Origin of the sequence: Pseudoalteromonas sp. ND6B (genome assembly GCF_000764215.1) — a bacterium.
GTDB lineage: Bacteria > Pseudomonadota > Gammaproteobacteria > Enterobacterales > Alteromonadaceae > Pseudoalteromonas > Pseudoalteromonas tetraodonis.
Genome location: NZ_JQFL01000028.1, coordinates 172,416 through 217,208, shown reverse-complemented (window position 1 = coordinate 217,208; position 44,793 = coordinate 172,416). Strand labels below are relative to the sequence as shown.

36 protein-coding genes (1 of these 36 cut by a window edge) are annotated in these 44,793 nt (G+C 41.1%); 12 read left to right on the top strand and 24 right to left on the bottom strand.

The window, feature by feature from the left end:
* Window positions 1-734: 734 nt before the first annotated feature.
* Window positions 735-2,915: a catalase/peroxidase HPI gene (gene katG, locus ND6B_RS11395; protein ID WP_033103238.1), complete on the bottom strand. Its 2,181-nt coding sequence runs from the start codon at window positions 2,913-2,915 to the stop codon at window positions 735-737.
* Window positions 2,916-3,835: 920 nt separating this feature from the next.
* Between katG and ND6B_RS11400 the strand changes: the two genes are divergently transcribed.
* Complete coding sequence (locus ND6B_RS11400) at window positions 3,836-4,720, top strand: tetratricopeptide repeat protein (RefSeq protein ID WP_033103237.1); 885 nt, start codon at window positions 3,836-3,838, stop codon at window positions 4,718-4,720.
* A gap of 199 nt (window positions 4,721-4,919) precedes the next feature.
* Here ND6B_RS11400 and ND6B_RS11405 read toward each other — a convergent pair whose 3' ends face one another.
* The 3 genes from ND6B_RS11405 to ND6B_RS11415 form a co-directional block, all read right to left on the bottom strand.
* Window positions 4,920-5,240: a hypothetical protein gene (locus ND6B_RS11405; RefSeq protein WP_008467890.1), complete on the bottom strand. Its 321-nt coding sequence runs from the start codon at window positions 5,238-5,240 to the stop codon at window positions 4,920-4,922.
* A 9-nt stretch (window positions 5,241-5,249) separates the two neighbouring features.
* Window positions 5,250-5,951: a nuclear transport factor 2 family protein gene (locus tag ND6B_RS11410; protein WP_024602390.1), complete on the bottom strand. Its 702-nt coding sequence runs from the start codon at window positions 5,949-5,951 to the stop codon at window positions 5,250-5,252.
* 90 nt (window positions 5,952-6,041) lie between these two features.
* Complete coding sequence (locus ND6B_RS11415) at window positions 6,042-6,785, bottom strand: ferredoxin--NADP reductase (RefSeq protein WP_024602391.1); 744 nt, start codon at window positions 6,783-6,785, stop codon at window positions 6,042-6,044.
* Here ND6B_RS11415 and ND6B_RS19590 point away from each other — a divergent pair.
* Window positions 6,763-7,065: a hypothetical protein gene (locus ND6B_RS19590; RefSeq protein ID WP_160173136.1), complete on the top strand. Its 303-nt coding sequence runs from the start codon at window positions 6,763-6,765 to the stop codon at window positions 7,063-7,065. The genes ND6B_RS11415 and ND6B_RS19590 overlap by 23 nt on opposite strands.
* 821 nt (window positions 7,066-7,886) lie before the next feature.
* Here ND6B_RS19590 and deoD read toward each other — a convergent pair.
* Together deoD and ND6B_RS11425 are read right to left on the bottom strand one after the other, a co-directional pair.
* Window positions 7,887-8,588: a purine-nucleoside phosphorylase gene (deoD, locus tag ND6B_RS11420; protein ID WP_008110728.1), complete on the bottom strand. Its 702-nt coding sequence runs from the start codon at window positions 8,586-8,588 to the stop codon at window positions 7,887-7,889.
* A 65-nt stretch (window positions 8,589-8,653) separates the two neighbouring features.
* On the bottom strand, window positions 8,654-9,871 hold the full coding sequence (locus ND6B_RS11425; RefSeq protein ID WP_033103236.1) for a phosphopentomutase: 1,218 nt from the start codon (window positions 9,869-9,871) through the stop codon (window positions 8,654-8,656).
* Between the two features lie 192 nt (window positions 9,872-10,063).
* Between ND6B_RS11425 and udk the strand changes: the two genes are divergently transcribed.
* The gene (gene udk / locus ND6B_RS11430; protein ID WP_013462847.1) at window positions 10,064-10,693 is read left to right on the top strand and encodes a uridine kinase; all 630 of its coding nucleotides are present in this window, start codon (window positions 10,064-10,066) and stop codon (window positions 10,691-10,693) included.
* Between the two features lie 17 nt (window positions 10,694-10,710).
* The gene (locus ND6B_RS11435) at window positions 10,711-11,934 is read left to right on the top strand and encodes a NupC/NupG family nucleoside CNT transporter (RefSeq protein WP_033103235.1); all 1,224 of its coding nucleotides are present in this window, start codon (window positions 10,711-10,713) and stop codon (window positions 11,932-11,934) included.
* 576 nt (window positions 11,935-12,510) lie between these two features.
* Here the strand turns inward: ND6B_RS11435 and ND6B_RS11440 are convergent.
* The 13 genes from ND6B_RS11440 to ND6B_RS11500 all read right to left on the bottom strand — a co-directional run bounded on the left by ND6B_RS11440 (window position 12,511) and on the right by ND6B_RS11500 (window position 23,896).
* Complete coding sequence (locus ND6B_RS11440) at window positions 12,511-13,269, bottom strand: substrate-binding periplasmic protein (RefSeq protein WP_033103234.1); 759 nt, start codon at window positions 13,267-13,269, stop codon at window positions 12,511-12,513.
* A gap of 212 nt (window positions 13,270-13,481) precedes the next feature.
* On the bottom strand, window positions 13,482-13,691 hold the full coding sequence (locus ND6B_RS11445; RefSeq protein ID WP_008467029.1) for a cold-shock protein: 210 nt from the start codon (window positions 13,689-13,691) through the stop codon (window positions 13,482-13,484).
* A 260-nt stretch (window positions 13,692-13,951) separates the two neighbouring features.
* Window positions 13,952-14,665, bottom strand: a complete 714-nt coding sequence (locus tag ND6B_RS11450) for a hypothetical protein (protein ID WP_028834668.1) — start codon at window positions 14,663-14,665, stop codon at window positions 13,952-13,954.
* Window positions 14,662-15,402 carry a hypothetical protein gene (locus ND6B_RS11455; protein WP_013462842.1) on the bottom strand — a complete coding sequence of 247 codons (741 nt, stop codon included), beginning with the start codon at window positions 15,400-15,402 and terminating at the stop codon, window positions 14,662-14,664. The genes ND6B_RS11450 and ND6B_RS11455 overlap by 4 nt, the downstream gene beginning before the upstream one ends.
* The gene (locus ND6B_RS11460; protein WP_033103233.1) at window positions 15,389-15,742 is read right to left on the bottom strand and encodes a cupredoxin domain-containing protein; all 354 of its coding nucleotides are present in this window, start codon (window positions 15,740-15,742) and stop codon (window positions 15,389-15,391) included. The genes ND6B_RS11455 and ND6B_RS11460 overlap by 14 nt, the downstream gene beginning before the upstream one ends.
* Window positions 15,735-17,036, bottom strand: a complete 1,302-nt coding sequence (locus tag ND6B_RS11465) for an ATP-binding protein (protein ID WP_029609982.1) — start codon at window positions 17,034-17,036, stop codon at window positions 15,735-15,737. The genes ND6B_RS11460 and ND6B_RS11465 overlap by 8 nt, the downstream gene beginning before the upstream one ends.
* Window positions 17,037-17,098: 62 nt before the next feature.
* Window positions 17,099-17,758, bottom strand: a complete 660-nt coding sequence (locus tag ND6B_RS11470; protein WP_013462838.1) for a response regulator — start codon at window positions 17,756-17,758, stop codon at window positions 17,099-17,101.
* An 11-nt stretch (window positions 17,759-17,769) separates the two neighbouring features.
* Window positions 17,770-18,417 carry a hypothetical protein gene (locus tag ND6B_RS11475; protein ID WP_013462837.1) on the bottom strand — a complete coding sequence of 216 codons (648 nt, stop codon included), beginning with the start codon at window positions 18,415-18,417 and terminating at the stop codon, window positions 17,770-17,772.
* A 294-nt stretch (window positions 18,418-18,711) separates the two neighbouring features.
* The gene (locus ND6B_RS11480) at window positions 18,712-19,482 is read right to left on the bottom strand and encodes an SDR family oxidoreductase (protein ID WP_033103232.1); all 771 of its coding nucleotides are present in this window, start codon (window positions 19,480-19,482) and stop codon (window positions 18,712-18,714) included.
* Entirely contained in the window at window positions 19,479-20,168 is a 690-nt protein-coding gene (locus ND6B_RS11485) for a TenA family transcriptional regulator (protein ID WP_016900001.1), read from the bottom strand. The genes ND6B_RS11480 and ND6B_RS11485 overlap by 4 nt, the downstream gene beginning before the upstream one ends.
* Entirely contained in the window at window positions 20,161-21,639 is a 1,479-nt protein-coding gene (locus ND6B_RS11490) for an AMP-binding protein (protein WP_033103231.1), read from the bottom strand. The genes ND6B_RS11485 and ND6B_RS11490 overlap by 8 nt, the downstream gene beginning before the upstream one ends.
* Window positions 21,636-22,289, bottom strand: coding sequence for a thermostable hemolysin (locus tag ND6B_RS11495; protein WP_016899999.1), 654 nt, complete (start codon window positions 22,287-22,289; stop codon window positions 21,636-21,638). The genes ND6B_RS11490 and ND6B_RS11495 overlap by 4 nt, the downstream gene beginning before the upstream one ends.
* Before the next feature lie 86 nt (window positions 22,290-22,375).
* Window positions 22,376-23,896 carry a sensor domain-containing diguanylate cyclase gene (locus tag ND6B_RS11500; RefSeq protein WP_033103230.1) on the bottom strand — a complete coding sequence of 507 codons (1,521 nt, stop codon included), beginning with the start codon at window positions 23,894-23,896 and terminating at the stop codon, window positions 22,376-22,378.
* A gap of 303 nt (window positions 23,897-24,199) precedes the next feature.
* On the opposite strand from ND6B_RS11500, the gene ND6B_RS11505 reads away from it, so the two are divergent.
* The 3 genes from ND6B_RS11505 to ND6B_RS11515 all read left to right on the top strand — a co-directional run bounded on the left by ND6B_RS11505 (window position 24,200) and on the right by ND6B_RS11515 (window position 28,920).
* Window positions 24,200-26,011 (top strand): glycoside hydrolase family 3 protein, encoded by a 1,812-nt coding sequence (locus tag ND6B_RS11505; RefSeq protein ID WP_033103229.1) that lies wholly within the window; start codon window positions 24,200-24,202, stop codon window positions 26,009-26,011.
* Window position 26,012: 1 nt separating this feature from the next.
* Window positions 26,013-26,747 (top strand): 5-oxoprolinase subunit PxpA, encoded by a 735-nt coding sequence (locus tag ND6B_RS11510; RefSeq protein ID WP_024602421.1) that lies wholly within the window; start codon window positions 26,013-26,015, stop codon window positions 26,745-26,747.
* 154 nt (window positions 26,748-26,901) lie between these two features.
* The gene (locus ND6B_RS11515) at window positions 26,902-28,920 is read left to right on the top strand and encodes a S9 family peptidase (RefSeq protein WP_033103228.1); all 2,019 of its coding nucleotides are present in this window, start codon (window positions 26,902-26,904) and stop codon (window positions 28,918-28,920) included.
* Window positions 28,921-29,641: 721 nt separating this feature from the next.
* On the opposite strand, the gene ND6B_RS11520 is transcribed toward ND6B_RS11515, so the two are convergent.
* Complete coding sequence (locus ND6B_RS11520) at window positions 29,642-31,243, bottom strand: isocitrate lyase (protein ID WP_033103227.1); 1,602 nt, start codon at window positions 31,241-31,243, stop codon at window positions 29,642-29,644.
* Between the two features lie 239 nt (window positions 31,244-31,482).
* Between ND6B_RS11520 and ND6B_RS11525 the strand changes: the two genes are divergently transcribed.
* Window positions 31,483-33,675: a malate synthase G gene (locus tag ND6B_RS11525; RefSeq protein WP_033103226.1), complete on the top strand. Its 2,193-nt coding sequence runs from the start codon at window positions 31,483-31,485 to the stop codon at window positions 33,673-33,675.
* 122 nt (window positions 33,676-33,797) lie between these two features.
* Here the strand turns inward: ND6B_RS11525 and ND6B_RS11530 are convergent, their stop codons facing one another.
* The 4 genes from ND6B_RS11530 to ND6B_RS11545 all read right to left on the bottom strand — a co-directional run bounded on the left by ND6B_RS11530 (window position 33,798) and on the right by ND6B_RS11545 (window position 38,488).
* The gene (locus tag ND6B_RS11530; RefSeq protein ID WP_013462824.1) at window positions 33,798-34,523 is read right to left on the bottom strand and encodes a YebC/PmpR family DNA-binding transcriptional regulator; all 726 of its coding nucleotides are present in this window, start codon (window positions 34,521-34,523) and stop codon (window positions 33,798-33,800) included.
* A 154-nt stretch (window positions 34,524-34,677) separates the two neighbouring features.
* Complete coding sequence (locus tag ND6B_RS11535) at window positions 34,678-35,295, bottom strand: HAD family hydrolase (RefSeq protein WP_033103225.1); 618 nt, start codon at window positions 35,293-35,295, stop codon at window positions 34,678-34,680.
* 251 nt (window positions 35,296-35,546) lie between these two features.
* Window positions 35,547-36,041, bottom strand: a complete 495-nt coding sequence (locus ND6B_RS11540) for a DUF6702 family protein (RefSeq protein WP_033103224.1) — start codon at window positions 36,039-36,041, stop codon at window positions 35,547-35,549.
* Window positions 36,042-36,043: 2 nt separating this feature from the next.
* Window positions 36,044-38,488 carry a M1 family metallopeptidase gene (locus tag ND6B_RS11545; protein WP_033103223.1) on the bottom strand — a complete coding sequence of 815 codons (2,445 nt, stop codon included), beginning with the start codon at window positions 38,486-38,488 and terminating at the stop codon, window positions 36,044-36,046.
* Between the two features lie 694 nt (window positions 38,489-39,182).
* On the opposite strand from ND6B_RS11545, the gene ND6B_RS11550 reads away from it, so the two are divergent.
* From ND6B_RS11550 to ND6B_RS11565, 4 genes are all read left to right on the top strand, one after another.
* Window positions 39,183-39,419: a hypothetical protein gene (locus tag ND6B_RS11550; RefSeq protein ID WP_013462818.1), complete on the top strand. Its 237-nt coding sequence runs from the start codon at window positions 39,183-39,185 to the stop codon at window positions 39,417-39,419.
* A 66-nt stretch (window positions 39,420-39,485) separates the two neighbouring features.
* Window positions 39,486-40,733 (top strand): exonuclease SbcCD subunit D, encoded by a 1,248-nt coding sequence (locus tag ND6B_RS11555; RefSeq protein ID WP_033103222.1) that lies wholly within the window; start codon window positions 39,486-39,488, stop codon window positions 40,731-40,733.
* On the top strand, window positions 40,730-44,380 hold the full coding sequence (locus ND6B_RS11560; protein WP_033103221.1) for an AAA family ATPase: 3,651 nt from the start codon (window positions 40,730-40,732) through the stop codon (window positions 44,378-44,380). The genes ND6B_RS11555 and ND6B_RS11560 overlap by 4 nt, the downstream gene beginning before the upstream one ends.
* A gap of 9 nt (window positions 44,381-44,389) precedes the next feature.
* Window positions 44,390-44,793, top strand: the 5' portion of a protein-coding gene (locus ND6B_RS11565) for a class I SAM-dependent methyltransferase (protein ID WP_033103220.1). 253 nt of this gene lie beyond the right edge of the window; the window shows 404 of its 657 coding nt (coding positions 1-404); the start codon lies at window positions 44,390-44,392; its stop codon lies off the right edge, out of view.

Below are 44,793 nucleotides of genomic sequence, written 5' to 3'. Positions count from 1 at the left end.
GTTCGGGGTTCGGCAGAATTTTGCTTGGTATCAATTCAAACGCAATTGGTAATTTATTTATAAAAAAGGCAAAGAAAAGCTGTATTTTTTATTTGCTCATTTGCTCTCATTCTTTGCTCTTTGTGCAAATAGGTTTTAAGTGATTTATTGACCACAGAGATTAAGAGACGCTGCGCTGAAAGAGTAGGTTAAAGGTTCATTGCTGATACAACTAGGTGTACAAACTATTTGTACAAGCTCGCTGCTCGCCACGCGAAGCCCGTTATCTTCTTACTCGCTTCTCTGTGCTCAAACAAGAAATTAGATTTAAACGTTAGATAAATGCGCGAGGTAAACTCCCGCCTACGGATATGATTAACATCTGGATTTAACGTAGGTGGGGCTTTATGCCGCGCAAGACCATTATTCACAAAGAGGGCGAAGAGACGCTGCGCTTTTAGAGGAAAAAAGCATCTATCAGGGTGTAGCAGCGATTTTATATCGCGTCAGACCTAGGTTATTAAACACAAAAACGCGGGGTAAACCCGCTTACGTGGTGATAATTCTTGGTAGCAGCGATTTTATAAGCATTGCATTTACCCGCACCTCGCAGCCCGCAGCTCGTGACCTTTAACCTTTAACCTTTAACCTTTAACCTTTAACCTTTAACCTTTAACCTTTAACCTTTAACCTTTAACCTTTAAGTAATTATAAAAAAAGGAGCATTGCTGCTCCTTTTTAAATTTTACTTAGGTTTATTTAATATCAAACCGGTCGGCGTTCATCACTTTTACCCATGCGGCGACAAAGTCGTGTACAAAACGAGTTTTGTTATCGTCTTGAGCATAAAACTCTGCCAGTGCACGGAGTATTGAGTTTGAACCAAATACTAAATCAACCCGCGTAGCCGTGTACTTAGTTTTACCACTAGCGCGGTCAACTATGTTGTACTCGCCTTTAGCTGCAGGCTCCCAGCGGTTGTTCATGTCGGTTAAATTAACAAAAAAGTCGTTACTCAGTACGCCTACCTTGTCGGTAAATACACCATGTTCACTATTGCCATAGTTAGTGCCTAGTACGCGCATACCGCCTAGTAATACGCTCATTTCTGGTGCGGTTAGCCCCATCAATTGGCTGCGCTCTAGTAATAGCTCCTCGGCGGATACGGCATAGTCTTTTTTCAGCCAATTTCTAAAACCGTCATGAATTGGCTCTAATGGCTCGAATGACTCTGCGTCGGTCATGTCATCACTAGCATCGCCACGCCCTGGGGCAAACGGTACGGTTACATCAACTCCTGCCTTTTTAGCCGCTTGCTCAACCGCAGCGGTGCCGCCAAGTACAATTAAATCGGCCATACTAACAGGCTTAGTTAAACTCGCTTGCAGTGTTTCAAGTGCGCTAAGTACTTTAGCTAAACGCGCAGGCTCGTTACCTTGCCAGTTATTTTGCGGAGCAAGGCGAATACGGGCGCCATTTGCACCACCACGGTGATCGGAGCCTCTATAAGTACGTGCGCTATCCCATGCGGTATTAATTAAGTCGGTTTCACTTAATCCACAATTAAGTAGCTTCGCTTTTAACTCGGTTATTTCAGCGTCGCTTAGGGTGTAATCAACTGCAGGAATAGGATCTTGCCAAATTAAATCTTCACTGGGTACATCGGCGCCCAAATAACGTGATTTTGGCCCTAAATCACGGTGGGTTAACTTAAACCATGCGCGGGCAAATACGTCAGTAAAGTACTCAAAATCGTCATTAAAACGCTCAATAATTTTACGGTAAGCTGGGTCGAGCTTCATTGCCATGTCGGCATCGGTCATTATTGGGTTTAAACGAATCGATGGGTCTTCCACATCAACGGGTTTGTCTTCTTCTTTAATATTAACCGGCTCCCACTGATGAGCCCCTGCAGGGCTTTTGGTTAGCTCCCACTCGTAATTAAGCAGCAGTTTACAGTAGCCGTTGTCCCATTTAGTTGGGTGGGTTGTCCATGCGCCTTCAATACCTGAGGTCATGGTATCGCGGCCAATGCCACGGGTTTTATGGTTATTCCAGCCAAGGCCTTGCTCGTGCACATCGGCGGCTTCTGGCTCTGGGCCTAAGTTTTCTTCTTTGCCGTTACCATGCGTTTTACCTACTGTATGGCCACCGACCGTTAGCGCTGCGGTTTCTTCGTCGTTCATTGCCATACGCGCAAAGGTTTCGCGCACTTGTTCTGCGGTTTTAAGCGGATCGGGTTTACCATTTACCCCTTCTGGGTTTACGTAAATTAAACCCATTTGCACTGCCGCTAATGGGTTTTCCATGGTATCGGGTTTATCAACTTGGGTATATCGCTCATCACTTGGCGCAAGCCATTCTTTTTCTGCGCCCCAATAAACGTCTTTTTCTGGATGCCAAATATCTTCACGGCCACCGGCAAAACCAAAGGTTTTTAATCCCATTGATTCGTACGCCATATTACCGGCTAAAATAATTAAATCGGCCCATGAAAGCTTGTTGCCATATTTCTTTTTAATTGGCCATAATAAACGGCGCGCTTTATCTAGGTTGGCATTATCTGGCCACGAATTAAGTGGTGCAAAACGTTGATTACCGGTACCACCACCGCCTCGACCATCAGCTAAACGGTACGAGCCCGCAGAGTGCCATGCCATACGGATCATCAGGCCTCCATAGTGCCCCCAATCAGCTGGCCACCAAGGTTGGCTTTGAGTCATTAAATCTTTTAAATCGGTTTTAAGTGCTTCTAGGTCGAGTGAATTAAAAGCGTCGGCGTAATTAAAGTCGCTGTCGTAGGGGCTGGTTTTGCTATCGTGCTGATGAAGAATGTCTAAATTAAGTGAGTTTGGCCACCAATCTGTATTGGTGTTTTCGGTTGTAGTATTACTGCCGTGCATAACTGGGCATTTACCCGCTTTATGATTATCCATATTGAGCTCCTTTTTAAGTATAAATAAAAACGCCCATGCTTACTGCTTTTGGTATTCACCAATTGGGAGCGCTGTTATTTTTTTGCCATTATATTAGGGTCTGTTGACCTTTGTGGATTAAAATTCGTTCAAACTAGGGGCGGTTTAATCGCGGCGCGAGGTTTGTAACCTAGTGGGCTAAGTCAAAACCGAGCAACAAAGAGTAAATCGCCCCTGGGCAGAACCCTTCGGGCAGCGCCTGTTTGGAATTGATGCTGCGTTATCGCCTATTTATGGGGAATAACCACACCACATAGGCTCTGCCTTGCCTAAATACCAAACAGACTACTGCAAATTTAACCTTAAAAGGTCAACAGACCCTAATGACGTGTATGGTCTCTACTTATTCAATATACGTGTAGCTGCTTTGATACGCTAGGGCAAAGTAATGCTTTAAAACGATTACTCTCATTTATAAATATGATGATGCTGCCAATGTTTGTGCTTAGCGTAAATAAATATTAAAACTTTTTATAAAATAGATGATCGTTATTAAAAATAGCCACGTAATGTACGGTGAAGGGTTTGAAAGTGACTTAGGTTTTCTTAAGTGCACAGTGGAATACCCCCCTTCGCCATGAAATTATAGTTATAAAAGGTGTATAAGTTACTTATGCACCTTTACTTCTTTTTTATTTTTATCTATTTGAATTTAGTTAAGTAAAAATTCAGGTAGGCAAACTTACAATAGCACCTATCTCCTATTGTTCCCTTGATATGTTGATGTAGTTTTTTCCAGCCCAACTTGGGCTGGATTTTTTTTGCCTGTAATAAAAGATTTTTGAGTTAATTCCAGCTTCCCTATCCTCACCCTAGTACCAATGATGTGCGCATGTTAAAGTTAACAAAGCGATTAACTAATTTTTTAACTAGGCATATCAATGCGTTTTTATTTTTTACTATTTATTGTATTTTTTGGTGTTTTTTCATCTGCAGTCCAAGCTGCTGATAAAAACACCGCAGCACTCAACGAGCAACAACAGCGTGAATTAGCACAGCTAGAAGCCCCTTTGTACAAACCATTACTTGAACGTTATATTCTCGACGAATTAAAGTCGGTTCGCCAAGATCAACAAAAACTGCGTGAAGACGTGACCAAACAAGTTACGCATGCACAGTTAGACACCGCCGATCGGGCGCTTACCTACACCACAGATACCATTAATAATGTATTTTTTATAATTACCGCCACCGCGTCTATTTTGGTATTAGTGGGCTGGAACTCGTTACGTGATGTAAAGAACAAAGTAGAAGATATAGTAAACACCCGAGTGAGTGTTATTACTGATGAGTATGAAGATCGCTTGAAAATATTAGAAGAAAAACTGCGAGTACGCTCTGAAGAAATACTCAGTAACCAAGAACGCATATCAATCACTAATGAAGTTCATTCGTTATGGATGCGAGCCAACCTTGAAAGTGATATTGCGAATAAAATTGAAATATTCGATGAAATTTTAAAACGTAAACCAGAAGATGTAGAAGCCATTGCCTACAAAGCGGATGCTTTACTAGAATTAAATGAGACTGAGCAAGCTATTGAGCTTTGTAATCAAGCAATTGATATAGATAGCGACTATGGTTACGCATACTGGCAGCGCGCCTGTGCGTATGCTTTAACGCATGAGCATGCAGATGCCCTAGCCGATATAAAAATGTCGCTTGAATACTCACCCAACTTACGAAATGAGCTACTTCATGAAAGTGCCTTTGCCAGTCTGCATGATAACGACAGCTTTAATGCGATAGTTTCAAACGAAGCCTAAACTTCGTAGCCTACAGGGAGGGTGGTAAAAAGCGTGAGCAGAACGCGAAAGTTTTGCTCAGTTTTTACTTATTATTACAAGGATGTAAGCCAGTAGAATAACTTAGGCGCAGTTATCGACCCCACTAGGTTAGAAGCTCGCGCCGCAATTAAACTGCCTCTAGATTAAATAAATATCAATCTACAAAGGTCAATAGAGCTTAGCGTTTAAAGTATAAGTCTATTGACTTAGTAAGCAGCTCGTCGAGCTGCTCTTCAAAGTCTTCTATGTTGATTTCAAAATGATTTAAATACGCTTTAGCCTGCACTTGAGATAAGTTGCGGTTTTTAACGCTGTATTGCCGCTCATCTTTTTGCTTATCGTATCGAGGTAAAAATAATAACTGCGCATAATAAGGCGACTTAATATGCTTGTTCGCAAAGCGACAAAAGTCTTCAATGTGGTCTGCGCCCTCAGGACCTAAACAGCCGGGCTCTACACGATACATTACACGAATTTTTTTCTCGTCACTTAGCTGCATAATTAATAATTACCTAAAAAATAATACCCTAACCACTTTGCCATCTTTAATTTGATAGCTTGAAATAAGCTCTGAACGTTTATCTATCACGTTCGGATCGTTAGAGCAGGTTTCTGATAGCTCATGGTCAATCACAATGTCACCATGCACAATACGCTTAATAGGTGATGAGTGAAGACACTTTAGCTTTTTAAACATAATGCCATAACGCGCAATTAATTTTTCTTTACCTTTAAATAATAGCTCATTCGGGAAAATATAAAACTCAACATCTTCATCATACATACGAATAAATTCTTCAATGTTACGCGCGTTGTAAGCTTTAACTAATTGCTCTATAACAGCAAGTGACTCACGAGACTGTTTTGCTTTGGCTTGTTGCCTTGCTGTAAGTGCGTCTTTTGCTTGCGTTACTGCTTGCTCAGCCTCGACGACCGCTTGTGCTTTATCTACTTTACTTTTAGGCTGTTCAACCGGCTTCGTTGATTCGCTGCCAAGTACTTTAGAATCATCTGCAGTCACTTTCTTTATATCGGGTTGTTTAGGTATGTTAGCCTCTTGAGTTAACGTATCAAGTGCATCTTGTTGCGACTGTACTTTTTCTGGCTGTGTCAGTTCAGCATTGTTTGATGATGCCGATTGCTCTATGGCATGACAGTTTAATGTGAAAGCGGCGAATAAACACGCATATATGATGAATGAAGGTTTCATGGTTTTCCTAAGTACAAAGACAAAATGCAATTAAAGCGCAACATAGCAAATTTTACCCTCATGAGATAGTTATTATAGCGTTATAGCTCATTACCAATACTGCTCAACCGTAATATGCCCCGGCTCTTTTCGACGATTACGCTTATAGTTTTGAGCCACTAATAACTCACTGGTATCTTTAACCATTTGCGGATTACCACACAACATAAACTGCGCATTATTGGGAGTAGCACACAGCCCCACATGTTCAGATAGCGCGTTATTTTCTATCACTGTGGTTATTCGCCCAGCTAAACCTTGTAAAGGCTCCTCACGGCTAACTACCGGCACATAATTAAGCTGCCCAGGATGAGCCTTTAATAACTTATTAATTAGCTCCTGATAGCTTAAATCGCTATTTAGGCGCGCCCCATGCACTAAGTTGATATGTTTGTATTTTTGCCATACCTCACTTTGCTGCAATATAGATAAAAACGGGCCAATAGCGGTGCCGGTGCTAAGCATCCAAAGCTGTTCACTCGCTGGCACTTCGTCAAGGATAAAAAAACCGCTAGCACGTCGTTCTATTAGTACGGTGTCACCTGGGGTAAGTTGTGCTAAATGAGATGACAATTGGCCATCGACTACATTAATTAAATAAAATTCTAAATTTGGATCATCTGGTGCGTTAACATACGAGTAAGCCCGAGCAATGCGTTTTTCACCGTCCATAACAGAGAGCTTTGTAAATTGCCCTGCTTTAAACGGTTCTACATCGGCGTTAACCGTTAAGCTAAATAACGATTCATTCCACCATTTAACTGACTTTACTGTGGCATCAATCCAATTAGACATAATTACTCCAGAGTGTAAAACGTGTTTTAGCTATCAGCTATCAGCTATCAGCTATCAGCTATCAGCTATCAGCTATCAGCTATCAGCTATCAGCTATCAGCTATCAGCTATCAGCTATCAGCTATCAGCTATCAGCTATCAGCTATCAGCTATCAGCTATCAGCTATCAGCTATCAGCTATCAGCTATCAGCTATCAGCTATCAGCTATCAGCTATCAGCTATCAGCTATCAGCTATCAGCTATCAGCTATCAGCTATCAGCTATCAGCTAAAACTTTAAAGTGGTTCATTTTAAAAGCAAGTTTTATAACTTAAACATTAGCATTAAGTTATAAATACTGACAGGGAAATAAATGAGAAGGCAGCGAGCTTCGAGTGACGAGTGACGAGTATCGAGCAACGAGCTAGTGCTAAAACCTGAGACCTTTAATCTACTCTTTTAGCGCAGCGTCTCTTTGTCCTCTTTGTGAATAATGACCTTGCGCGGCATAAAGCTCCGCCTACAGTAAATTCAGAAGTTAACCATATCAGTAGGCGGGAGTTTACCTCGCGTATTTGTGTTTAATATCCTAGACCTGACGCGATATAAAATCGCTGCTCCGAAAGGCACTTACTGCTAAAAACAATTTTTCACCACAGAGGGTTCCGAGGCGCTTTGCGCTACACAGAGGTAGATTGGTATTTTTTAAGCATTTATCTGTAAACTCAGTGTTCTCGGTGGTAAATACATATCTGACACGATATAAAATCGCTGCTACAGATCAATATTTAGGTTTTTCTTCCTCTAAAAGCGCAGCGTCTCTTCGCCCTCTTTGTGCAAAATTCACTAAAACTGTTTGAACAAAGAGAAGACAACGGGCTTCGAGTGACGAGCTGCGAGCTACTGCTAAAACCTTTGACCTTTGACCTTTAACCTAGAACCTGAAACCTAAAGCCCGTAGCTCGAAAGCCGTGGCTCGCACCCCGAGGCCCGAATCTCACACCTAAATTTCAGGCATAAAAAAAGCCGCATAAAATGCGGCTTTGGGGGTTTAGTCTCACTTCACTTTGGGCGTGTCTCCAAAACTTAGTGAATACGTTACCAAGGAACTGTTGTATTTATTAAATTGACTCTAGGGCAATTTTAACCATTTCGTTGAACGTGGTTTGACGCTCATCTGCAGGTGTTGCTTCGCCTGTGATTACATGATCACTGACGGTAAATAATGCCATTGCTTTTGCACCGTATTCTGCTGCTACGCCGTATAAGCCAGCTGTTTCCATATCAACAGCGAGTACACCTAGTTTGTCTAGATCTTTATAAAACGTGTCGTCTGCTTGATAAAAAGTATCGGTAGTAAATACGTTGCCTACTTTTGCATCAATACCTAAATCTTTAGCTGCATTTACGCCGTTTAAAAGTAGGTCAAAGTTAGCAATGGCAGCAAAGTCAGTGCCACGAACGCGGGCACGATTTACGTTTGAATCTGTGCTTGCACCTTGTGCAAAAATTACGTCGCGAATTTTAATATCGCTACCAATACCACCACAGGTACCTATACGAATAATATTTTTAACGCCAAAACTGACAATAAGCTCACGAGCATAAATTGACATTGAAGGAATGCCCATGCCAGAACCCATAATGCTCACTGGCTTACCTTTGTAAGTTCCAGTAAAGCCGTACATGTTACGTACGCCGGTTACTTGCACTGCATCATCTAAAAAGTTTTCAGCAATATATTGTGCGCGTAGCGGATCGCCTGGCATTAATACTGTTTCGGCAAAATCACCTACGTTTGCACTGATATGCGGAGTACTCATCGATTGTTTTCCTTTTGTTTGGCTAAAAGCCCTATTACTTTAAAAATAGCGAGCGTATTTTTAAGTTATTTAACTGTGTTCAGCTTATCAATAAAGCCATCACCATATTCTAACGCTTTGAGGTTAAACCATTGTGCAAGCGTTTGGCCAATATCGGCAAAGCTATTGCGTTCGCCCAGCGGGGTATTTTTCATCCCTGTCTGATAGGCAATAACCGGCACATATTCACGGGTGTGCTCAGACCCTGGAAAGGTCGGGTCACAGCCATGATCGGCGGTGATCATTAATAAATCATCCGGCTTTAATTGCGCTAAAATAGTGGGTAAGTAATCATCAAACTCTTTGAGCGCTTTCGCATAGCCAACAGGATTTCGGCGGTGACCAAACTTTTCATCAAAATCAACTAAATTGGTAAAAATCAAACTGTGATCCGGCGCCGTCGCAACCACTTCGCTGGTTTTTTCTAGCAAGTTCATTAACCCTGGCGCTTTATGCTTTTGGGTAATGCCTTGATGCGCATAAATATCTGAAATTTTACCAATACTGATAACTTCGCCACCGTCTTTTGCAAGTACATCAAGCAATGTTGGCGATGGCGGTAATACTGAATAATCACGACGATTACCTGTTCTGGCAAAATCTTGATTATTAGAACCCAAAAATGGCCGCGCAATCACTCGCCCTATATTCATTTCATCAAGCAGCGCCCGTGCGATTTCGCAAACTTGATAAAGCTTCTCTAGGCCGAATGATTCTTCATGCGCGGCTATTTGAAACACACTATCAGCTGAGGTGTAACAGATTGGTTTACCTGTTTTTACGTGCTCTTCACCTAGCTGCTCTAAAATCGTGGTACCTGAGGCATGGCAATTGCCTAAAATGCCCGGAATACCTGTGCGAGCAATAAACTCGTCTACAAATTCTTGTGGGAAACTCGGCTGTGTTTTAGGGAAGTAACCCCAATCAAATAACACTGGCACGCCTGCCATTTCCCAATGACCCGATGGCGTGTCTTTACCGCTTGAAAGCTCTTTTGCGTAACCCCATGCACCTTGTGGTTCATGTCGCTCAGCAACTAAACAGGGTTCTTTACCAGCGGCTTCACATGCATCCACTAACCCTAATTTTGAAAGGTTAGGAAGCGAAAGCTTATTGCCAGTCTCGTCATAATATGCCTTGAGTAAATGTGCGAATGTATTAGCACCAACATCACCAAATTTATCTGCATCGGGTGCTGCGCCAATTCCTAAACTATCCGCCATTAAGATAATTGCTCTTGCCATTGTGACCTCACATCTGTTCTAGGTGGTTACTTTATCTGCTCTTCGAATTTTCCGTACAGGACATAAGTCCTGTTTCATAAAACCTAAACATTATAAATTTGCACTCTTAAGCGAAGCAAAAGAGATTAATCGTGTCTTTTTTGCTATTGTGATCTACCAACAATATATCCTTCTGTGTGGGTGAGAACTTTAGTGACACGAACTATTATAGCTATTGCAGGCGCATCGGCGTCCGGCAAATCTCTATTTAGCCAAACTATTTACAATGAATTGGTAAATGAGCTTGAACCAGGCGCTATCGCCATTATTGAAGAAGATGCTTATTACAAGGATCAATCGCATTTGCCGATGGCACATCGTACGCAAACGAATTACGACCATCCTGATGCATTTGAACACGAGCTATTGCTTGAGCATTTAACGCAACTTCGTAATGGCCACTCTGTTGAAGTACCAACTTATGATTATGCCCAGCATACACGTAGCGATAAAACGCGCCGTGTGGCTTCGGCTAAAATACTCATTGTAGAAGGTATTTTATTACTGAGTGATAAAGCGCTTAATAAAGAATTTGATATCAAGGTGTTTATAGATACGCCATTGGATATTTGTTTAATGCGCCGAATGCAACGCGACATGGAACAAAGAGGCAGAACATTACAATCTGTTGTTGAGCAATATCAAGCAACTGTTAGACCGATGTTTTATCAATTTATTGAGCCTTCAAAGCATAACGCTGACTTAGTTGTGACTCGAGGCGGTATGAATCGCGTTGCGATTGATATTATAAAAAGTAAAATAAAGTACATTTTACAAGAATAACAACGGGAAACGTTTGTATGACAACATTTATGAGCTTAGTAGGCATGCTAGTGCTACTAGGCATCGCTTTTGCGGCCTCAACTGATCGCAAAGCAATAAAACTAAGAACCGTGGGTATCGCATTTTTAATGCAAGTCATTATCGGCGGTTTTGTACTGTTTTTTGAAGCAGGCAAAAATGTATTAGCGAGTATGTCTCGCGCCGTTTCATCGGTTATTGGGTATGCCAACGATGGAATTGGCTTTTTATTTGGCCCATTAGCATCGCAAGATACACTTGGGTTTATTTTTGCCATTCAAGTATTGCCAGTGATTGTGTTTTTCTCAGCACTTGTTGCTGTGTTATACCACTTAGGCATTATGGATTGGATAATTAAAATTTTAGGCGGTGGTTTACAAAAATTATTGAAAACCTCTCGCACCGAGTCGCTTTCAGCCACCGCAAATATTTTTGTTGGTCAAACTGAAGCGCCACTCATTGTTAAACCGTTTATTGCGACAATGACCAAATCTGAGTTATTTGCCGTAATGGTAGGTGGTTTGGCCACCGTAGCAGGCTCTGTAATGGCCGGTTACGTAATTATTGGTGTAGACCTTAAATATTTAATTGCAGCCAGTTTTATGGCAGCACCAGGTGGTTTCTTAATGGCAAAAATGATAGTGCCAGAGACAGAAACCCCTAAAGATGATTTAGCCGATATAGATTTAGGCGACGACAAACCGGTTAATGTTATTGACGCAGCAGCATCAGGCGCAGCAAACGGTATGCACTTAGCATTAAACGTAGGTGCTATGCTTTTAGCATTTGTTGCACTGATTGCGTTATTAAACGGTTTATTAGGCGGTATTGGTGGGTTGTTTGATTATCCTACATTAACGCTACAAGAAATTTTAGGCTACTTGTTTGCCCCTGTTGCATGGTTATTAGGTGTACCGTGGAATGAGGCAATTATAGCCGGCAGCTTTATTGGTCAAAAGTTAGTAGTAAATGAGTTTGTTGCTTACTTAGACTTTATAAATTATCGCGATACGTTAAGTGCGCATACACAAGCAATTGTTACCTTTGCTTTGTGTGGCTTTGCTAACTTATCATCGATAGCCATTTTACTAGGTGGATTAGGCGGTATGGCGCCTAGTCGGCGAAAGGATATCGCACGCTTAGGGCTCAGAGCAGTGTTAGCAGGATCTATGGCTAACCTTATGAGCGCAGCAATTGCTGGGTTTTTCCTCTCGCTAGCTTAGAAACTTAATGAGACGATCCAACTGTTGCAAAACAATAGGATAGCGCTTTAAGGGGTTAAAGCACTATCTGACTTGAACGATACTTCACCAAGGGCCGCAAGGCCCTTTTATCGTTTTTATAGCCTCTACTTTCTAAATCCTCAGCAATTCATACCTAAAAATTCCCTAGCAAAGCTTTCATTCACGCACTCTTTACGCCATCAAAAGCCATCATTGCACTTATACCAATCCGCAATAATACTTAATCATTTTGCGGGGCTAAACGTGTCGCTACCTGTGTTAAAAAATTCTCATTTAGAACAACTAAATAGCGAATTTTTTGCCTAGCTATCAACTCGTTTTTCCAGCCTCAAAATAGACCACTTAATTAAGCGAATTGGTATTACTAAAAAATATGAACAACTGTGTAGCTGTAGGAGCATTTACTTATTAGCCTTTACAAGGCACTTGAGAGTATAAAAGGTAGCGAAGTTAACAAGAATGAATGGCTGTGAAGAGGTAATATAGGCATTATTGAGTGGGAACTTTTTGAATTTTTCTGTGCTTAGGCGTGTTTATTATTGTCTATATATAGGCTTAATTTTTTACATAACGTTTAATGTAAGCTTCATAGCCAGACTCAGCCTTAAGCTGCTCAAGTGCTTGATTAAAGCGTTTCACTACCACAGGTGAAGCGGCTTTGTTAAAGCCAATATAGTTGCCTTTAAGCTCATCCACATGAATTTGCTTGAGTTTCACCAAGTCATCCCTAGTGTACCCAAATGGCTCAGTTTGATGATCAATAGTAAAGTCAGAGCCAATAATTAAATCGATGCGTTTTTTAAAAAACAGTCGCATAAATGAGTCTGCTTCACTAAACAGTAGTAAGTTTTTATCGGTAACAAACCCAAGTCGACGCACCAGCATTTCATAAATGTCGCCTCGCACTATGCCCAACGAGTAGTTTTTAGCTTGTGATATATCATTCATCACAATATGGTCGCTAGTTTTTAATTTAAAAAAGTAGGTTTGGCTCGATACCAAAGGTCCCACCCATTCAAAAAGAGGAATACGTTCTTGCGTTTTTGCTAGAGAAATGATGGCTGAGTGTGGGTTATTTTGCACTAACTGGTAAGCACGCTTCCAAGGTAACATAATAAATTCGCACTCTAGTACGGCACGAGCACAAGCATCTTTCACTATGTCATGATTAATACCCGCTAGCTGCCCAGCTTCATTTTGAAAATTGTAAGGGGCAAAGCTTTCGGTATAAATAACCAATTTAGGCGCTTTAGCCTGGATATTATGGCTAAATAGCAACCCTAACGCTAATAATGTAAATTTAAAAATAAACACCCCCTATAATTTAAGTAATAACCTTAACCTAGAAAGCATGTAGAAACTATTAATTTATAGCACTTTTATAATGTTAAAAATAGCAGGTGATGTAAATAGAAATGAAAATGACCGTGGTGATATATTTGCGCAACACAGTGGTGGCAGATCTTAAATTTTAGACACAAAAAAAGCGCCTTAAGCGCTTTTTTTCATTTTACTTAAAAGTAAAATTATAGAGCTGTGATGTTATCAGCTTGAGGACCTTTTTGACCTTGTGAAAGAGTGAACTCTACACGTTGGCCTTCAGCTAAAGTTTTGAAACCTTCGCTTTTGATTGCTGAGAAATGTGCGAAAACGTCTGGACCATTTTCTTGCTCGATGAAACCAAAACCTTTAGACTCGTTGAACCACTTAACTGTACCTGATACGATGTTAGACATAGTATTATTCCTGATATAAAAATTAAATTGTGCCCTAATGGGCGGTGTAGCAAAAAATGAGATGGTACTTAAAAACTTCAGGACGGTACTACAAGTATTACTTATACAACAACGAAATGGAGATTTATAAATTATCATGCTTTCTTTCTAGCTGCGGACTACTATATAGAGTTACAGACTCAAGTCAACCCTTAATGCGATTTAATTTATAAAATAGCTTAAGCAGCCCGCTTTATAAATTAAGTACTTGTTTAAAGAGCTTAAAATTCAAATTCTAGTGCCATTCTAAAGCTATGATTTTTCTCTGACTGGCTGATTTCAGTAATAAAACCGGCTTCCCACTTTAATTGTTTTTGTCCATCAAAGCGATGTAACCCTATAAATCCGGGGCCAATACCGACAAAGTCTTCGCCAAGATAAACCTCAACCGCGGGCTGAAAAGCAGACAAATAGCGGTAGCGATATTGCGCTCTAAATTCGCTTTCCCACTCATTTTGTATATCTTGGCCCCACTCGTACACTAAAAATGCATTCATAGTGAGACTTGCACGACCAAACTCTTTTTCAATCACAAAACCGGTGGTTGCTTCGTATGCGTCGGCGTCATGCTGTTTTTCAAATTCAAATAACGCGCCCCAATCAGCCCATAGCCTGCCCTGCTCTATTAACTGCCAACGGAGTTCTAACTCATACGCTTGCAAGCCAAAGTCACCATTATCATCGCGCTCGCCCACTAAATAGCCTTCCAATGCCATGGTGTCGTTAATTGCGCCGCCTAAGCCAACGCGCTGCGCTAAAATATTACCACTGTCGGTTTGATGTGACACAAGCCGCCACTCTAGCTCGCGCTCAAACGGCAACACATAAGGATGATAAACTTTATCAACCACTATGCCATCAGCATAAGCCAGCTTAGGTATTAATAAACAAAAACCAATTAATACAGTGGCTGCAAATAGGTTTATTGCTTTCATGATTGTTCCTTAGTTATTGATTTAGGAATAAAATAACAAACTGATAAAAATAACACGCTGCTCAGCACATAACTTAAAACACTGGTTAAATTAGGCGTAGCCTCATAACCGATAAGTGCGCGCAAAACCCGTCCAAACTCTGAGTTTTCAGTTAAAATAGCACGTAAATCCCATACGGTTGCCGTTGTTGCTATCAAATCAATTTGGCTCGCCAAATCAAGTGCCACAACCAGTTTTGCCGCACTGTTTAATGCTAACAATACCAATAAAGGGATAAGCCCAAAGCGCTGTTTGATTGCACTCAATAAAAAATACAACAACACACTAAAGCTACTGCATATCCCTAAGCCTAAAAAAGTGCCAATAAATAAGCTTTGTGCTGCTTCGTTGTTTTGCCAAAAGCCAATCAGGTAAATAATGTAATGACTTAAATAAAGAGTCATTACACTGATAATCGCAATCATAAATGCAGGCGTTGCTTGTTTAATGGCGTAGTACAGCGCACTGATAAACACTAAAATACATAAAGCAATTTGGGTATATTCTAAACCCTGGTAGTCGAACAAGGGACTAATTAGCGGAGCACTTTTTACAAATAAAAATGATAGCCCCACACCTAAAACAAGCATCCCCAGTACCTTCACTAAACTTTGCTTGGCAATCACTTGGAGTAAAATAAGTAAAATGGCCACCGGCAATAACTGATTGAGGCTCATCACAAGGCTAGTTATTAGCATCAGAACCATCCTTTTCGGTCGCTATTACAGCACCACGCGCCGTATTGGGTGAAAACTCGCCAAAAAATTCATAACGCCCAGGAGTTAACGGCCCAATATAAATAACGCTTTTGCGATTAGGGTAAAGTACTTTCTCTCGGTTGAGATCGAAACTGTCGAATTCTTCAGGCGTACTATCTTGATTTTCGATTAACAAGCGTACCTTTTCATTGGCCGGCACCACGATTTCTGCGGGATAAAACAAATGATCTTTAAGTACAATAAGATAGTCTTTACTGGCGGCGTTAAATGATAAAAATACGCAACAATATAAATAGGGGTGAATAAGTCGTTTAATCACATTTAGCTCCTGCAAAAACTACCTGTACTTTTAAGCCGCCCAAATCGCTGTCTGTTAAATTAATTTCAGCGCTATAAATAGCAATAATGTGCTGGACTATTGCCATGCCTAAGCCCGCACCTTGTTCACCCGAAGGATGTTGGTCACCGCCAACGCGATAAAAACGGTTAAATATCCGTTGTTTTTGATCGTCCGTCATACCTGGACCGCTGTCTTCTATTTGCCAAATACGCTGCCTGTGCATCTGCTTTAGGGTAATTTTTATTTGTCCGTTTGCAGGCGCGTACTTTATAGCATTACTCAGTAGGTTTGAAATCAACGTCACTAAGGTAAACTCATCACCGTTAATAGTAAAGTCATCTCCCTCAAGGCTAATAGTGTGATTTTTAGCCTCTATTTTTTCATATAGTTGGCTAACTACTTCTTGCGTGATCGCTAATAATGACTGTTCTTTAAACTGCTTTTGCCACTGCTCTGGCTGAGTACGCCCTAGTATTAGCATTTGCTCCACTATATTGGTGAGTCGATTAATACCTTGAGTCATGGCTTGTAATTCTTGGTTATCGCCTTGTTGGGCGGCCAAATTATGCACATTAATTTTTAAACTGCTCAGAGGTGTACGTAATTCATGGGCGGCATCTGAGGCAAAAAAACGTTCTCGTAAATAGGCCGTTTCTACGCGTTTAAATAAGTCGTTTAAGCGGCTGATCACTGGTTTTATTTCTTCATCCGTCACCTGCCAATTGATCGCTGTGAAATCATTTGCTTGGCGCAGGGCTAACTGTTTTGATAAACGGGTTAACGGTGCCAGTGCATATTTAACAAAAAAGCTAATAAATAGCGCAAGCAAAGGAACCGCCCATAACATGGGTAACATGGCTGATAAAATCACCGCCTCGGCAAGCTCAAACCGCTTAGCAATCGGCTCGGCAACAATAACGGTGCGTAAAGAAGTAGCAAAAACGAATACCCGCATTCGCTGCCCTGCAATATTAAGCGTTTGAAAACCTGCTTGATATTGGCTCAAATCAAGATTTAATTCGTCAGAACCGCTAAGTAGCTCACCACTTTGCCAAATTTGATACAGTAACTGGGCGCTTTCTTGCATTTTTGGCGCCATAGCGTTTATAGATAGAGGCTGTTGCATCAAGACTCCAGCCACCACTTTTAGCTCACTATCGAGTAATTGCTCACCATGGCTCATACTTTTTTGATAGCCTTTTACTAAAGCTAAAAAGCAGGTTAACACCATCATTGACAGTAAGATAAGTGTTAAACGCTTACGAATTGACATAGAGCATGGTTACCTTTGTAAATTCAAGTTTGTGCAATCTAGGGGTGTTTTAATCACGTGAGCTATCTCTTTCCCACAACATAGCCAATACCACGGAGAGTTTTAATAAAATCGCTGGGGAATTTTTTTCGTAGGTGATGAATATGCACCTCAATGGTGTTAGAGCCAACCTCTTCACCCCATTGATAGAGTTTATTTTCTAATTGCTGCTTAGATTGCACGCGACCTTGGTTTTCCAGTAACGCTTTTAGCAGCATGTACTCTTTTCGCGGCAGAGAAAGTAGCTCATCGTTAAGTGTGACACTGTGCGCTGACGTATCCATAGTAACATCACCACATTGTAATAAGCTCGACTGAGCTTGATTTACACGTCGGCTCGCTACGCGCAAACGAGCAAATAATTCGGCTGGTTCAAATGGCTTAGCTAAATAATCATCAGCCCCCATATCAAGCCCTTGCACTTTATCATCTATGCTACTGCGAGCGGTTAGTATCACCACCGGAATGACTTTTTTTTGTGCTTTTATGTGCTTTAAAATTTGCGAACCATCACCATCAGGTAAGCCTAGGTCAAGTATAACCAACTCTATTTCGCCACTGCCTAAACATTGCAACGCATGCTTAACCGTTGCGCTGTGTTCTACACTGTAGCCTTCTTGGCGCAATGAACGGCAAAGCCCTTGCGCCACAAGATGATCATCTTCAACTAATAATAAATGCATTGTTTGTTTTGTTATCTCTTTAGTTTTTTATCAACTTTAGCTAATAATTGGCTAATTGCTTGCTGACGATATTTGTCCGCTTTAGCGCGAGTATCACGAATACCGGCCGCTTGTGCAACTAACAAATGGGCTTTGGCTTGCTTATATTCACGTTCGTCGTATAAAAACTCACCATACAAGTAATTAGTATCAATGCCTTTTTGATTAAAAGCGAGTGCTTGCTTAAAAAACTTATCGGCGGTGTCATCATCACCAAAGCCAATTGGCCACCCTGGTACTTTACTGTATAAGGTTGCCAGGCTGGCATACGCTGAGCCACCTAAAGCACTGTCGTCTATTTTAAGGGCTTGCTCTAATGATGCCTTTGCATCTTTGGCATAACCCAACGCCCCTAAGCCGCCTTTTGCACCCGCAAAACTTGCCAGCACAATGCCGTTCCATGTATAGCTATTTGCTGAATTAGGATAGTTTTCGATAAATTGAGCACTTTGCTCACTCAGTTGAGTAAAGGCTTTGATTTGTGCGTCATCTTTAAGCTCATAATTAGCGACCGCCCACTGCTGTTGAATAGCGAGTAAGTCGCTTTGTTCATCTGCAAATACCGGCGATGAAAACACACTAACAATGCTTAAATAAGCTGCTAAAGTAAATTTTTTCATAATAAATCCTCTATTATTTAGGGTCTGCTGACCTTTCAAGGTTGAATTTTCAGCAGCCTGTTTGGTATTTAGGCAAGGCAGCGCCTATGTGGTGTGGTTATTCCCCATAAATTGGCGATAAAGCAGCATCAATGCCAAACAGGCGCTGCCCGAAGGGTTCTGCCTAGGGGCGATTTACTCTTTGTTGCTCGGTTTTTACTTAGCCCACTAGGTTACAAACCTCGCGCCGCGATTAAATCGCCCCTAGTTTGAACAAATTTCAATCCGCAAAGGTCAACAGACCCTAGTGAACAACTAACCTAAAAAGCTTTTTATTTTAGGGAGTTGTTTAGCAATTGCGTTATCTACAATACGTGGAAAAACGCCATTGATACGTGCAAAAAGTTTCTCAGGAAAACCAATAAATCGTCTGGTTTTATTTGAGTTTAATAACGCAACTAACTCATCAGCCACCAACTGCGGAGAGTCCATTTGATTACCAAGCGCTTTGTTCATTGCCCGCGTTTGAGCATCATTAATGTCGGTATCAGTTGCTCTAGGTGCTAAATAAGTAACTCTAACGCCAGTGTCTGAAAGCTCTCGTGATAACGCTTCGCTAAAACCACGCAAACCAAATTTACTGGCACAATAAAGTGTTTGATATGGGTAACCTATGCTGCCAAAAGACGACCCAACATTAACTATGGTGCCTCTATTCGCTTGCAGCTGCTCTAAAAACAGCTGGCATAGTTTCATCGGGACGGCTAAATTAGTGCTCAGTAGATTATCAATTTGTTCACTACTACAACTAATTAAGCTTTGCATAACATTAATGCCTGCATTGTTTATGAGTAATTTAGCACCGCCCAATTTTTTGGCTTTAATTGCCAATGCCAGCATGTTTTCTGCAACGGTTAAATCTCCCACAAAAGTCATACTACCTGGGCACTGGCTACTTAGCGCATATAGCGCATCGCCATTACGCCCTACTAATAGTAATTGCCAACCTTGTGCGTGCAGTGTTTTGGCAATCGCTTGGCCAATTCCCCCTGTGGCTCCTGTTAACACACATAAGCCGGTATTCATGCATGTTGCTCTTGTGCTGATGCTTTAAAGAACGGCTCGTCATCTAAAGCGCGAAAAATATCACCGTACAAACGATAAAAACATTTTGCGCCATGTAAAATAGCTTGCTGATCGGCCTCATTAGTAATTTTGTTCATCAAGTTTTCAAAAAACTTTACGTGCTCTATATCAAGCGCACCATGAGAGGTTAAATAGCTAAATGCTTTTTTAGGTAAACCAACTGCATCAGCAATATTTGAAGCTGCGCCATCAGCCAGGGCAATTGAAGTCCCTTCGAGTACATGAACCATGCCAAAAAAGCTTAATGGATTTTTACGAGCGATACTGTCATACGCATACGAGACCATCATTTCGGTAGCAAATTGTGGCTTACTATGGCGCACACTTTCTTTATCAAAACCACACGCGGCAATATCGTTAAGCACCCATTCTTGGTGGCCAATTTCCTCTTCAATGTATTCGGCTACGGCTTCACGTAACCATTCTTGTTCGTCGGTTAAACGGGCACCTAACGACATCATTAATGGCACAGTGTGTTTTACATGATGATAGGCTTGCGCTAAAAATGACGCATACTCTTCAAGTGATGCTTGGCCTTTAAAAACGCGCTGTATAATTGGCGCAGCTAATAAGTACTCACGCTCGTTTTGAGTTTGTGCTTTTAATGTATTAAAAAAATCAGTCATGGATCACTTCTCCAAGTCGGTAAAATTGTTCAAAAATAAGGTTAAATTGCTGGCTAATAGCCTGGCGCTTAGGACGATTATTGGTCGTTAGTAACCCTTGCTGAACACTTAAAGGCTGAGCTAACCGATGCCACTTTTTAACTTGTGCATAATCGGGTAACTGTTGATTTATAAATTTCATATGCTCACTGAGTTGTTGATCACTCAGCTCAGGGATTGCATAAATAATCGCGGTTAAAAAAGGTTTGCCTTCACCAAAAACAACGGCTTGTATAATCGCGCTTTGGCTCAATATTAATGACTCAGGCCATTCAGCACTGACATTACGGCCCATGCTGGTAATAATCAGGTTTTTAAGTCGCCCTTTTATGAAGAGCTTATTGCCATGCTGGGTCACTAAATCGCCTGTTGCATACCAGTTATTTTGGTTATGCGGCGCTTGATTTAAATACCCTAAAAATAGCTCACCCTTTATGTACAACTGGCCTTTTTCGATTTTGGTTTGTATGTGCGGCAGTACAGTGCCGGCACTCTTTAAATCATCATTTTTGGGCGTATTTAAACTTACGACAGATGCCGCCTCTGATAATCCATACCCCTGATAAACAGGTAAATTAAGCTCTCTGGCGGTGGCAATTAAAGCATCACTCACGAGCGCTCCGCCAACTGCAATAAACTGTAATGACTTTGGCGGCTGCCAACCTTGTTTTGCAAACGCTACTAAACACGTTAATAACTCAGGCACTAAAATAAGGGTGTTAGGTTTTACACTGTCAATTGCCCTAATTAGTTTTTCAGGATTTTTTAACCCTGAGCCAACAAAACCCAATTCGTTTAACGGCATTAAATGTACACAACCGCCACTTAATAATGGTGCATAAATACCTGCAATATTTTCCAGTAAGACAGGTAATGGCAGTAAACATAAGTGAGTTGGTTTACTTATACCTATTTGCTCACATAACGATTGTGCAACTTGCATTTGGCTATGAGTTGATAAACACACACCTTTTGGCTCGCCTGTAGAGCCTGACGTGAAGGTGATTTTTTGCGTGCCCTCAAAGTAACTAATCGATTCTTTAACGTTGAGCTGATAAATATATAAGGTGTAATGATCAAACAAAGTAATAGACAATGTATGCGCACCCAAAGAAAGCCTTGGCATATCACTTATAAACAGCTGTGCACCACACTGTGCCAACACATATTGCGTTTGTTGTTGACTAAAAAAATGGGCGATCGGTATAGCCACTTTATTAGCAACGCTGGTCGCAGCATCAAGTACCAACCATGCAGGTGTGTTATCAAGTTGAAATGCAATTGCATCAGCATCTGAATTTGCAAAAATTTCCGCTACTTTATTTATTTCTTGAAGCAGCTCAGCACCTGTGAACTGTTGTGTTTGATTCGCAAAATGCGCAACTACCGCCGGCTGAATAGCTAAATCATTTAAGCTATTTAAGATACTCATACCGCCTCCAGCGCATTGATTAATGCCGTAATGCCATGTGTATTTTGTTGTTTAATATCAAGTAGCATTGGCGTATTAAGTACTTGTAGATGTGCTTGCTCTAAATTAACAATGCATACTGTAGGCTGGTTCGCGTAGTAACTTCCCCAGCTTTTTGGTTGCTCAACAACACTGCTGTTAGCCAATGCAATTTCATTACACGTTACCCCTAATAAACGCAATAAAGCACGTACATGTTTGGTGGCACAAAAAACCAAATTAGTAGCACCAATAGCTCTTAAAGCTTCATTAACAATAATAAAATGCGATAATGTGGCTTTTCTGTGTGTTGAATAGAGATTACCTAACTCAAACACTTTACTGCGCTGTGTGCCCATTGGTAAAAACTGCTCAATGGGCGCTGCTAAATATTGTTCAATAAATAAAGGAGAAGTGGCGTTTCTAAGCCCTAAAGTGCAATGCCCTTGCTGAGTTTTATACTGACAGAGTAATGGCATAAATGAAGTTAGGCTGGCATTGTACGCAGCTAAAAAGCCTTGTTTTACTGTATCTTCAAGGCGCTGACGGTGTTCATCACATTCTCTGGCGCTCACAAACTGTGTGAACGACTGAAAAAGTGTTGATGATGACTGTTGTTGAGCTAATTGCATAAAAGCATCGCCTGTATTAAATCTATAGGTAGAATTTAATAGGCGAAACTTAAATAAAACTTAAGGTAAATTAATTTTTTAAAAATTTAATTTAGACTGGCTATAACGGTTTTATTACGGCCCGTTTCTTTTGCATGATAGAGCGCTTTGTCAGCACATTTGTATACTTGATCAATATCATCACTGTGCTGCGGCCATGTAGCAATGCCGATGGAGACATTTATACAACCAACTTTGGCCATCGGTGTATTCGCCACTTCATTACGTAACCGCTCAGCAATAACAAACGCACTATCGCTATTTTCGTTCGGTAATATAAGTAAGAATTCCTCGCCACCAGTTCGCGCGACAATATCATCTTTGCGAGATACCTGCTTGATCACACACGTTAAAGTTTTTAGTACCTCATCGCCCACATCATGGCCAAAAGTGTCATTAACCCGTTTAAAAAAGTCGATATCTATTTCTAGAACCGCAAAGGGGATCTGTTCTTGAATTAATTTATCTAACAATAAATACAAACCTCGCCGATTATGCGCACCAGTTAGCGGATCGGTGAGTGCATCTTGGCGTAATTGCCCCATTTTCGACTGCAGTATATTAACTCCTTCTAACATGGCTGCTTTAAGTTGCTGACTTTCAAAGTACCAAGATTTAATACTTTTAAGATTCGCTACGTTTTGTTGATCAGTCGATAAATTTGCACTGTCAGCTAGGAGCCTAAGTGGCTTAGCAATAAAATGCGCTAACACACCAATCAATACAAAAGTAATTAATACAATTGGTAGCATTCGCTTAAGCACCAGCCCTTGAAAAGTATCTAACGTGGCAAGTGTTGCCGCTTCACTTCGCTGGGCAACTACGCCCCAATTAGCAAGTTTAACGGGCGAATATCCAGCAAGCATAGACACGCCTTGGCTATTTAAAACCCGGGCGTATCCATCTTCGCTTTGCAAAACACGCTCTATTACTGGGTTATTAATGACTTGTTCGCCAATCCGCTCAGTCTCAGGATGATAAAGTAAGGTTTTATTATCAGCCACCACATAAAAGTATGCCCCGCCATCGTAACTATGCTGTTTTAATAAGGCGTTTAAAATGCTCTGTTGTTCTAAATAAAAGCTACCGCCAATATAGCCATAGTAGTTACCCATCTCGTCAAATAAAGGATAAGAAAGTACAACAATTAAGTTATTCGCAAGCGATACATAAGGACGACTAACCAATGGACGCTGTAGTTTAAAGGCTTGTTTAGAATGAGGTGAATTAACGGTTTTATTAATAATATTTAATGAAACAGGTGAGGCCGCTTTAACGACACCTTGCATGTTAATTGCTACCGAATTAAAGCTATGTGTTTGGTTTAAAAGGCGGTTGGTTTCAGCTTGGAGTAACTCAGTATTGGTAATGTCTTTAGCAATAATTTTGGCTGAAAACTCAAGTTGCTGCATCGCAGCTGCTAAAAAGTGATCGGTCGCCGAGGCAAGCTTACTAGCAAATACATGGTTACTTTTGAGAGTATCTTCTATTACCCGTTCTTTTTGTACTTGGTAACTAATGTATAAACCACTGAATAAAATAGCGGCTGTAGCAGTGATAGCTAACAACAGAATTAATTGCCTAAGTTTAAAAGTAAATGGTGATCGAAAACGCAACTTATTATCATCCTAAGCAAATAAAAACGACTGCTATGTACTACATATATCCTAAATATAATACAGAAATTAAACTAAGTAGCCTAATTTTTGTTATTTTTGGAATAATAAAATGACATTTATTATATATGTCGGGTTTTGCAGTTAAGCTCAATAATAGTTAAGCTGCATGCACTTTATTTTTATTTAGCCTTGAGGTGTGTGTTGCTAAATAAGTACCTGTTGTCGTCTTCTCTTTTTTTAATCGGATGTTTCATGCCAATAAAATCTTCTTTTGCCGATTCTGCGCTGTCACTTGAACAGCAACTTGGGCAAAAACTTATGCTCGATTTACGCTATTTTTGTCACCAAGGCAGCAGTGAGCGCTGCAGAACAGCGTTAACTGAATTACCAGATACACTAGCCAAAGCGATTAGCCGTTATGATATTGGCGGGGTTATTTTATTTTCTGAAAACACCCAAAGCATCGAACAAATAATTAGCCTTAATCAGCAACTGCAACAAGCTGCGTCTCACTCTAAATCAGGCTTACCGCTTTTTATTTCAATTGACCAAGAAGGTGGACGCGTAGCACGACTGCCACGCGATGTGGCCACTTCGTTTACCGGTAATATGTCAATTGGCGCCACCTACCCTGAGCATGGCACTTATTTCGCAACTCAAACCGCGAATGTTCTTGCCACGGAGCTTTCAGCATTGGGGATTAATGTAAATTACGCGCCAACCGTTGATGTAAACATGAACCCAGACAATCCTGTCATTAATGTCCGCTCTTTTAGTGAAAACCCCGATGAAGTTGCGGCAATGGGTGCAGCACAAGTTATTGAATTTGAAAAAAATGGCATTATTAGCGCACTAAAGCATTTTCCTGGGCATGGCGACACCAATGTAGATAGTCATACCGGCTTGCCTAAAGTGATGCATTCAAAAGAGGTGATTTACGCACAAGATTTAGCGCCCTTTAAACACATTATTGAGCAGCATAGTCCGGGCATGATAATGACCGCGCATATTCAATACCCTGAGCTTGATAGCAGTACATTAACCAATGTAGATGGCAAACAAATGATCAAGCCCGCGACAATGTCGCGTAAAATCATGACCGATATTCTACGTAAAGAACTTAACTATCAAGGTGTGGTGGTAACCGATGCACTTGATATGGCAGGTATTAGTCACTTTTTTAGTCCAACTCAAGCAATTATAAACACCTTTGCCGCTGGGGTTGATATTGCGCTTATGCCAATAGAGATTAGAACGCCAGATGACATTAAAAAGCTCGATGCCCTCATTGAGTCATTAGTCAGTGCGGTTAAATCAGAACAACTAAACGCACAGGAAATTGCGCATTCAGCACAGCGTATTATCTCACTTAAAAGTAAATTTAAATTAAACGCTTTTCCTGATCCCATTAAAGCATTAGCCAATGCTAAGCACATTATTGGTAATAAAGCACATCGCGAATTAGAAGCGTCACTAGCATTAGCGGCGATCACCCAAATAAAAAATAACAACAACACCTTGCCACTTAAGCTTACTGCTGGCCAACACATTCATATTATTATGCCCGATACGCGTAAATGTATTGCCATACAACAAGCCATAATGGCACTGAGCTCACACGCATTAGTTTATAGCTGTAGCAGTTTACAAGGTTTTGACCCTGTTGATGCTCAGCGTAATATAAACCAAGCTGATATTATTATTGCCGGAAATGCCACGCCTAATCAAAGCGCGGTGGAAATTGGCGGGATGGATGATTTAGCCGATAACCCAGACTTTGCCCTCAATAACGCAGAGCAAACTAAAGCACTTGAATCATTACTTAAAATGGCTAACAAGCAACAAATACCCACCGTGTTTATTAGTTTGCGAGCCCCTTATGATATTGCTCAGTTTGGCGACTCTGCCGATGCAGTATTAGCTTCATATGCTTATAATATTGACGTAGACAAAAACGAGCAAGTATCTGGGCCTGCATTTACAGCACTTGCTAAAGTATTACTCGGTCAAGCCCCTGCTAAAGGCAGCTTACCGGTAACTATTAAACAATCAAAGAGCCACTAATATGAAACTCAATTGTGATTTAGGTGAAAGCTTTGGCGCGTGGAAAATGGGGCTTGATGATCAAGTAATGCCGCATATTGATATGGCAAACATTGCCTGTGGTTTTCATGCGGGCGATCCTAGCGTTATGGCCAATACTCTTAAGCTCGCTAAACAGCATAATGTTATGATTGGCGCTCACCCAAGCTACCCCGATAAACAAGGATTTGGCAGACGCTCAATGAATCTGAGTGTGGCCGAGCTCACTCAGTGTTTACACTACCAAATAGCTGCTCTTGATGGCATGGCAAAGGCACAAGGATTAACCCTTCGTTATGTCAAACCCCATGGTGCGCTTTACAACGACATGATGAAACACCAACCACTACTTAGTGCTGTGATGGGCGCGGTTGCCAGTTACCCTGCTGATCTAAAATTAATGATACTGGCCACGGCCGATGCTAAACACCACCATACAATGGCACGTCATCTTGGACTAACGCTTGTTTTAGAAGCGTTCGCAGACAGGCTATATACAGATCAAGGGCACCTCGTAGCACGAAATATAGCAGGCAGTGTGCATGATAAAGCAGCATTATTGGCACAAGTTAAACAGCTTTTGGCCAGTAACAGTGTGACTACCCAGTCAGGAAAATCGTTAAAACTTAACGCCGATAGTATTTGTGTGCACGGTGATAACGCCCAAGGTGTTGCGCTTATTGAAGACATTAAGGCACTTTGCAGCGCAAGCGTATAACTTCCTCTAAGCTGTAAACCCCCTTTACAGCTTTTACTTTCTTTTATCACCTTCATTCATTGGTAGTTTTAAATACTGGCTTCGTCGCATCTGACTGTTAATTATCCCTCTCCTACCCTATAAATAGAGCAGTGATTTAAAACAGGGATAAATAATGAAAACGCTTTTAGCTATGAGTCTTATACTGGGCAGCAGTCAATTAGCTGTTGCCAATACCGATACATTACAACTTCAAGATATCTTTAATCTTGAATATGCCAACCAAATAGACATAACAGAAGACGGTAAAACCGTGTATTTTGTCCGCAACCGCATGGATATTAAAACCGACCGTAAAGTAGGCAATATTTGGTCTGTTGATTACAGCACTGGGCAACTACAACCATTAACTTCTGGTGTATATATGGATTACTCGCCAGTAGTCTCTCCTGACGGACAGCGACTTGCTTTCATATCAAACCGAGATGGTAGCAACCAAATATATATTAAATGGTTAAAAACAGGGGCTATCGCTAAGGTTAGTAATTTAACTAGCAATCCAAGCTCACTAACTTGGACTCCTGATTCAAACCAGCTGGTGTTTAGTATGTTTGTTCCAATGGCGGCGTCTGCGCCTGTCAGCTTACCTGGAAAACCAAAAGGTGCCACGTGGGCAGAGCCTGCTAAATATATTGACGATGTTTATTATCGTGCCGATGGAGGGGGTTATACTGAAAAAGGGTTTAGTCAATTATTTACACTTGATGCCAATGGCGGTAATGCTCAACAACTCACCAACGATAATTTTAATAATGGTGGGGAAGTCAGCTTTAGTAAAGACGGTAAAACATTGTATTTTTCTGCTAATCGCAATGAAAATAATGAATTGAAGCCCACTAACACTGAGGTATATCAACTCGATTTAGACTCGCTAGCCATTTTCCCTCTAACTGAGCGTAATGGGCCTGATCAACAACCTAAAGTGTCACCTGATGGCAAATACCTTGCCTATACAGGGTATGACGACAAGCGTACTAATTACGAAAACACCCAACTCTATATTCGCGATTTAAAAACAGGGAATACTCAAAGCCTAACCACCGATTTTGATAGAAGTGTTGGCCAAATTAAGTGGAGTGCGAACTCAAAAGGGCTTTATTTTAGCTATGCCGATGAAGGGCAAACTGCGCTGGCTTATCAACCTCGAAGTGGCAAACGCAAAGTGATTACCGAAAAAATAGGCAGTGTTGCGTTTGGTCGCCCTTATTCCGGTGGCGATTTCGATATTAGTGAAAATGGTCATGTTGCATTTACATTGGCCGATACCCAGCGCCCTGCTGATGTAGCCACAATAAAGCGCGGTAAAGCGCAGCGCTTAACCGATTTAAATTCTGATGCACTTGCAACCAAGCAACTCGCTAAGGTTGAAGAATTATGGCTTAAATCAAGCCACGATGAGCTGCCAATACAAGGCTGGGTTGCTTACCCACCGGGTTTTGATAAATCAAAAAAATACCCACTAGTGCTTGAGATTCATGGCGGCCCTGTCGCTAATTATGGCCCGCACTTTAGTGCCGAAGTACAACTATTTGCCGCTAAAGGGAACGTGGTTTTATACATGAACCCACGTGGTAGTGATTCATACGGTAAAGAGTTTGCGCAAACCATTCATCATAATTACCCAAGCAATGATTACGATGATTTAATGACTGGGGTTGATGCGCTTATTGCAAAAGGGTTTATTGATGAATCTAAGTTATTTGTAACAGGTGGCTCTGGCGGCGGTGTATTAACAGCGTGGATTGTAGGTCATACAGATCGTTTTGCTGCAGCCGTGGTTGCCAAACCGGTGATAAATTGGATCAGCTTTGTACTCACTGCCGATTTTTATCCATTCTTTGCTGACTATTGGTTCCCAGGTAAACCATGGGATCATATTGAGCATTACATGAAACGCTCACCAATCAGTTATGTTGGCAATGTTAAAACCCCGACCATGTTACTCACGGGTGAAGCAGACTACCGTACGCCTATTTCAGAAACAGAGCAGTTTTATCAAGCCTTAAAATTGCAGGGGGTTGATACCGCGATGGTGCGTATTCCAAACGCTTCACATGGTATTACTGCCCGTCCATCTAACTTAATGACCAAAGTGGCTTATATTCAATGGTGGTTTGATAAGCATTCGAAATAAAACGCAGAGTTATGAGTGACGAGCTATATAAGCTCGTTGCTCGAAGCTCGAAGCTCGAAGCTCGAAGCTCGAAGCTCGAAGCTCACAAGTGTAAACCCCCTTTACAGCAATAATGTAAGTAACCCCTTACATACTCAAACTAAATATCGGACTTAGCTTCAGACTGAGTTGGTAAAAAATCGGTTTATATAAGAAATAGTGCTGTGAGTTAGTAAAAAATCGGTTTGAGTCACTGTTTATAAGCCCTCAGTTAGTAAAAAAATGTTTTATAAGCTGCAGCAGTTAGTAAAAAATCGGTTTATTACTCTCTCGATACCTGCCTAAAACCTTTAAATTAATCGTTTAAGTGGCCAAATTGTGGGTTAGAAAGACAAATACCCCCCTTTAATAATAAAAAATGGCCGTTATTAGCATGGTTAGTTAAAATCTGATCTGTATTAAGGGCAGCTAGTTAAATCGTGATCTGCTTTCAGTATGTTAGTTAAACTCTGATCTATATGTGGTAAAAAGCGGGTAATTTATTGTGCTTATACGTGTTAAAGCGTAACCAGACTATCAAGCCCTCCAGCCGAGCATAAACATCCTTTAAATTTATTTACACTTTTAACCTGCATTGCATCCCTGAATAACTAGCTAGTAAAATACTGATCTATTAAATTTTGCCTTTATGCAGGCATAAAAAAAGGGCCTTGCGGCCCTTAAGTAACACTATCTAGTTGAATTAAAATTGGTTCATGGTGTTAGCTTCACCACCGGCTTTGAGTGCATTCTCACCTGAGAAGTACTCTTTGTGTGTATCGCCAATGTTTGAGCCTGCAAGGTCTTGGTGTTTAACAGACGCTTGCTCACGACGGATTTCTTGACGCTGTACATCACGTACATAAGCCAGCATACCTAAGTCACCAAAGTAACCTTCAGATAGAATATCTGTGCTTAATGCTGCTGTGTGGTACGTTGGTAACGTGATTAGGTGGTGGAAAATACCCGCTTCACGTGCACCATCGCGTTGGAAGTTTTGTACTAATAAGTCAGCGGCTGCTGCAAGCTCTGTTGCATCCATTTCTGGAGCCATAAGCGCTTTGTTATCATCAAGACTTGGGTAAGCGCTCAGGTCACGACCTTGTTCCTGCCATTCTTGGTATACTTGCTCACGGAACTTCAGCGTCCAGTTGAACGATGGTGAGTTGTTGTATACTAATTTAGCATCTGGTACTTGCTCTTTTACGCGATTAACGAGTTCAGCAATTTGTTTTACATGTGGTTTTTCTGTTTCAATCCACAGTAAATCAGCACCTGACTGTAGGCTCGTTACACAATCTAGTACTACACGGTCTTTTTCAGTGCCTTCGCGGAACTGGTATAAACCATTGTCTAGGCGTGTTGGCTTACAAAGCTGACCATTAAGCTTCATTGCTGTTTCGCCTTCATTTAAGTCATCAACACTGTTTACTGGGGTTGTTTCTAAAAATGCATTGTATTGGCTTGCTAAGTCACCTGGTTTTTTTGAAACCGGTACTTTTTGCGTAAGGCTTGCACCTAGTGAATCGGTACGCGCAACGATAATACCGTTATCAATACCTAGCTCTAGGAACGCGTAACGCACTGCGTTAATTTTTGCTAAAAAGTCTTCATGTGGAACCGTCACTTTACCTGCTTGGTGACCACATTGCTTAGCATCTGATACTTGGTTTTCGATTTGGATAGCACATGCACCCGCTTCGATCATCTTTTTAGCTAACAGGTAAGTTGCTTCTTCGTTACCAAAACCGGCATCAATGTCAGCAATAATTGGTACAACGTGCGTTTCAAAGTTATCAATTTTGTTAAGTACTGCTTGAACGTCGCCGCCGTTTGCTTTTGCGTCGTCTAATTCGTTAAATAAGTGGTCAAGTTCACGTGCATCCGCTTGCTTTAAGAAGGTATAGATTTCTTCGATAAGTGCCGGTACTGATGTTTTCTCATGCATACTTTGATCTGGAAGAGGACCAAACTCAGAGCGAAGCGCTGCAACCATCCAACCGCTTAGATATACGTAACTGCGCTTAGTTGTTTTTTGATGGCGCTTAATTGCCATCATCATTTGTTGGGCAGTAAAACCATGCCAACAACCTAAAGACTGTGTGTACTGGCTTGTGTCTTTATCGTATGCAGCCATGTCTTCACGCATGATGTCTGCTGTAAATTGTGCAATATCAACACCAGAGCGAAAACGATTTTGTAAACGCATACGTGTTGCGTATTCAGGATTAATTGTTTTCCATGCACTGCCCTGTGATTGGCATAATGTTGCTAGTGTATCTGTTTCGCCTTGATATGTTGTCATAATAAAGTCCTTCGAACGGGTATTAATATTTATTGTTGAGAGAGTGACTACATCGCGTTAGCTCTGTAGCGCTTAATTAAACATTAGGCTTATTTTTTAGATTTAGTAAATTTATAGTTTTTATTACGGCTATACATATAGTGAATGACTAAAAAGCATTCAAAGCCACTTTTTTGCGATATGGTAGGTGTACGCATATAAAAAATTGCACACTGTCGGACCGTTTAAGGATATTAATTATGAGCCACACTCTCACCCATTCAGGACTCAGCGTTGATAAGCAACTTGCTGAATTTGTTAAAAAACAATTATTACCTGGTACCCATCTTGATGAACACCAGTTTTGGAAAAGCTTTGCCAACATAGTGCAAACACTTACACCATTGAACAAATCACTACTGGCTAAGCGTGAACAGCTACAAAAGCAAATTGATGACTACCACCTTGCAAATAAAAATGCTGACCAAGCTCAGTATCAAGCGTTTTTAAAAGATATTGGCTACCTAGTTGATGAGCCTGAAAACTTTAGTATTGAAACTCAAAATGTAGAGCCAGAAATAGCGTTGACTGCAGGGCCACAGCTAGTGGTGCCGGTTAGTAATGCACGCTTTGCACTTAATGCAGCTAATGCACGTTGGGGGTCGTTATACGATGCTTTATATGGAACCGATGTTTTAAGCGAAGACGACGGCGCCGAAAAAGGCAGCCAATACAACCCTGTTCGTGGCTTTAAAGTAATGGCTTACGCAAGGCAGTTTTTAGACAAAGCATTACCGCTTGAAAATGGCTCGCACATTGAAAGTACAAATTATTCTATTGTTGACGGCGCCCTTGCTATTACCCTGCGCGACAGTTCGCACACCACACTTAAAAACCCTGAGCAACTGATTGGCTATCAAGGTGAAGCACAAAACCCGAGTGTTATTTTACTTAAAAACAATGGATTACATATTGAGCTGCAAATAGACCATCACCACCCTATTGGTCAAGCTGATAAAGCAGGGTTAAAAGATGTGGTGCTAGAAGCCGCACTAACAACCATTATGGACTGCGAAGACTCGGTTGCCGCAGTGGATGCAGAAGATAAAGTACAAGTTTACAAAAACTGGCTTGGTTTAATGCAAGGCAACTTGGTTGAAACGTTTAGAAAAGGCGACAAAATGGTCGACCGCACGTTACAAGCTGACCGACAATATACAGGTCTTGATGGCCAAAAACTGACCCTCAAAGGGCGCAGTATGATGTTTGTGCGTAACGTGGGACATTTAATGACAAATCCAGCCATTACCGATGTAAGCGGCAATGATGTGTTTGAAGGCATTATGGATGCCATGTTCACCGCAACAGCTGCTTTGCACGATTTAAACACTAAAAACACGATTAAAAATTCAACCGCGCAAAGTATTAATATTGTAAAACCGAAAATGCATGGCCCTGATGAAGTCGCCTTTGCTAATACCTTGTTTGGTATGGTTGAAGAGGCACTGAGCTTGCCTAAAAACACCCTTAAAATGGGTATTATGGATGAAGAGCGTCGTACATCTGCTAACTTAAAAGCATGTATTCATGTAGCAAAAGAGCGTGTTGTGTTTATTAACACTGGCTTTTTAGACCGCACTGGTGATGAAATACATACCTCTATGCAAGCGGGTGTTGTATTGCCTAAAGCCGCTATTAAAGCACAGCCTTGGATCAGCGCTTACGAAGATCGCAACGTTGATATTGGCCTAGCCTGTGGTTTAAGCCACAAAGCACAAATTGGTAAAGGTATGTGGGCAATGCCCGATAAAATGGCGATGATGATGGAGCAAAAAGTTGCCCATCCTCAATCTGGTGCAAATACCGCTTGGGTGCCCTCCCCTACTGCCGCCACATTACACGCAATGCATTATCATGATGTTGATGTATTTAGCCTGCAGCAAAGCATTGCCACGCGTCAAATAGCAAGCCTAGAGAGCTTACTTACACCGCCGCTCATGCCAAACCCTGAAACGCTGTCAAAAGAAGATATTCAAAGCGAGCTTGAAAACAACGCGCAAGGTATTTTAGGCTACGTAGTACGCTGGATTGACCAAGGAATAGGCTGTTCTAAAGTGCCTGATATTAACCATATTGGTTTAATGGAAGACAGAGCCACCTTACGTATTTCAAGCCAACATATCGCCAACTGGCTACATCATGGAGTATGTAGCAAAGAGCAAGTGCAAAAGGTAATGGCAAAAATGGCTAAAGTTGTTGATGGCCAAAATGAGCATGACAGCCTTTACACACCAATGGCAACTAATGAGCAGACATTAGCTAAAAGTATTGCGTATCAAGCTGCTTTAGCACTGGTATTTGAAGGGGTTAGCCAACCGAGCGGTTACACAGAGCCGCTACTACACAGCTACCGCTTGAAATATAAAGCACAGCACCATAACCTAGCTGAATAGCTAAATAGCTAAATAGCTGACATTTATTTAACACTAAAAAAGCGCGTTTTGCCTACACAAAACGCGCTTTTTGTTTTATTAAGCGGCAAAATAGCTAAAATTCGCCTAGTTCAAACTACGAATTAATTTTTAATGGTCGCGTTGTGATAAACATTTTGTACGTCATCGCAATCTTCAAGCATATTGATAAATTTATCAAAGTTGGCAATGACTTCTTCATCTGTAATTTCAACATGTACTTGTGGCACAAAGGTAATTTCATCAACTTCAAAGTTAATGCCTTCAAATGCTTCTTCTAATGCCGTTTTAGCTTTAAAGTACTCAGTATGCGGTGCAAATACCGACACCTTGCCATCTTCGGCTTCTACATCAGTCACATCAACGTCAGCCATCATCAGCGCTTCTAACACGACTTCGTCGTCATCGCCCGCAAATCCTAAAACAGCAAGATGATCAAACATATGTGCAACACACCCAGGCGTACCTATTTTTGAATCTGTTTTAGTAAACGGTAAACGTACATCTTTAATTGTGCGGTTTGGGTTGTCGGTTAAACAGTCAACAATCACCATACAATTACCAGGGCCGTAACCCTCGTAACGGGCTGAAGAGTAATCTTCCCCTGCCCCACCGGCTGCTTTTTCAATTGCTTTTTCGATTACGTGCGCAGGAACTTGGTCTTTTTTTGCTTTTTCAATTAAGCGGCGCAATGTTTGATTTACATCGGGATCAGGTTCACCACTTTTGGCTGCAACGTAAATTTCTTTACCGTACTTCGAATTTACTTTAGTTTTTGCGTTGGCTGTTTTAGCCATCGAACTTTTGCGGACTTCAAATGCTCTGCCCATCTTGTGCCTCTATTGAATACATTTGGTTTGCGATATTCTACCAATTCAAACCGTATTGGGCTAGTGGTTCAACATGCTATGCTGTGCAAAAGCAGCTGGGTATTAATTTAAATAATACCCATTATGCTATTAGCGAAATGAAATACAGTGCAATTTAACATAACTCCACTTTTTCAGCGTAACTTTCAACTAACGACACTAATTCATCAAAAGCATGAATCACAAAGTCGGCTTGCTCCGCATACGCAGGGGTTACATCGGGAGCATATAAACAGGCTCGCATTTTTGCATTATGGGCCGCTTGTATATCATATAAATAATCACCAACGTAAATCACATTATCGACCGGCATTTCCCATTGAGTTGCAACCGTTAATAAAGCGCTCGGATCGGGTTTTGCTGGTGCGTCTGTTCGGGTGAGTACTGTTTCTATTGGTAGCGGGTTATTCTGTAACTTTAATGTCGCCGCCTTATCAAAATTACGTGTAACAATGGCCATAGGTATGTTTTTAGCTTGTAGCGCTTTAACAGCCTCTACAACGCCAGGTAGAAGCTTAGCCGATTGTGCATCTAACAACTCATGCTGATGCACTATATTCATTGCTTCTTCACGCATATAGGGGGAAGGCAGTTGTTCTATGTAATCGAGTAAGTCTTGCTCTGCAGGGCAACCTACTTGGGCTTTTATCAATGAAAAGTTTAATTCTGAAGATACTAAAGTTCCGTCTAAATCAAAAATAACACCTTTGATTGCCTCAATTTGCGTTTTCATTTCATTCCTTGCGCTAAATAATTAGCTCAGTATGCTAGGTTTGGCTTAGGTTATCTAAACCTTTAATAAAAAGTATATCAATAAACATATAAAAAACAGCTCAGTCCATTGAAATTTAATTATAGCTCATTTGATAACGTAATAGTTTGGGTTTGTATAACTGGTATAGTAAAGACTTTACGATGCAATTAATTAACTCGATCAGCTATAAAGGAAAGTGCGCACCCTCTAAAGGTGCGCAATAATAGTGGTTATTTCGGCTCAAATTTCGCTTCAAGCCAGGTATCGTCTTGGCTAAAGTTTAAGGTTTTTATCTGTCCTCGCCCTTCAACATTCACCATATTCACTTGTGCAGGCCACAAATCACGCAGTGCACCATGACTCATTCTAATGCCCTCAATCTCATCGGGAATAGCAGCTTCTTGGTACACCCAAAAAAACTTACCATCCACTTGTGCACCTACATAATTAAGGGTGAGGGGCTCACCGCTCAAGGTTTGTAAGGCAACATGAGATTCAACATACTTGGCAAAGCGTTTTTGGTCACGCTTGTTACTCATAATATCCACTTTGCCTTGAAACAAGTTACCAACAGCATGCTCTGTGTCATGTAAATAAAAACGATGCATCAATTCAATATTGTGCGTACGCTGATTAAATAACACGGTTGTAACGGATGATTTTAATTGATGCGCCATACTTGGCGCAGCAATTAAAAAACAAACAATAATAAGCAAAAAACGCATTATTATTGATCCTCGTCGTTATTTTTTTCGTCTTTTGGCTCGTCTTTTTTCAGCTCTGTTTTGATATCTTGCATAATATCGCGGCTTACTTTTGCCTTACTCTTTTCACGTTTATACACTTCAATACGCGAAGGAATAATACGACGTGGGTAGTGGTTATTTTCTACATCAACATCCGCTGTTTCCCAGCCTGGATCAACCGTTACTGAGGTAAGCGGTTTGTTTTTGTCGGTAATAATCAGCTTTTGTACGTTTTTGTGATTACGACGCCAAATTTCTGCAGGTATATAACGCTCCTCTTTAGTGCCATCTTCATACGTTAGCTCTAAAAGAATTGGCATCACTAAGCCACCGAGGTTTGAAAACTCCATCACGTAGTAGTTTTTGTCTTCTTCTAGCGCGCGATCAAGTGTTTTACGCTCCCACGGCTTTAAGCCTTTTAAAAACTTATTGTACGTATTACGCTCTTTGTTTGTAACGGTAAAGCGATCGTTTTCGTCATAAAAATCTGTCACATCTGGATTTTGTTCAACCCACGTTTTTTTACCTTCAGCGCGATTACGCTCAACAAATAATGAACTTGGCTTATCAGCTTCAATATCACGTAAACGTTTAAAGTCGATATCTGGATTTTTGGTGTCTAAACGTAATTGATATACTTTATCAAGCGAGATATCAACATGGTCTGTGGTGTAGAACCAACCACGCCAGAACCAATCTAAATCAACACCTGAGGCTTCTTCCATAGTACGGAAAAAATCAGCGGGAGTAGGGCGTTTATACTTCCAGCGCTGAGCGTACTCTTTAAAGGCAAAATCAAATAATTCACGCCCTAAAATCACTTCACGTAAAATATTTAATGCCGCAGCAGGTTTAGTATAGGCATTAGGGCCTAAACGAAGCACGCTGTCTGATTGCGTCATGATAGGCACTTGAGTCTCTGACTTCATGTAAGCCACAATGTCACGTGGTTCAACGCCCCATGGAATGGTTGGATCCCATTCACGCCCAGCAACACCATCTAAAAAGCTATTTAAACCTTCATCCATCCAAGTCCATTGGCGCTCATCTGAGTTTACAATCATTGGAAAGTAGATATGACCCACTTCATGAATAACAACACCAATTAAAAAGCGCTTTTCTGCTTGAGAGTAAGTGCGTGTACCATCGTCTTGTAAATCTGTACGTGGGCCATTAAAAGTGATCATTGGGTATTCCATACCCCCTACAGGGCCATTAACTGACTGCGCAGTTGGGTATGGGTAATCAAATGAATACTGTGAATACACTTCCATCGTGTGTACAACCGCTTCAGTTGAGTATTTCTTCCATAAATCGCCACCTTCTTTAGGGAAGAACGACATCGCCATAACGAGTGGTTGTTCATCACCACCTTGCTGGTAACCTTTAGCATCCCACATAAATTTACGTGATGATGCCCAAGCAAAGTCACGAACATTTTCTGCTTTAAAATGCCATGTTTTTGTTTTGTCTGTACCGGCTTTTTCGTTTTCGAGCGCTTCTTCTTCGGTAACAACAAACACAGGGCGTTTTGCTGTTTCAGCTTCTTTTAAACGCTTGCGCTGAGTGCTGGTCAATACCGAGCTTGGGTTATCAAGCTTACCAGTTGCCGATACAATATGATCCGCAGGAACCGTAATTTCAACATCGTAGTCACCAAACTCTAAAGTGAACTCACCACTGCCTAAAAACGGTTTGTTTGTCCATGCTTCGTAATCGGTGTAAGCCGCTAAGCGAGGAAACCACTGTGCAACTAAGAAAATATCGTTACCGTCTTCTTCAAAATGCTCGTAACCTGCACGTGCGCCTACCGCGTCTTCTTCAACGAGGTTAAACGCAAAGTCCATACTAAACTCAACATCTTTACCGGGTTTAAGTGGCGTATTTAAATCAATGCGCATTAAGGTATCAACCACAGTCACGCGCAGCGCTTTACCATCTTCATCTTTAACATTGCTGATGGTGTAACCCAGTTCATTATCGTCCATAAATTGCTGACGACGTAAATCACCTAAGCTTAACTTAGCTGGTTTTGCATCTGGCTCGTTCTGTAGGGTACTTTTAAATGTTTGCGTGGTTTCTGCAATTGAGTCATTTTTAAAAATATTTTGATCAAGCTGAAGCCATAAATACTTTAATGTATGCGGAGAGTTATTTTTATATTCAATTGTTTGACTCCCAGTTAAGCGACGCTTTTGCTCATCAAGCTTTACATCAATATCGTAATCAACGCGTTGTTGCCAATAATTTTCAGCAGGGGCACCAGCTGCACTGCGGTAAACGTTAGGCGTAGGTAAAGCTTCATCTAGTTGACGAAACTTATCAACATAGCTGCCTTTAGTTTGCTCAACAGATGAGGCAAGCACAGAGCTTGCCATTGCCAAAGGCAATACAAACGCGCTCAGTGTAAATAAATTTTTCTTCATTGTTAATCCTGATCGATTTTAGTAACGCTACTGTGACAAATTTACAGCTTAGCTTCAATAAAATAGCGATAAAACCCTGCTTTTATAGGGTGATATTCCCCACCTTTTTGTAAATACAATAAATAGCGTTTTATACAACAAAAAAGAACGGACATTTCGTCAGAAATTGAATAAAAAAACAAAGGCAATTAATACGCCAAACAAAACTGTAAAGGGGGTTTACAAAACACACTGGCTATTAGGGTTTGTTGACCTTTCAAGATTAAATTTGCAGCAGATTGTTTGGTATTTAGGCAAGGCGGAGCCTATGTGGTGTGGTTGTTCCCCATAAATAGGCGATAACGCAGCATCAATAACAAACAGGCGCTGCCCGAAGGGTTCTGCCTAGGGGCGATCTACTCTTTGTTACTCGGTTTTGACTTAGCCCACTAGGTTACAAACCTCGCGCCGCGATTAAACCGCACCTAGTTTGAACAAATATTAATCCGCAAAGATCATCAGACCCTATTAAAAGTAGAGATAAAAGCAAAAAACACAGCTATTTTCATTAAAAAAGCTAAATAACGCAGTTTTAGGTTGATCTTTACTATGGTTTGTAATTAGAATCGCCCACTTTTTTAATTTGAGAGCATTTTTTTAGCGTTTCTCTCAAATATTTTTTGTTCTAACTAGTCGTAACAAGTGTGGTGAGTTTATGGATTTTTATGTCCTAAAAAAGCAGCAAAAACTAATTGCAATACCAGCAGACGTGCAAAATTGTAAGCAGTATATAAACTCGGGTTATCTGTATATTGATAAAGTCGCTGCTTGTAATGAAACTAATGCACTGCAAGTATTACAAGCTAAAAAAGCCAAAGCATTAAAGTGGCCTTTAACAATCGCGCTCGCTGCTTTGCCCGTTATTTTTATAGCTTGGTATACTTTAACCTAAAGCGATACTTGCATCTTTAATTGCCTTGGGTATATTGGCGCTCTTATGGTTTTTTAAGAGCGCAAAATGAAAGTTCTTCACACTTCAGACTGGCACCTAGGTCAGCAATTTTATGAACATGATCGCCGTCATGAACACCATGCTTTTTTCTCTTGGCTGTTAACCACCCTCGTTAACCAACAAATCGATTTATTGCTTGTTGCAGGTGACATTTATCATACTGCCACACCGAGTGCTAACGCCGAAAACCAACTCTATCAATTTATAAAAAACGCCAAAGCCCAGTGTCCACAATTACACGTTGTTATTATTGCGGGTAATCATGACTCCGCTAATCGTATTTTGGCTGCACAGCCCTTATTAGACCAGTTTGATACTCATGTGGTAGGGCGGTTTGATCCTGCTAAACCCAGTGACGTTGTAATAACGATTAATAACGATGATAAACGCGCTGTGGTACTCGCTATGCCTTTTTTACGCACCAGTGACATAAGCACGCTTAGCCAAACCGAAAATGGCCCCAGTTACGCACAGGGCGTTGCAAAAGCCTATGAACTTGCTCTTGAACATGCGCTAACACTTAACGCTGAAAATACGCCTTTAATTGTTATGGGTCATTTGCATGCAAAAGGCGGTAATATTTCCGGTGACTCTGAACGTAATTTGGTCATTGGCGGTGAAGAAGCTATTTCAGCGTCGGTATTTGGTAAGCAAGCCAATTACGTCGCACTAGGCCACTTACATAAAGCACAACTAGTGGCTAAAAATGAGCAAATACGTTACAGCGGCACGCCTATTCCAATGTCGTTTTCAGAGAGAAAGTATACCCATCAAGTAAATGTGGTTGAATTTAGCGAGCAAAAAAACCAACCGTTAAACACCACTGTAAACCCCCTTTACATTCCGCGCTTAGCAGAAGTCATTGTTCTTCCTGAAGGAGAATGTGTGCCTTTAGCGCAGCTGTGTGAGCAAATAAAAGCACTCGATATAGAGCAATACGACATTGCTCCCTACTTACGAGTAAAACTTAAATCAAGTGATATCGATACCACCTTTCGAGAACAAATTGAGCAAGCACTTAAAGGAAAACAGGTTAATTTTTGTGGCATAGAGCGAGTTCGTGACCAGCAAATGAGTAATTCCTCAGGAACGGTATTTGAAGATTTAAGTTTTGTTGAAATGCTCAACCCAATTAGCTTACTCGAACAAGCATTTAATAATGATAAAGATATGGCCACAGCAACCGTGCCCAATGAATTAAAAGCACTGTTAACCGACGTAATTGAAGAACTTGAACAGGAGCAACTGCTATGAAAATAACGGCTGTTCGTATTCATAATTTAGCCTCCATTGCCGATGCCGAAATCGACTTTTTAGCTTCACCACTCAAAGACGCAGGCCTCTTTGCCATTACAGGTGACACCGGCGCAGGTAAAAGCACCGTACTCGATGCCATCTGCTTAGCGCTTTATACAAAAACTGCGCGTTTGAAAGGCGATAAAGGTAACCTAATTGATTTTAATGGCGATAACATTAAGCTTAACGATGCCCGCAATTTATTGCGCCGTGGCAAATGGGAAGGGTACGCCGAAGTAGATTTTAGTGGCCAAGACCAACAACTTTACAGAGCACGTTATAGTATTCAACGTACACATAAAAAAGTAACCGGCAAACTTAAAGTGGCCGAACATACTTTACATAGCCTACCCGATGAAACCTTAATTGCTGACAAAAGTGGCACCTTAAAAGCCATAGAAAATAAAATAGGTTTAACCTTTGAGCAGTTCTCGCGTGCGGTGTTACTAGCACAACATGAGTTTGCCGCCTTTTTAAAAGCCACTGGCGATGAGCGCGCGCAGCTTTTAGAGTGCCTGACTGGCACCGATAAATTTAGTCGAATAGGGCAGCGTATATTTGAGCGCAACAAAGCTATTAAAGATAAATTTGAATTACTAACGGCAAGTTTAGCCAGTTATACGTTATTGTCTGACGATGAGCTGAGTGAAAAACAACAAACGCTGGCTGATTTAAAACAACAAATTGAACACACTAAAACAACTTTAGCAACGACAGAGCAAGGCGTTAATTGGTATAAGCAAGCGCATAGCTTGGAGCTGGCATTAAAAAATGCTCAGCAAAACGAGCAACAAGCACATGCCGCACTCAATGCTGTTAAAGCGCAAACTGAGCAAGCAAAACAAGCGCAAAGTGCGCTTGAAATTAAAGATAACCGCCAGCGCTGTGAAAGCTTAACAGCGCAAAATAGCCAGTTAAATACACAAATAAAACAATTAAACGAGCTTGATCACAACGCGCTGATCACCGAGCAAGCCAGTAACGTTAAAAAACAGCAAAACGAATTAGATACAGCAAAACAACAAAAGCTAACAGCAGAGCCTCTGATTGCAAAAGCGCGAGAGCTCGACAGCCAATTAGCAATATATAACCAAACTATAAAAAGTCTGACTCAACAAAGCACCAAAGAGCAGCAACAATTAAGTGATTTACAACAGCAGCTACAACAAAACAAAATAAGAGCAGAGCAAGCCACAACTCAAATCACAGGGCATCAGCACTGGTTGAACGAGCAGAGTCAATTAAAGCCATTGGCAACTGATTGGAACTATTTTCATCATAGTTTTAAGCAGTTTTTTAATACTCAGACACAACTAAAAACAACCCAGCAGCAAGCTCAGGCTCACGCAGAGCAACAAACAATACTCACAGCAAAACTTAGCGAGCAAAATAAACAACTCGAACAAGCAGAGCAAACGCTTGCAACGCAGCAGCAAAGCCTAAATAAGCTAAACCAGCAGCACGCTCAATTTAATATTGAACAATGCGACAATAAGCTTAAAAACATTGATTATTTAAAAGATCAGCGCACACGCTATAAGCAGTTTAACCAAGAGTTAAAACTCACGCTACAGCAGCAACGTGATGTGGCAGAAAAGCTCAGCCACAGTGAACACACTAAAACCACGCTGCTTACGCAATTAACCAGCAAAGAGCAGGCACTTAAACACGCAGAGCAAGCGCTTAATCAAGCGAGGCTTCGGGCCAGTGAGCATGTTGAGCATTTACGCGCACAACTGGTTCCAAATGAGTCATGTGCCGTTTGTGGGGCTACAGAGCACCCGTTCGCGAGCAATCAAAGCCAACCTTTTACAAACCTAATAACCGACTTTGAAAATGCATATAATAACGAAAAGCAGCAACACCAAGATGCTCAAACACAGCTTCATCAGCACCAAACACAACACGCGGTTTTGGTGGCAGAGCATGCTCAGTACAGCCAAGCCATTAGTGACGCACAAGCCAAAATGCTGGAAATTAAAAATACCATGCAAGCGGCTAAAACCGAGCTTAATGAGTTAACAGTTGAGCAGCTTGATGAAACTTATAAGCAATTAAGTGAACAAAAAACACAGTATTTTTCGGCGCAAAAACAGCTCAGTAATTTGCAAGAAACTGTTAACCAGCTGCAAAGCACAGTTAAAAAAGAACAAGCGACACAGCAACAATTAAACACACAGCATGTTGAGCTGAGCAATCAGCAATCTCAGCTTAATAACAAATGCGATGAACTAGCAACTCAAAACGAAGCGCTTATAAAAGAGCTCAATTTACATTTTGAACACAGTGATTTTTGGCACGCATTGCAAGCAGGCTCGTTACCGCTTAGCGATTTAGCTCAGCAGGTAGAACAATATCAGCAAATCCAAGCACAGCTTGAACAAAGTCAAAAACAATTCGACAGCGCCAATGTACAGTTACAACAACTAACACCGCTTATAACCAAAGCAGAGCAGCGAGTTAACACGCTCAATGAAGAATTAACTCAAACACAGCAACAGCACAATAATACGCAGCAACAGCGCTTAGCCTTATTTGATAACCAAACTATTAGCGCCGATGACTACCAAGCTAAACTGTCAGCACAGCTAGAGCACTGCCAAAACCAATTAAGTGCCAGCCAACAAGCACACGACAGCGCCGTAAAACAGCGCGATGAACACGCCATCACGCTTAAAAACCTTGAGCATCGTCTGGCAGATAACCACCAAGAGTTAGTGATGCTTGAAACGCGTTACAACGACTGGTTTAAAGAATTTAACATCCTTCATGGCGATATCAGTCATGAACAAGTCACATTTTTACTAACTATCAGCAACGACGATATTAAAACTCAGTTAAAACAAGGCGAGCAACTATCGCAAGCAGTCGTTGATGCCAGTGCCGCGTTAAAGCAACAGCAACAAGCTAATGAACAGCATCAACAAAATAATCAGCCAACGCAAAGCGAAGCACAGCTAATTGAGCAACAAAACCACTTAAATACCCAGCAAACACAATTGCAAAATAGCTTACTCACCATCAACACCGCGATTGAGCAGCACAACCAAAATGCTAAAGCGCTTGAGGGCAAACAAGCTGAACTGAGCCAGCTCAAGCAACAGGTTGACCAATGGCATTTACTTAATAAAGTACTAGGTGATGCCACAGGTAAAACAATGCGTAATTTAGCGCAAACACAAACACTCAAAATATTGCTGCATTATGCTAATAGCCATTTAAAAACCCTTAACAAGCGTTATGAGCTCACTGCAATTGCTGAGTCACTTGATATAGCCATTATCGACCGCGATATGGCCGATGAACAACGCTCGGTCAATACGCTATCTGGCGGTGAATCGTTTTTAGTGTCGTTGGCATTAGCACTCGGACTTGCCTCACTATCTTCGAACAAAGTGCAAATTAACTCGTTATTTGTTGACGAGGGCTTTGGAACACTAGATAGTGAAACACTCAGTATTGCCATGGACGCGCTAGATTCATTGCAAGCGCAAGGTAGAAAGGTCGGTGTAATTTCACATGTAAGTGAAATGAGCGAACGCGTTGCTACGCAAATTCATGTCGCTAAAAAACCGGGTGGATACTCCACCATAAACGTAATTTAAGGAGACAGCATGCCCACTTTCAAAGGCGAAGAAGCACAAGAATATGATAACCGCATTACCCGTTTAGTCCCAGGCTATGAGCTACTTCATCAACTAACCAATGCACAACTGCAAACCACGTTAAGCGACGATGCACACATTTTAGTGATTGGTGCCGGCACAGGTAAGGAAGTATTAGCATTAGCACAAATAAATCCTAAATGGCAGTTTACTGCCCAAGACACCACCAGTGATATGCTCGATATTGCAAAACAACGCTTTGCAGAGCAAGGTATTGATAGCCGTGTCACTATTGAATGTAGCCCAGTTGATAAAGTAAAAGCGAAAGCAGACGCCGTATTATGTTTACTGGTGATGCATTTTGTAGAAGATAACGGCGACAAAAAACAAATTCTTAAAAGCATTAAAACTAA

Bases quoted from the DNA above. Each gene is read 5' to 3' on its own strand.
- ND6B_RS11510 (WP_024602421.1), top strand. From the start codon at position 26,013: ATGAAACTCAATTGTGATTTAGGTGAAAGCTTTGGCGCGTGGAAAATG.
- ND6B_RS11400 (WP_033103237.1), top strand. From the start codon at position 3,836: ATGCGTTTTTATTTTTTACTATTTATTGTATTTTTTGGTGTTTTTTCA.
- ND6B_RS11425 (WP_033103236.1), bottom strand. From the start codon at position 9,871: ATGGCAAGAGCAATTATCTTAATGGCGGATAGTTTAGGAATTGGCGCA.
- ND6B_RS11490 (WP_033103231.1), bottom strand. From the start codon at position 21,639: ATGAGTATCTTAAATAGCTTAAATGATTTAGCTATTCAGCCGGCGGTA.
- ND6B_RS11525 (WP_033103226.1), top strand. From the start codon at position 31,483: ATGAGCCACACTCTCACCCATTCAGGACTCAGCGTTGATAAGCAACTT.
- ND6B_RS11530 (WP_013462824.1), bottom strand. From the start codon at position 34,523: ATGGGCAGAGCATTTGAAGTCCGCAAAAGTTCGATGGCTAAAACAGCC.
- ND6B_RS11480 (WP_033103232.1), bottom strand. From the start codon at position 19,482: ATGAATACCGGCTTATGTGTGTTAACAGGAGCCACAGGGGGAATTGGC.
- ND6B_RS11410 (WP_024602390.1), bottom strand. From the start codon at position 5,951: ATGAAACCTTCATTCATCATATATGCGTGTTTATTCGCCGCTTTCACA.
- ND6B_RS11560 (WP_033103221.1), top strand. From the start codon at position 40,730: ATGAAAATAACGGCTGTTCGTATTCATAATTTAGCCTCCATTGCCGAT.
- ND6B_RS11540 (WP_033103224.1), bottom strand. From the start codon at position 36,041: ATGCGTTTTTTGCTTATTATTGTTTGTTTTTTAATTGCTGCGCCAAGT.
- ND6B_RS11485 (WP_016900001.1), bottom strand. From the start codon at position 20,168: ATGACTGATTTTTTTAATACATTAAAAGCACAAACTCAAAACGAGCGT.
- ND6B_RS11475 (WP_013462837.1), bottom strand. From the start codon at position 18,417: ATGAAAAAATTTACTTTAGCAGCTTATTTAAGCATTGTTAGTGTGTTT.
- ND6B_RS11455 (WP_013462842.1), bottom strand. From the start codon at position 15,402: ATGCTAATAACTAGCCTTGTGATGAGCCTCAATCAGTTATTGCCGGTG.
- deoD (WP_008110728.1), bottom strand. From the start codon at position 8,588: ATGAGTACTCCGCATATCAGTGCAAACGTAGGTGATTTTGCCGAAACA.
- ND6B_RS11470 (WP_013462838.1), bottom strand. From the start codon at position 17,758: ATGCATTTATTATTAGTTGAAGATGATCATCTTGTGGCGCAAGGGCTT.
- ND6B_RS11445 (WP_008467029.1), bottom strand. From the start codon at position 13,691: ATGTCTAACATCGTATCAGGTACAGTTAAGTGGTTCAACGAGTCTAAA.
- ND6B_RS11550 (WP_013462818.1), top strand. From the start codon at position 39,183: ATGGATTTTTATGTCCTAAAAAAGCAGCAAAAACTAATTGCAATACCA.
- ND6B_RS11415 (WP_024602391.1), bottom strand. From the start codon at position 6,785: ATGTCTAATTGGATTGATGCCACAGTAAAGTCAGTTAAATGGTGGAAT.
- ND6B_RS11450 (WP_028834668.1), bottom strand. From the start codon at position 14,665: ATGAAAGCAATAAACCTATTTGCAGCCACTGTATTAATTGGTTTTTGT.
- ND6B_RS11405 (WP_008467890.1), bottom strand. From the start codon at position 5,240: ATGCAGCTAAGTGACGAGAAAAAAATTCGTGTAATGTATCGTGTAGAG.
- ND6B_RS11555 (WP_033103222.1), top strand. From the start codon at position 39,486: ATGAAAGTTCTTCACACTTCAGACTGGCACCTAGGTCAGCAATTTTAT.
- ND6B_RS11545 (WP_033103223.1), bottom strand. From the start codon at position 38,488: ATGAAGAAAAATTTATTTACACTGAGCGCGTTTGTATTGCCTTTGGCA.
- ND6B_RS11535 (WP_033103225.1), bottom strand. From the start codon at position 35,295: ATGAAAACGCAAATTGAGGCAATCAAAGGTGTTATTTTTGATTTAGAC.
- ND6B_RS11505 (WP_033103229.1), top strand. From the start codon at position 24,200: ATGCCAATAAAATCTTCTTTTGCCGATTCTGCGCTGTCACTTGAACAG.
- ND6B_RS11495 (WP_016899999.1), bottom strand. From the start codon at position 22,289: ATGCAATTAGCTCAACAACAGTCATCATCAACACTTTTTCAGTCGTTC.
- ND6B_RS11435 (WP_033103235.1), top strand. From the start codon at position 10,711: ATGACAACATTTATGAGCTTAGTAGGCATGCTAGTGCTACTAGGCATC.
- ND6B_RS11515 (WP_033103228.1), top strand. From the start codon at position 26,902: ATGAAAACGCTTTTAGCTATGAGTCTTATACTGGGCAGCAGTCAATTA.
- ND6B_RS11465 (WP_029609982.1), bottom strand. From the start codon at position 17,036: ATGTCAATTCGTAAGCGTTTAACACTTATCTTACTGTCAATGATGGTG.
- katG (WP_033103238.1), bottom strand. From the start codon at position 2,915: ATGGATAATCATAAAGCGGGTAAATGCCCAGTTATGCACGGCAGTAAT.
- ND6B_RS11520 (WP_033103227.1), bottom strand. From the start codon at position 31,243: ATGACAACATATCAAGGCGAAACAGATACACTAGCAACATTATGCCAA.